The sequence below is a fragment of the Arthrobacter sp. 10L424 genome (assembly GCF_056395325.1).
Genome location: NZ_JBFTJH010000001.1, coordinates 511,023 through 566,845, shown reverse-complemented (window position 1 = coordinate 566,845; position 55,823 = coordinate 511,023). Strand labels below are relative to the sequence as shown.

The following is a 55,823-nucleotide window of genomic DNA, read 5'->3' as shown; positions in this document are numbered from 1 at the left end:
GATCACGGCCGGGGCGCTGCCGGCCGGGGCCGGAGCGGCGGTTGAGGGGCCCGGCCCGGGAACCGCAGGCACGGCCGGGGCGGGCACGGCCGGCGCGGGCACGGCCGGGGTGGTGGGCTGCGGAGTCCCGGGCGCCGGGGGCGCCACAGGCTGCGGAGCGATCGTCCGGGTGGGTGACGGCGTCGGGGTCCGGCTCGGCACCGGCTCGTCGGGTTCCTCGGAGCCGGTCGGCTGGGGTGAGGGGCTCGAAGGCGAAGGGGTGGGCGACTTCGACGGACCCAGCAGTCCGTCGACCAGGCCATCGAGATCAATGGACAGCGTGCCCGTCGCGGCTGGAACGGCGGCGTTGACGCCCGCGGCCGCATGTGAGGCGGGCGCGCCCGCGGATAGAGCCAGCACAACTGCGAGCGCTGCAGCTGCCGTGCCGCGCCGAAGCCCCCCATGGTGACCGGCCGGCGTTCTTTGGACGTTGGACCTGTGAGTAAGCATGGTCATCGACCTTAGCCGCCAAAGGACGCGGGGGAAAATTTGCCGTTCCCCCGTTTTCCGGGTAGCCGCTGCCCGGAACGACGCCCGCTCCGGCGGGCAGTTCCGGCCGGATTCAGGCGCCCGCGCCGCTCAGGACAGCAGCTGCCGGACCTGGTTTGGGGTATCGGCAACGATCGCTGCGAGTCCGTTGCCGGACAGCCAGCCGCCGACGACGGCCAGGGTGCCGTCCGCCGCGCAGATGCTGCGCACTTCCGCGACGCGGCCCTTGTGGCCGAGGGAGGCGAACGGCAGGGCGCCGCCCCAGCGTACGACGTCCCAGTCCACCACGTCCCCGGCGGCGACCGGAACGGACAGCAGGGTGGAGGCATCCCTCAGGGCAGCCTCCAACAGCTCGTCGTCGGTGCGGGGCTCTGGCCGCGCCTCGGCGCCGTGCCGGGCATCACCGCGTCCGTAGGAGAGCCGGACAACGTGGGTGCCGGGGCCGGTCTGGTCTGCGAGCCACCCCCATTTGGCGGTGGCGTGGGTGAGGGCCTTGGCCTGGATTCCCGGGCTCTGCGGCGCGACCAGGACCCCGGTGCCGCGCGGCCTGGCGTCGAGCGGGGGCAGGTCCACCACGAGTGTGACCAGGCTGACGTCGGGTCCGGCCTCGGGGCGGAGCCGGGCAAGGTCCGGCAGGGCGCCGGAGAGCAGCCCGACGGCGGCCGGTCCCTCCACGGCGACGACCAGCAGCCGGGCGTCGTGGGTCGAGTCCCCGGAGGAGACCCGCCAGCCGCCGGCAGTCCGCTCCACGGAGTCGGCCCGTGTGCCGCCGAGCAGCGTCACGCCCTGGCCGCGCAGCTCGGTGATCAGCGCGGAGATGAGGGTATGCATCCCGCCGCGCAGTCCCGCAACGGCGGACCCGGCCTTCTGCAGCCCCGGCGCCGCCGCCGCCGCGGCGGCTCCGCCGCTTTCGTTTCCGCTGCGCTGGCCTCCCCCGCGCCCCGCTCCCCCGCGTTGGGCGGCGACGGCGCCCGCGAGGGACCCGTGGTCCCTGATCCCGGCGCGCAGGCCTGGCGCCACCATGTCGATGTCGAGGACGTCCGGGTCCGCGGAGTGGACCCCGCCGACGACAGGTGCCACCAGCCGCTCGAGGACCCGCCGCCCCATCCGGGCGCGGACCAGCGCCGCGACGCTGGTGGCCTCGGCTGTGGTGCCCAGCGAGGCGGGCAGCAGCTTGTCCAGCGAGGCCCGGAGCGAACCGGCGAGGCCGAGCGAACGGCGGACTTCCGGATCCCAGGGATTGGCCGGGATGCCGAGGACACCGGTGCGGGGCAGTTCGCGCGGGCCGTCGGGCAACTGGACCCAGGCGCCGCCGGGATTCGGCGCGACGATGTCGCCGGCAATGCCCAGCTCTGCGGCGAGGTCCGCCACTGCCGAGGAACGGGTGGCGAAGGATTCTGCACCGCTGTCCAGCGTCAGGCCCGCCACTGTATGGCTCCCGACGCAGCCGCCCCACGCGCCGGAGGCCTCCAGCACCGTGGTGCGGACACCGGCCCGGGCAAGCGTCCGGGCGGCAAGCAGGCCGGAGACTCCGCCGCCCACCACCACTGCGGTCCGCCCTGTCCCCGCAGGCGTGCCGGCTGCCTCCATGCCCTTACTCCGGGGAGATGGAGTGGATAAGTTCGACGACGCGCGTCAACACGGCGGGATCGGTGTCCGGCGGTACCCCGTGGCCGAGGTTCAGCACGTGGCCGGGGGCCGAGGCGCCGGCGGCAATGACTTCACGGACGTGGGCTTCGAGCACCTCCCACGGTGCGGACAGCAGGGCCGGGTCGATGTTTCCCTGCAACGGCACCGTGCCACCCAGCCGGCGGTTGGCTTCGTCGAGCGGCAGCCGGTAGTCCACGCCGACGACGTCGACGCCGACGTCGCGCATGGCGACGAGCAGTTCCGAGGTGCCGGTGCCGAAGTGGATCAGCGGCGCCCCGAGGTGCCGGACATGGTCCAGGGCGCGGGCGGAAGCGGGAGCGACGAAGCGCTGGTAGTCGGCCAGGCCAAGGGAGCCTGCCCACGAGTCGAAGAGCTGCCCGGCGGAGGCACCGGCTTCCAGCTGGGCGCGAAGGAACATGCCGGAGGCGTCCGCGGCCCAGTTGGCCAGGGCCGTCCAGGTTTCGGGATCGGCGTGCATCATGGTGCGCGGGCCGAGGTGGTCGCGGGACGGCTTGCCCTCGACCATGTAGGCGGCCAGGGTGAACGGCGCGCCGGCGAAGCCGATCAGCGGGGTGTTGCCGAGTTCGGCCACGGTGAGCCTGACGGCTTCGCGGATCGGCTCCAGGGCTTCCCAGGTCAGCTGGGGCAAGGCGGCGACGTCCGCGGCGGTGCGGACCGGCGTGTCCAGCACGGGACCGACGCCGGGGACGATGTCCACGCCGACGCCGGCCAGCTTGAGCGGGATGACGATGTCGGAGAAGAAGATGGCGGCGTCGACGTCGTGGCGGCGGACCGGCTGCAGGGTGATTTCCGAAGCCAGCTCGGGGCGCAGGCAGGAATCCAGCATGGCGACGCCCTCGCGCACCTTGAGGTATTCGGGCAGCGAACGGCCGGCCTGGCGCATAAACCAGACCGGGCGGCGGGAGGGCTTGCCGCCGCGGTAGGCCGTGATCAGGGGGGAATCCGCGGTGCGGCCGTCCATCAGCGGGTGCCCGGCGTCGAGGCCGGAGATTTCGGGAGTTGCCGCAGTGCTAGGAGTCATGACTTCGATTGTGCCCAAAATCAGCCCCAAAAGATAACGACAGCCTGTCACCGGCCCGGGCACGCACGCGGGCCACCCCTGCGCGGTGGCGGGAATCACACCCCGGCGTGTGCGGTTCCACGCCGGACAGTTGTTCTACACGGGTACGAAAAAGCTATGATTGTCCTGCTGTGGTTCTTTTTTCTCTGGTGGCGACCCACGCCGACATCGACCTCGAGACCGTTGCTCAACTGAGCACCGGCGCTTCAGAGCTCGCCTCATCCGCCCTCGCCGGGTCGCCGGCCGTGGCGGGTGCCATTGTTCTTGCCACCTGCAACCGCTTCGAGATCTACGGCGAAGCGCCCCGCCCGGATGACGTCGACGACGCCCGCGCGGCCCTCATCGCCCAGCTCAGCGGCTCCACCGGACTGAACGAACAGCTCGTCGCGCAGTCTTTCAGCACGCGAACCGGCTCGGACGTCACCCGGCACCTCTTCTCGGTCAGCTCCGGCCTTGACTCCGCCGTCGTCGGTGAACGCGAGATCGCGGGCCAGGTGCGCCGGGCCCTGATTACCGCCCAGCACGAAGGCACGGCCAGCTCCGGCCTGGTCCGGCTGTTCCAGGCCGCATCGAAGACCGCCAAGGACGTCGGCGCCCAGACCGCCCTGGGCGCCCGCGGCCTCTCCGTCGTTTCGGTGGCCCTGGACCTCGCCACCGAGCTCTCCGAGGACCCTGACTGGTCCACCAAGAAGGTCGTCGTCTTCGGCACCGGCGCCTACGCCGGCGCCACCATGTCGCTGCTGCGCGAACGCGGCTGCACGGACGTTTCCGTCTACTCCTCCTCCGGCCGGGCGGCAGGCTTCGTCGCCACCCGCGGCGGGACCGCGCTCGACGGCGAAACCCTTCCGGCCGCCGTCGCCGCGGCCGACGTCATGATCGGCTGCAGCGGAGCGGACACCCGCGTCGAGGCCGCGGAACTGGCCACAGTGCGGGCGGCGTCGCCCCAGCCGCTGATCGCCATCGACCTCGCCCTCACTCACGACTTTGATCCCGCCGTCGGCGGTCTCGACGGCGTCGAACTGCTCACGCTGGAATCGGTCCGCCTGGCCGCCCCGCAGGAACAGTCCGAATCGCTGGCGCAGGCAAGCAGCATCGTGGCCGGTGCGGCCAGCGCCTTCGAGCAGGAGCGCGAAGCCCGCTCGGTGGACTCGGCGATCGTCGCACTGCGCCGGCACACCATGAACGTGCTCGACACGGAAATGGAAAAGGTCCGGGCCCGCCACGGCTGCACCGCCGCGGCCGAAGAAGTTGAATTCGCGCTCCGCCGGATGGTCAAGCAGCTGCTGCACGTCCCCACGGTCCGGGCCCGTGAGCTCGCCGCCAACGGCCAGCAGGAAGACTATGTCGCCGCCCTTGAGGCGCTGTACGGGATCACGGTCGAGCCGGCCGCCGCAAAGACCGCCGGCGCCGAGTGCCCCGTCGTCCACGATGCGATTGCACCCGACGCGGTCATCCACGATGCCGGGGATGACGCCCACCGGCACTCGGCCTAGGCTGCGCGCCGCTCCCCTTTCGGCAATACTTTGGCCCTGCGGCCGCATGGCACGGCACGCGCGTTCAGGAAGCTACGTCGAGCTTCTCCCCCGATGTCCGTCGCAGCGTTCCCTGGATCGCGTCCAGGGAGAGGGCCAGTTCTTCGGCGAGGGAAGCCACGATCATAAACGACGGAGTCGCGATCCGGCCCGTCTCGATTTTCCTCAGCGTCTCAGGGGATATACCCGCACCAAGAGCTACCTGGACCAGGGTCCGTTCCCCCCGCGCATTACGGAGCATCTCTCCGAGCAGCCTCCCGGCACGGACGTCTTCTGGGCTCAGGGGGACTCTAACCATCTTCCAAGCATAGTACCGTTATAATAATACCGGTAACATTTTTGGAGGAACATTGTTTTGGAGGAACATTGATAGAACTGCTCACACCCCGGGAAGTTGACGAGGCACGTCTCTCCGGCCAATTCGTGGCGAAGACCCTGTCGGACTTGCGGGCGAGAATCGAGCCCGGAACCAATCTCCTGGAGATTAACGATTGGGCAGCCTCGATGATCCGGGCCGCAGGTGCCCGCTCGTGCTACGTCGACTACGCCCCGTCATTTGGGCGCGGCCCCTTCGGAAAAGTCATCTGCACGTCAGTCAACGATGCCGTTCTCCACGGGCTCCCCCATGACTACGTCCTGAGGGACGGGGATCTCCTGACGCTTGATTTCGCGGCCAGTGTCGACGGTTGGGTCACTGATTCCGCCATCAGCTTCGTGGTCGGGGACTCTTCCGCGCCCGTTGACCGGCACATGATCGAGACCACCGAGAACGCATTGCTGGCCGGTATCCAGGCCGCGCAGTCCGGGGCGCGTATCGGCGATATCTCCCACGCCATTGGCTCGGTCCTCGAATCGGCCCGCTTCCGGGTCAACACCGAATTTGGCGGACACGGCGTTGGCAGCACCATGCATCAGGACCCGCATATTCCGAACACCGGCAAACCCGGACGCGGCTACGTACTCCGCCCGGGCCTGCTGTTGGCAATAGAACCCTGGGTCATGGACGGCACCAGCAAGCTCGTCACAGCTGCCGACGGGTGGACTTTGTGCAGTTCCAATGGCCGCCGGACTGCGCACTCCGAGCACACGATCGCCGTCACGGAATCCGGACCCGTCATCCTCACTCAGCTGGCCTAAGAACTTTGACACCGGGCCGCCGAGGCGAAGGCCTGCGTGGCCCTAATGCGTGGGGATGTCCCCGCCCTATTTCAGTCCCAGTCCGTGTTCTGCAAGCGCCTCCTCAAGCATTCGCAGAGCCTTGGGCCCGACGCCATGCATCTTGGCCAATTCGGACCGCGGGACGCCGGCGAGCCTCCTGAGAGACAGATAGCCGGCGCCGCTCAAAGCTCGCGTAGCTGGCGCTCCGATCTTGGGGAGGGCGTCCAGCGGTGTGGTCATGCATCGACCATAGGTCGACTTCGCAACGAGAACCAGGGACAGAAGGAAGATGTGATGCCGGTTCCCCGCGTCAGCCGGGCCGGATGTGTCGGGCCCGGTGTGTCACCGTGGCGCCGGGTCAGTGGCCGGGTCCGGTGACGATCTTGTTTCGTTCGGATTCGTGTGCGCCGCCCTTCTTCGCCAGCGTGGAGCACGCCTCTTCGATGTCCCGGGCCAGGGTGTCGACGTGCTCGCGGCTCATCGTTTCCTTGACCAGGGCCCGCATGATCGTCACGTCCTGGGCGTTCGGCGGCAGGGTATAGGCCGGCACCATCCAGCCGCGTTCGGCCGAGAGCTGCCAGGCGATGTCGAACTCGTCGTACCCGGGGTCGCCGGCGAGCCGAAACGCGACCAGGGGAAGTTGCTCCTCGTCCGGGCCGATGATCTCGAACCGGCCCATGGCCTCCAGCTTCTCTGCGAGGACGCGGGCGTTGGTCTGCATGTTCCGCATGATGTAGGTGTAACCGGCGCGGCCATAGCGCACGAAATTGTAGTACTGGGCGAGAACCATCGACGAGCCGGTGGAGAAGTTCAGGGTGAACGTCGAGTCGGTCTTGCCGAGATAGTTCTCCTCGAAGACGAGCTCCTTGGCCAGATCGGCCTTCTCCCGGAAGATCAGCCAGCCGATGCCGGGATAGACCAGGCCGAACTTGTGCCCGGAGACATTGATCGAGCGGACCTGCTCGAGCCGGAAGTCCCACTCGGAGGCCGGGTAGAGGAACGGCCAGACGAACCCGCCGCTGGCCCCGTCCACGTGCAGCGGCACATCAAGGCCCTGCTCACGCTTGATCTGCAGCAGCAGGTCGTTGATGCCGGCGATGTCGTCCTTGTGCCCGGTGAACGTCGTACCCAGCACGGCTGCGACGCCGATGGTGTTCTCATCGACGTGGGCCCGCACGTCGTCCGGGCCGATCGTGTACTTCCCCGGCTGCAGCGGCACGATCCGCGGTTCGACGTCGAAGTAGCGGCAGAACTTCTCCCATACGACATGCACGTCGCCGCCGAACACCAGGTTCGGGTTCGACGTCGGGGCGCCGGCGGCCTCGCGACGCTTGCGCCAGTTCCATTTCAGGGACAGGCCGCCGAGCATGATCGCCTCGGAGGATCCCTGGGTTCGCGCGCCGGTCGTCTCGCCTGGCGCGTGGAAGAGGTCGGCGAGCATCCGGATGCAGCGCTGCTCGATCTCGGCCGTGCGGGGATACTCGGCGTGGTCGATGAAGTTGCGGTGCAGGTTCGCGGCGATGATCTGCTGGGCCTGCGGCTCCATCCAGGTCGTCACGAAGGTCGCCAGGTTCCGGGCCGGATCACCCTCCAGCGCCAGGTCCTCAGACACCAGCCGCAGAGCGTCCTCGGCCGGAATGCCGGTTTCCGGGAACTCCCGGCTCGGAACTTCCTGGGTCACGAATCGGTTGCCGAACAGTGCCACGTCGGCATCGGCCGGCTGGAAATTGGCTGACATCACTTCTCCTTCAAGGACTATTGAAAAGGGTTACGGCTGAGTTCCCCGGTCCGCGGGAACCGAGGCGTCGGTGGATTCCGGATTGAGCATCAGAATCGCGCCGGCCAGGAAGCACAGGGCTCCCACGAGGGTGCCGAGGTTGGACAGTTCGGCGTTCCAGACACTGCCGCTCGACGGTATGACAAAGGCCGCGGCAGCCGAGATGCCGAACGCAACTGAGCCGGCCACGTTGATGACGCCGATCTTCCATGCCCGGGGCCTGGGCCGGCCGGCAATGGTGCCGCGGCCGGCATACCGCAGCGCCACACCGCTGGACAGGAGGAAGGCGACTGAGCCGAAGGCGTCGGGTCGCCACACCCTTTGCTCGGTCTGCGCCGCACTGAGATTGCCCAGCAGTGCGTTCGCTGTGCTCCAGTTGAACCACAGCGTGCCGGCAAGTTGAATCGCACCAGCGAGCCAGACGAGATCCCTCGGAGCCCATACCCACAACGGACGGCGTCCCCCGGCACCGACGGCCGGAAGCGCGTCAACGGCTTCGCGGTACTGCAGGAACGCCGCACAGGTGAAGAACAGCGAACCGACGAAGAAGGTGACTCCGCACCAGAACAATCCCACGGCCTCGGCGTAGAACGGCACCGCCCCCACGGCGAACAGACTCGAACCAACGATGAACAACCAGGCGATCCACCGGTCCCGTACGGTCGATCGGCGCGCGCTCACGTTGCCCTCCGGGGAGCCCGCTGTTGGACACTGCCGGCGGCGGCGGGCGCCACCTCCGCCGTCGGACCCGGGGCCGGGAGCACATTCGTGATCACGAAGGCCACCGCCACAGCCACCACTACCTGGGGTGTGACGGCCACACCATCCACCCCCAGTAACAGCGTGGCCAGCAGGGTCGATGTCAACGGCAGCCGCAGCATGGCTGCGCACATGGCTCCTATGCCCATGCCGATGGCTGCCGCGAGATTCATTCCGGGCAACGCACTCGCAGCAATACCGAGCGCGGCACCGATGAACATCGACGGGAACACCGGCCCACCACGGAATGCGCTCAGCGAGAGCCCGTAGGCCAAGGTCTTGCAAGCGATCAGCAGGATCAGGACAGGAAGCGAGTAGTTCGTGGCGTGTTCGACCAGCTCCGGAAGTGCGTCCTGCCCCGAGAACAACACCTGCGTAAAGCTGTTCCCGGAGATCAACTGGTACGCCATCGCGGTAAGACCGATCAGCAAACCGAGCGCGGACGTCACCAACGCCCGGTTCAGATGCACAATCGGACGAAGCGACAGACCGACCCAGCGGATCAACCATCCCAGCAGTGCACCGACCGCGCCCATGACCACCGCCCAGCCCAACGTCGCCAGGGTCGGCGCCTCCGCAGGCGGCACCACCGGCAGTGCCAGCGAGAAGCTGCCCAACCCGGTCCAGCCGTCCAAGCCGACGAACACCAGCGCCCCCACACCCGAAGCGAGCAGGCCGGGCAGGGCCATCAGGCTCAGAGTCATTCCCCCGATCCCGGCCGCCTCCATGATCAGGAAGGCCCCGAGCACAGGAGACCCGAGCAGGGTGCTGATCGCTGCGAAACTGCCTGCCGACGCCATGATCGTCAGGGCCATCGGCGGGGCGTCCTTGTTCACCAGGTGCACCGCCAACGCCCCGAGGCCGCCACCGATTGCGATCAGCGGCGCCTCGGGTCCGAGCACCGCACCCAGGCTGAGCGTGGCCAGCGCCGCGAGAAAGATGCCCACGAGCTCCCGGCCGGCGGGCGGACCGCCGCCCGTCTTGAATCCGAAGGCGGGCGAGTGGCCCCCGGTTCCCGGCAAATACCGGATGGTCAACGCCGTCAACAGCCCACACAGCACCAACCAGGGAACCGGCCACCACGCGGGAGCAGGACCCCCGAGGACTTGATTCGGCAGCCCGTCGAAGATGTAGCGCTGGACTGCAGCGACCAAAGCGAGAAAGCCGTACGCAACAGCCGAGATGGGGACGCCCAAGACCGCTGCCAGCAGGAGCGCGGCGATGTATGGCCTGGAACGAATTACGACAGCCGGATCGAAGCTGGGCGGCGACGCGGCGGGCCCGCTCATTACCGGCAACCCGGCGCGGCTGTGACGATTCGGGCCACCCCGAATGTCCTGCTTTCAGAGCGGGTCGACATCAGCCAGCGTCCGCCCGAAAGACGGCTCCCGGCAAACGGAAGCGCCGCGGGAACGGGACCGGCGCGACCATGGTTGCAGTTGGGCATCCCTCCTCCTTCCGCTGGCCGTCCGCCGGACTGCGGGAGCTTATAGTGAGGACTCACAGGCGACGGAGGCTGGTCAATCACATGTTCGCCAAGCTAGCGGTTCCAGTGGGGGCAGTCATCACCCACTGCGGGTGAAAGACCATCTTGAGGCACTCAAGCGGCCCGGCATCGGGCCGTCAACTGAGCTCCGCCGCTAACACCGCGCACTGGGTCAGTAGACCGGTTTCCCGGGCTCAACGTCCCGCACCCAGGCCAGGATTCCGCCGTCGAGGTGGCTGACGCGCTCGTAGCCGGCAGTCCGGGCGGCGGCGAGGACGGCCGCGGACCGGGTCCCGCCCTTGCAGAGGAACACGATGTCCCGGTCCTGCGGAAGCTCGTGCCACGCCTCCCCGGCCAAGATCCGGCCCTGCGGGATCAGCACCGCCCCGTCGATCCGGACGATCTCGAATTCCCCGGTCTCGCGCACGTCGACGAGTTGGAAGTCCTTGAGCCCGGCCGTGCGGGAGGCCAGCATCGTGGCCAGCTGCGCCGCCGTCACGGTATGTTCGGTGCCCGCCTCCGCGGCGGGGGCGATGCCGCAGAACGCCTCATAGTCGGTGAGTTCCGTGATCCGTTCCGCCTCGGGATCGCGGGAGACCTTGATTTCGCGCCAGGTCCCGCCGAGTGCGTCGAAGAGCGCCACCCTGCCCAGCAGTGAGCGCCCGACGCCGGTGATCAGCTTCACGGCCTCCGTCACCATGAGCGAGCCCACGGCAGCGCACAGCATCCCGAACACGCCGCCTTCCCCGCAGGACGGCACGGAACCTGCGGGCGGCGCCTCGGGGTACAGATCGCGGTAGGTGGGGCCGTGCTGTTCCCAGAAGACGCTGACCTGCCCGTCGAAGCGGAAGATCGAACCCCAGATGTAGGGCTTGCCGAGGATCGCTGCGGCGTCGTTCACAAGATACCGGGTGGCGAAGTTGTCCGCGCCGTCGAGGATGAGGTCGTAGCCGGCGAACAATTCCAGCGCGTTTGAGGCGTCCAGGCGGACATTGTGGAGGCGGACCTCCACCAGCGGGTTCAGCGCGGCGATGGCGTCCCGGGCGGACTCGATCTTGGGCCGGCCCACATCGGCGACGCCGTGGATCACCTGGCGCTGCAGGTTGCTCAGGTCCACGGTGTCGTCGTCGACGATGCCCAGGGTGCCCACGCCGGCGGCGGCCAGGTAGAGCAGCGCGGGAGACCCGAGGCCGCCGGCGCCGATCACGAGGACCTTGGCGTTTTTCAGGCGGCGCTGCCCGATCGCCCCGATCTCCGGGATGATGAGGTGGCGGGAGTAGCGTTCGACTTCTTCCGTGCTCAAGCCGTCAGCCGGCTCCACCAGTGGTCCGGGCGCCGTTTCCGGGGTTGCGGGGGCAGCATTGGGGGTGAACTTGGAAGCCATACTTCAATCTATGCCCGAAGTTGCCGCCAGGTCATATTACTGACACGTAAAGTGGAAGTAACAGCAAGCGAAAGAAGGCCGACAGTGGTTCATCAGGCACCGGTTGAGCGGGGTCACGCAGGTAAGTCGCCGGAGGCACCGGCACGAGGCGGACAGCGGTCGGCACGGCTGCCCCGCGATGAACGCCGGGCACAGCTGCTCGCGGCGGCCCAGGAAGTGTTCGTCGCCAACGGATATCACGGCGCCGCGATGGACGAGATCGCCGAGACCGCCCACGTCAGCAAGCCCGTGCTGTACCAGCACTTCCCGTCCAAACGCGAGCTGTATATCGCGCTGCTGGACAGCCAGCTGAGCAAGCTGACCGAGCTGCTGCTGGGGGCCCTCAACTCCACCACCGACAACGATGAGCGCGTCCAGGCCGTCATGCGCGCCTACTTCCGCTTCATCGCCAGCGACGACCAGGCCCACCGCCTGGTTTTCGAGTCCGATCTCGTCAACGACCCCGACGTCAGCGCGCGGCTGGAAGCGTTCAACAAGACCTTCGCCGACGCCGTCGCCCGGGTCATCGCGGAGGACACGAAGCTGCCCGAACTGGAGTCCCAGTTGCTGGGCCGCGGACTCGCCGGACTGGCGCATGTCAGCGCCCGGTACTGGCTGGAAACCGACGGCAATCTTGACCTCGATGTGGCCAGCGACCTGATCTACCGTTTAGCTTGGCGCGGAATCTCACGCTTCCCCAAGGAAACCTAGACTACAAATAGAGATGACGCTTTGATTTTTGTTGGACTTTGATTGGCTGGGAGGCCTTGCTGTGGAAGTAAAGATCGGCATTCAGAACATCGGCCGCGAGATTGTCCTGGAATCGGCCCAGGATGCCGACGCCGTGGCTAAATTGGTCGGCGAGGCCATCGCCAAGGGCTCGGAGCTGCGGCTGACGGACGAAAAGGGCCGCCAGATCATCATTCCCTCGAATGTCCTGGGCTATGTTGAAATCGGCGCCGAGGAAGTGCGCCGCGTCGGTTTCGGCGCGTTCTAGTCACCACCGGCCGCTGCTGAACCCAGTCCCCAGATCCGCAAGGAGTCCAAACATGCTTTCCCTGATTGTGGTTGCCCTGGTGACCGTGGCCGCGGGCTTTGTGGTCTGGGCCAATGACAAGCGGCACGCCAAGTACGGCATAGCGGTCCCGGCAGGGGTATCGCTCACCGCCGGGATGTTGAGCTGGATCATCTTCATCGCCGCCGGACTGGGCTACCAGCCCGGGCTGACCTGGATTCCGTGGATACTGCCCATGGTCCTGGGCGCCGCCGCCGCCGTGGCGGCTGTGCTCTACCTCGGCAAGACCCGCACCGGCCGCGACACCGCCCGGCTCACCGCCATCCTGCGCTACTAGCCGTTCGCGGCAGCAGCCCTGCAACCTTGACCACCGCCCGCCCGGGTGCGTGGTCACGGTTCGTTAAGGCCCCGATCGCCGCTGTTTCCGCTGGCCCGGGACCGGCCCCGGACCTACTGCGGCGGAGGTTCCGCGACAGCGCCGAGCCGGGCGGCGGCCGCGCCGGCGGCTGTTGCGGCGGCGACGTCCCGCCGCGTGACGTTGTCCCCGGCGTCGTGGGAGCTGTATCGCAGGAAGACTCTGCGGTAGCGCCAGTCCAGGTCGGGGTGGTGGTTCTGTTCTTCGGCCAGGCGTCCGACGGCGGCGATCAGTTCCAGCGCCGCGGCCGCCGTCGGCGCTTTGTAGACGGTGACGAGACCGCCGAGCCGGTGCCTCCAGTCCGGCAGCCCCGCCAGGGCCGCGTCGACCTGGCCCTCGTTGAGGATGTCCTCTGTGGCTGCCATGGCAGGCTCCTTTGCTGCGCCGGAGGGGCCTACAGGAATTCGGCCCGTCCCTCCATGGCCGAGGACGCCAGCGCGTGTTCCCGGCGCGGGATCCTGCCGGCCCTTTTCGCCAGCCTACCGGCGATCACCGCGTGCTTGAAGGCCTCCCCCATCAACACCGGATTCTGTGCCCGGGTCACGGCCGTGGCCAGCAGCACGGCGTCGCAGCCAAGCTCCATGGCGAGGGCGGCGTCGGAGGCCGTGCCGATGCCGGCGTCGAGGACCACGGGCACGGAGGCACGCGAGACGATGAGTTCGATATTGTGTGGATTCAGGATGCCCAGGCCGGTGCCGATCGGCGCGCCCAGCGGCATCACCGCGGCGGCGCCGAGGTTTTCGAGCCGCAGGGCAAGCACGGGGTCGTCGTTGGTGTAGGCGAAGACTTTGAACCCCCGGCCCACGAGCTGCTCGGTGGCCTCGACGAGTTCGACGGCGTCCGGCAGCAGGGTGCGCTCGTCCGCGATGACTTCCAGCTTCACCCAGTCCGTTTCGAGGGCTTCGCGGGCCAGTTCGGCGGTCAGCACGGCGTCCCTGGCGGTGAAGCAGCCGGCGGTGTTGGGCAGCACCCGGATGTTGTGGTCCAGCAGCAGCTGGAACAGCGAACCCGTCTCCGCCGGCGAGTAGCGGCGCATGGCGACGGTGGTGAGCTCGGTGCCTGACGCCAGCAACGCAGCCCCAAGACCGTCCAGGCTCGGCGCCCCGCCGGTGCCCATGATCAGCCGCGACCCGAGCTGCACGCCATCCACCTCAAACGGATCCCCGCCAGCCGTTGACGCCTTCGGTGCCGCTGCCAGTGTGGTGTTTTCCGCGCTGCTCATCCTCCCTGCACCGCCGTGACCAGCTCGACGTCGTCGCCGTCGGCGAGCGCGGTGCCGTGCCACTGGCTGCGGGGAACCACCTCGGCGTTACGGGCGACGGCGACCCCGAGTTTCCCGCCGTCCGCAGACTGGCCGTTCGGGGCCAGCGGCCGGCCGGTGACCGCGCTGACGAGGGCGCCCACCGAGGCGCCGTCAGGAAGCGTGTGCCCGGTTCCGTTCAATGTGATGTTCATACCGATTCCTTGCTGTGCTCAGGGTTGGGATTGGTGGTCCGCGTGGTCATGTTCTGCTGTCGGGTGGAGGCCTGGCCAGCGGGCCCGGTACCGGCGGCGAACCTGTCCGGCCGGAAACAGGCCCAGCGGGGGTCCTCGACGCCGTCGAGCAGCTGCCGGCAGATCTCCGCGGCGGCCGGCGTGAGGAGGATTCCGTGCCGGAAGAAGCCGGTGGCGATAATCAGCCCCGCAATGTCCCCCTGGCCGCCCGGTTCCGCCACGCGGCCCAGCAGGGGCGCGTTGTCCGGGGTCCCGGGCCGGGCCCTGGCGGTGGCCTCGAGCAGTTCGAGTTCGGCGACGGCGGGGACCAGGTGCTGGGCGTCGCGCAGCAGCTGGTAGACGCCGCCGGCGGACACTGCGGAGCCGGCGGAGCCGGGGGTGGCGCCATCCGGTGCCTGGCCGTTTTCGCCGAGGGCATCCTCCCGCTGCGTGGCACCGATCACCACTGTGCCGTCCTGCCGGGGAACGATGTAGACGGGCACCCCGCGGACCAGTCCCCGCACGGTGGATGTCAGGAGCGGCCGCAGCTTCTGCGGGACCCGGAGCCGGAGAATATCGCCGTGGACCGGCCGCAGCGGCAGCCGGAGTCCGGCGGGCAGGCCCCGGAGCGCGGCGGCGCCGAGGCCGTTGGCGACGATGGTTTCCCGGGCCAGGACCGTGCCGCCGCCGGCGAGGTCCGCCCCGGCCACGCGCCCGTCCTGCCAGGACAGCCCGGCAGCGCGACGCCCGATCGTGTCGCAGTGGCTGTCCGCGGCCAGGAGTTCCGCGATCCGGGCGAGCAGCCGGCGGGGGTCCACCTGGTGGTCGGCGGGAATGCCGAAGGCGCAGGAGATGCCGGGGCTCAGCAGGGGTTCGCGCATGCGCGCCTCCCGGACACTCAGCGGCTCGACGGCAAGGCCGGACGCCTGCTGGACGGTGCGCAGGTCCGCGAGCGCCCGGCGGTCGGCGGCGTCGGCGCCCACGGCGAGGGTCGGCGTCGTGAGGTACCCCGTGCTGGCGGCACCGGCGGCGGCGCAGGTATCCGGCCCGTCTCCCCCGTCCTCCAGCGCGGCGGCAAATGCCGGCCAGAGGCGTGAGGACTCGAGCATGAGCTCCAGGAGGGATTCTTCCTGGTAGTGCAGTTCACTGACGGGGGCGAGCATGCCGGCGGCGGCCCAGCTGGCGCCGCTGCCCGGGGCGTCGTCGATGAGGGCGACCGTTCGGCCGGAGCGCCTCGCCGCCCACGCGATTCCGTGGCCCACAACGCCGCCGCCGATCACGGCGACGTCGTAACATTTCCCGGCTTCGGTGTCATCGGCAGCGGCCGCAGGCGCCGCGGCGTCATTGCCCGCGGCCGTGCCGCGGGCGGATGTGGTGTCCATGAAGGATTCCTTCCCTACGCCGGTACTAACCGGATCAGGTCAAGCGGTCGGCTCTGACGCCCTCTCAGCCTGCCGGCGCCGGACGCTGGTGGCGTCGACGGCGGCGGGCTCCCGCGGTATTGGCCCAGTTTAGAGGAACTAGGCTGGGGGCATGAGCCAGGATGCCGTCCACACCACCGCCCGCCTATACCTCTGCACCGATGCCCGGCAGGGCCGCGGCGACTTTGCTGACTTCGTGGACGAGGCTTTTGCCGGCGGCGTCGATATCATCCAGCTGCGCGACAAGTCGCTGGAGGCGGCCGAGGAACTGGAACTGCTGGAGGTCCTGCACCAGGCAGCCCGCCGCCATAACCGCCTCTGGGCTGTCAACGACCGGGCGGACCTCGCCTCGCTCGCCGGGGCTCCGGTATTCCATATCGGGCAGAAGGACATCCCCACCGGCGCCGCCAGGACGTTCCTGGGCAAGGACACCGTGATCGGACTGTCCACCCACAGCCCGGAGCAGGTGGACGCGGCCCTTGCGTCCTCAGCCGGCAGCGATGGCCTGGACTACTTCTGCGTCGGACCGGTGTGGGCCACTCCCACGAAACCGGGGCGCGCCGCCGTCGGACTTGATCTGGTGCGCTATGCGGCGGAGGCGGGCCGCCGGGCCGGAGCCCCGGCGGGGAAGATAACCGAGGGGAAGACAACCGAGGGGAAGACTGCCGAGGGGAAGACTGCCGAGGGCCAGGTGGCAGATGGTGTGCCGTGGTTTGCGATCGGCGGCATCGACCTCGGAAACGTGGAAGAGGTGGTGGCAGCCGGCGCCCGCAGGATCGTGGTGGTCCGGGCCATCACCGAAGCCGACGATCCCGCCGGCGCCGCCCGGGCCCTGCTGGCCGCACTCGACGCCGCCGGCAACTGAGCGCGGCGCTCAGCCGGCCAGACTCAACCGGCCAGACCGAGCGCCGTCATCCGGCGCGAGTGGTTGGCTGCCAGTTCCGCCATGAGCCCGCGGACAAGTTCCCTGGACCCGTCGTCCGTGGACCCGTCCTCATTCGCGCCGGCCAGGCCGCCGACGAACGCGTGCTCGAAGCTCACCCGCTGGGCCTGGGTCAGGGCTTCCCCGAGGAGGCGCCTGGCCCACAGCGCCAGCCGTGACGCCAGCCGCGGGTCATCGGCCAGGGCGGACTTGAGCCGTTCCCGCAGCACCGCCGTGGCCTCTTCATCGGCCTGGATCTGCTCCACCAGGTCCCGGGTCCCGGCGTCGACGTAGCGTGAAATGGCCCGGTAGAAATCGGCGGAGACGGTGTCGATCACGTACGCCTTCATGAGGGATTCGTACCAGTCCGCCGGGCGGGTTCGTTCGTGGAAGTGGTCCACGGATGGCTGGAACGGCAGCATGGCCGCCTCCGGGTCCAGGCCCATGGCATCGAGCTTGGCGCTCACGAGTTCGTAGTGCTGGAACTCGATCACGGCGATCCTGCCCAGCACCGCGCGGTCGTGCAGGGACGGTGAATACCGCGCGTCGGAGGAGAGCCGTTCGAAGGCGGAGAGCTCGCCGTAGGCCATCACACCGAGCAGATCCCTCAGAAAGCTGTGGTATCGGGCGGGATCAGCCGGGGATGTGCTCATGATCCAAGACTAATGGCGCAAATGAAGCTAATCTGATTTTCGTGTCCCATCACCGCCTGACCCCGAGCGTCCACCGGCAACAGAATCAACTGGCCGAGGCGCTCAGCGCGCTGCGGGCAACGCTTGAACTGCCCGGCCCCTTCCCCGAGGACGCGCTCCGGGAGGCCAAGGAGGCAGTCGCCCGCCACGAGCTGCCGGACCTGGATTTCACGCACATCGAGTTCGTGACCATCGATCCGGCGTCGTCCACCGACCTGGACCAGGCCCTCTTCATCGACCGCTCCGGCGAGGGCTACACGGTGTTCTACGCGATCGCCGACGTCCCCTCCTTTGTTGCCCCCGGAGGTGCCCTCGACGCCGAGACCCGCCGCCGCGGCCAGACCTTTTACACCCCGGATGGCCGGATTCCGCTGCACCCGGAGGTCATCAGCGAGGAGGCCGGAAGCCTGCTGGCCGGCCAGCTGTGCGCCGCGTTTGTGTGGGAATTCGAGCTGGACGCCGCCGCCGAGGTGTCCACGGTGCGGGTCCGCCGGGCCGCGGTCCGCAGCCGCGCCAAGCTCAGTTACCCGGGCGTGCAGGCCGAGCTCGACGCCGGCACCGCCGTGCCCGTCCTGCAGCTGCTCAAGGAAGTCGGAATGAAGCGGGTGGAGCTGGAACGGCTCCGTGGAGGCGCCAGCCTCAACATGCCGGAACAGGAAATCGAGCAGCTGCCCGACGGCGGCTACCGGATTGTCGCTGCCCCGCCGCTGCCCGTAGAGGACTGGAACGCCCAGATTTCCCTGATGACGGGGATGGCGGCCGCTGGGATCATGCTGCAGGGCAAAGTCGGCATCCTGCGCACCATGCCGGCCCCGGATGCCGCATCGCTGGCGCACTTCCACCGCCAGACCCGCGCCCTGGGCAAGCCCTGGGACGGCGAAATGAGCTACGGCGAATACCTGCGCACCCTTGATCCGACGGACCCGCAGCAGCTGGCGATCGTGCACTCGGCCGGCATGCTGTTCCGCGGCGCCGGGTACACCCCGTTCGACGGAACGGTTCCAGACGCCGCCATCCAGGCCGCGATCGGGGCCGCCTACGCCCACTCCACTGCTCCGCTGCGCCGGCTGATCGACCGTTTTGTCCTGGTGATCTGCGAGGCACTCAGCAACGGCGCGGAGGTCCCGGCCTGGGCCCGCGAAGCCCTGCCGTCGCTGCCCGCGATCATGGCCGCCTCGGACCAGCTGGCCGCCCGGCTGGAGCGGCTCGCCCTCGACACCGTCGAGGCGGCACTGCTGGTCAACCACGTCGGCCAGGAGTTCGACGCCGTCGTGATCTCTGGTTCCAAACCCTCCGGTAACGGGAAAGGCGCGAACGGAAAAAGCAGGAACGGGAACGGCAACGGAAAGAACGGCAACGGGGGCGGCAACGGAAACGGTCCCTCCGGGATCGTGCAGATCGCGGAGCCTGCGGTCACGGCCCGCTGCCCCGGCGAACTGGAACCCGGCACCCACGTCCGGGTGCGGATTGTTTCCGCCGACATTGCCGCCCGCGAGGTCCGGCTGGAGCTGGTGGGCTGAGCGGTCGGCGTGGTGTCTGCGCGCGCATCATTAGTGACACATTTCGGTCCGTCAAGGATCCGGGCCGTGTACAGCTAGACTGGAAGGGTAGATATGGATGCCCGGTCGTTGATTTCCTTGATTTTCGAATTCAACAAGCCCGCCCCTACGCGATCTTGAGATTGACCCGCTGGTCCCCAGTGCCAGCATTTAGATAGCCCGCGATCGGCTTCCACTGGATTTGCTTGCGCGCCTGAGCGTGCTCCGGAACGGCCACCCGGCCGGCCCCGTTGAGCAAGCAGCGCAGCCCAAATGAATAAGGAAACTCCCCTGTGAGTGAATTGCACACGCACCAGCTTCTGACCGACGACTCCGGAACGGAAACGATCGAGCCGGAAGAGACCATCATCTCGGACGAAAAGCCGCACGAGATTGCCGAGAAGACCTTCGCTGACTACAACGTCCGCGCCGATATCGTGGAGTCCCTTGCCGACGCCGGCATTACCCACCCCTTCCCGATCCAGGCCATGACCCTGCCGGTCGCCCTGAGCGGCCACGACATCATCGGCCAGGCCAAGACCGGAACCGGTAAGACCCTCGGCTTCGGCATCCCGGCGCTGCAGCGCGTCATCGGACCGGACGACGCCGGGTTCGACAAACTCCCCGCCCCCGGCGCCCCGCAGGCCCTCGTGATCGTCCCGACCCGTGAACTGGCGGTCCAGGTTGCCAGCGACCTGCAGAACGCCGCCCGCAAGCGCAACGCCCGGATCACCACGATCTACGGCGGCCGCGCCTACGAGCCGCAGGTCGAGGCGCTGCAGAAGGGCGTCGAGGTGGTCGTCGGTACTCCCGGCCGCCTCATCGACCTGTACAAGCAGAAGCACCTCGTCCTGAAGAACGTCAAGATGGTCATCCTCGACGAGGCCGACGAAATGCTGGACCTCGGCTTCCTGCCCGACGTCGAGACCCTCATCGCCGGCACACCGCCCGTCCGCCAGACGCTGCTGTTCTCCGCCACCATGCCCGGCCCGGTCATCGCCATGGCCCGCCGCTACATGACGCAGCCGACCCACATCCGCGCCGCCGACCCGGACGACGAGGGCCTGACCAAGCGCGACATCCGCCAGCTGATCTACCGTGCCCACAGCATGGACAAGATCGAGGTTGTTGCCCGCATCCTGCAGGCCCGCGGCCGCGGCCGCACCATTATCTTCACCAAGACCAAGCGCACCGCCGCAAAGGTTGCCGAGGAACTCGTGGACCGCGGCTTCGCCGCCGCCGCCATCCACGGCGACCTCGGCCAGGGCGCCCGTGAGCAGGCCCTCCGCGCCTTCCGCAACAACAAGGTTGACGTTCTCGTCGCCACCGACGTCGCCGCCCGCGGCATCGACGTCGACGACGTCACGCACGTCATCAACTACCAGTGCGTCGAAGACGAAAAGATCTACCTGCACCGCGTGGGCCGCACCGGCCGCGCCGGCAACAAGGGCACTGCCGTGACCTTCGTCGACTGGGACGACATGCCCCGCTGGGGCCTGATCAACAAGGCCCTGGGACTCAGCGTCCCGGAGCCGGTGGAAACCTACTCCTCCTCGCCGCACCTGTTCGAGGAACTCGACATCCCCGAGGGCACCAAGGGCCGTCTGCCCCGCGACAAGCGGGTGCTGGCAGGCGTCGACGCCGAGGTTCTGGAGGACCTGGGCGAGACCGGCAAGAAGAACACTGGCGGACGCGACAGTACCCGCAGCGGCGGAAGCCGCAGCGGTGGTGCCGGCAGCAGCACGGGCGGGCGCGACGGAAGCCGCAGCGGCGGACGCTCCGGCGATGCCGACAGCACCCGTAGCGGCGGACGCTCCGGCGATGCCGACAGCACCCGTAGCGGCGGACGCTCCGGCGGCCGCGACGGACGCCGCAGCGGTGGCGCCGCCGGCGGACAGGACAGCACACGGTCAGGAGACCGCCGTCGTCGTCCCGCCGAGGCCGAAGCCAGCACCGGCCCCGCCGCCGACGCCCCGGCCAAGGCAACGGCCAGCGCGCCGACCGAGGTTGACCGCGCCACCCGCGCCCGCCGCCGCACCCGCACCCGCCGCCGCAACGGCGAAGTGGTCGCAGGCGAGGCACAGGCCGGGGCTCCGGCCAGCAGCACCGAGGCCTAAACCCCAACGTGGCTGACACCGTCTGGGCGCCGGACGGCAGCAACCTGGTGGTACACGCGGACAACGCGGAGTACCTCCCGACGCTGCCGGACGGCGCCTTCACACTGATTTACGTGGACCCGCCCTTCAACACCGGCCGGGTCCAGAAGCGCCAGGAAACAAAGATGGTGCTCAACGCCGGCGGCGAGGGCGACCGGGTCGGGTTCAAGGGCCGGTCCTACGACACCATCAAGGGCGCGCTGCACAAGTACGACGACGCGTTCAGCGACTACTGGACCTTCCTCGAGCCGCGGCTCGTCGAGGCTTGGCGGCTGCTCGCCGACGACGGCACCCTGTACCTGCACCTGGACTATCGGGAGGTGCACTACGCCAAGGTCATGCTCGACGCCATTTTCGGCCGCGAGTGCTTCCTGAACGAGATCATCTGGGCCTACGACTACGGTGCCCGCGCCAAATACCGCTGGCCCACCAAGCACGACAACATCCTCGTGTACGTCAAGAACCCCACGAAATACCACTTCGACAGCGCCGAGGTGGACCGGGAGCCGTACATGGCCCCCGGCCTCGTCACTCCGGCCAAGCGCGAGCTCGGCAAGCTGCCCACGGACGTCTGGTGGCACACGATCGTCTCCCCCACCGGCAAGGAGAAGACCGGCTACCCCACGCAGAAGCCGGAAGGGCTGATCCGTCGTGTCGTGGCAGCGTCCAGCCGGCCCGGCGACTGGTGCCTGGACTTCTTCGCGGGTTCCGGGACGCTGGGCGCCGTCGCGGCGAAGCTGGACCGCAGGTTCGTCTGCGTGGACCAGAACCAGCCCGCGATCGACGTCATGGAGAAGCGGCTCGCCCCGCACGCCGCGTTCACCGCTTTCCCGGGCAACTAAACCCCCGTTGCGCTATCACTTGTGGTGGCTATTCGGGCCCGATAGGGACCAAAACTGATAGCTCAACAGGCGAGGGTGCGGGGGTCAGCGCACCACGGGGGTTCCGGTTCCCAGTTCCTCGATCCGGGCAAATACCTCGGGCGAAGTCAGGTTCTCGCCCAGCAGGTTCGGTTTCCCGGCCCCGTGGTAGTCGGAGGAGCCCGTGACCAGCAGCCCGTGCCGGTCCGCGAGCTTGCGCAGGAACGCCCGGCCCTCCTCCGGATTGTCCCGGTGGTAGATTTCCAGCCCGGCCAGCCCGGCGTCGATCATCTCCCGGTACGTGCGCTCCCCCACGATCCGCCCGCGGGCGGACGCCACGGGATGGGCGAACACCGGCACGCCGCCTGCCGCGCGGACCAGTTCGACGGCGAACGCCGGGTCAGGCGCGTAGTGCTGCACAAAGTAGCGTGAACGCGAGGTCAGGATGGATTCGAACGCCTCGGTGCGGTCAGCGACCACACCAGCGGCGACGAGCGCGTCGGCGATGTGCGGCCGGCCAAGCGTCGCGCCGGGGGACACATGGTGGATGACATCGTCCCAGCTCAGCGGGTAGTCCTCCGCGAGCAGGCTGACCATCCGTTCGGCCCGGGTGAACCGGGCGTCCTTGGCTTTGGTGATTTCCTCCAGCAGCCCGGGGTGCGTCGGGTCATGCAGGTAGCAGAGGAGGTGCACGCTGATGCCCTCCACCGTCCGGCAGGAGACCTCCATTCCCGGCACCAGCGCAACGCCGTGTTCCCGGGCCGCCAGCGTGGCCTCCGCCCAGCCGTCGGTGGTGTCATGATCGGTCAGGGCGACGACGTCGAGTCCCGCCTCCGCCGCCGAAGCCATCACCGCGCCGGGCGCTTGGGTGCCGTCGGAAACATTCGAGTGGGCATGCAGGTCGATCCTCACGTCACCAGCCTAGTAGATCGGTGTGGCAGACCCTGGAGGGATACAGCGGATGAACGCCCCGGCCTGTTGGCCTAAGCCGCTCCGCTGGTGAGACTATGGGACGGTGAACGATGCAGATAACACCCAAGTCTCCGCTTCCCAGCCCCTCGACGAGCGCGTCAACAACCGCTCACAGCGGCCCAGCTCCGATGCCTTCAAGGCGTTTATGGCCAGCAACTGGGCCCCGTCCCGCGAGCAGCTGCCGGAACGCGACGCCGTCGCCGGCCACGCAGCCACCCGCCGCCGCGCCATTTCAGAGCAGTTCAAAGGCGAACGCCTGGTCATTCCCGCCGGTCCGCTGAAGGTCCGCTCGAACGACTGCGACTACCGCTTCCGCCCGCACTCCGGCTTCGCGCACCTGACCGGCCTCGGCCTGGACCACGAACCCGACGCCGTGCTCATCCTGGAACCCGTGGAGGAGGGCAAGGGCGACGACGGCGGCCACCACCGCGCGACGCTGTACTTCCGCCCGCTGGCCGGGCGCGACACCGAACAGTTCTACGCGGACTCCCGCTCCGGCGAGTTCTGGATCGGCGCCCGTCCCACCCTGGCCGAATTCAAGGCCCGCCTCGGCCTGGACACGGCGGACATCAGCGAACTCGAACTTGGCATCACCAAGAACGTGGGTGCCCCCGAAATCGGCGGGATCTCCATCCGGCTGGTGCGGAAGGTGGACGAGAACATCGACGCCCTCGTGGACACCGCGCGCTACAACACGGCCAAGGACCCGGAGAACCTGGACCTGGGCATCCTTGACGCCCTCGACGAGAAGCTCACCGAGGCCCTCTCCGAACTGCGCCTGCTCAAGGACGAGTGGGAAGTCGAGCAGATGAAGATTGCCGTCGCCGCCACCGTCCAGGGGTTCACCGAGGTTGTCAAGTCCCTGCCGCGGGCACTCACCCACCAGCGCGGCGAGCGCGTCGTCGAGGGCGCGTTCTTCGCCCGTGCCCGGGAGGAAGGCAACGAGCTCGGCTACGACACGATCGCTGCTTCAGGCAACAACGCCACGGTGCTGCACTGGACCCGGAACACCGGCAAGGTCAATGCCGGCGAGCTGTTGCTGCTCGACGCCGGCGTCGAAGCCGATTCGCTCTACACCGCGGACATCACCCGGACCCTGCCGGCCAACGGCACGTTCTCCGAGATCCAGCGCAAGGTCTACGAGGCAGTGCTCGACGCCGCCGACGCCGGGTTTGCCGCCGCACAGCCGGGCACGAAGTTCCGCGACATCCACACGGCCGCGACCACCGTACTGGCGGAGCGGCTGGCCGGCTGGGGCCTGCTGCCGGTCTCCGTCGAGGAAGCCATCAGCGCCGAGGGCCAGCAGCACCGCCGCTGGATGCCGCACGGCACCAGCCACCACCTGGGCCTCGACGTGCATGACTGCGCGCAGGCCAAGCGCGAACTGTACCTCGACGGTGTGCTCACCCCCGGCATGGTCTTCACGATCGAACCCGGCCTGTACTTCAAGGACGAGGACCTCGCCATCCCCGCGGAATACCGCGGCATCGGCGTCCGGATCGAGGACGATATCCTCATGACCGCCGACGGTCCGGTCAACCTCAGCGCCGCCCTGCCCCGCAAGGCCGACGACGTCGAGTCCTGGATGGCGGGCATCTACCAGGAAGTGGACGGCCAGACGGCGTAGTTCCGCTTGTCCCGGCGGCGCAGCCGCCGGCACGCAGAAGGCCTCCGCCCGGATCGTTCCGGGCGGAGGCCTTCAGCATTTCCGGGTAGCGGCCGCGGGCTACTGCTGCGGGCCGCCCTGACCGGGCTCCTGCTTGGGCGCGTCGTTCACGCGGACCCCGTACTGCGGGCGGCCGTCGGGCAGATCCGGGTAGGAGAACCCGGAGGGCTTGGCCGCTTCTTCCTTGTCCGGCGCGGCGTCGGGAGATCCCGCCGGCTGGTGCGAAGGCCCGGCCTCATGGCCCGGCGCCGGCTGGTTGCCGGGCTGCCAGCCGCCGGCGGGCTGTCCGCCGGACTCGGGAGCCCGCTGGCCGTAGGGGTCGTTCCAGCCCGCGGGACGCTGCGGACCCTGGCCCTGCTGGCCCGGCTGGCCCTGCTGGCCCGGCTGGTCGGAACCCTGCCCGGGACCCGGCTGGTAGGGCTGGTGCTGGTAATCCCGCTGGGAGTAGGCGGCCGTTCCTGCCGATGCCGAGGCGTCACGCTGAGTCATGGGCAACTGGTGGAGCAACCGCCGTGCCTCGTTCGCGGCCTCAAAGGACACCACCACGTCGTAATTGGTCGCCACCACCTGGCTCGTGGAGGTGAAGTCGCGCTTCCCCCGCTGCATGGCGTACGTGACGATGCCGAACAGCATAAAGAACGCCGCGCCCATCAGCACGGACGTCACAATGGAGAAATACCCGGGCGTGGTGGCGAAGAAGGACAGCATGATGCCGACGAACAATCCGAACCACATGCCGCTCAGCGCGCCGGACAGGGCCACCCGCGGGTACGTCAGCCGGCCTGTAACCCGTTCCACCATCTTCAGGTCGTTGCCCACGATCGAGACCATCTGCACCGGGAACTGCTGGTCCGCGAGGTAGTCCACCGCCTTCTGGGCGTCCAGGTAGGAGTTGTAGGAACCGACGGTGTCGCCCTTGGGGACACTGCGGGCCTCGTCCGGGCCGTTGGGGGCGCCAGCCCTGGGAGCACCAAAAATGTTTGACATACGCCTATTCTTACCTATCCTGCTGGGCACCGGCTGTAAATTCAGCTAAAAGAGAGCGGACTCGGTAGCCTGTACAGGTGAGCACAAATGTTTCGCGGGTGTTTGTCGCGCGCCTGCTCGGCCTCGACGTCTTCGACCCACTGGGCGACCGCCTGGGCCGGCTGCGCGATGTTGTCGTGCTCTCCCGCGGCACCCGCGGCGCCCCGCACGTTGTGGGCATCGTCGTCGAGGTCCCCGGGAAGAAACGGGTCTTCGTGCCCATGACCCGGATCACCTCGATCGACCAGACCCAAGTCATCTGCACCGGGCTGGTGAACCTGCGCCGCTTCGAACAGCGCGGCGCCGAAACCCTCGTGGTGGCCGAAATGTTCGACCGCCGCGTCACGCTCGCCGACGGCAGCGGGGACGCCACGATCGAGGACATCGCGATGGACAGGCACCGCTCCGGTGACTGGTTTGTCAGCAAGCTCTTTGTCCGCCGCGGCCACTCCCTGTCCCCGCTGAGCAGGCTGCGCCGCAACGAGACGCTGATCATCGACTGGGCCGACGCGCAGCAGGGCGCCCACACGGAGCCCCAGGCCGCCACCCAGTTTGTCGCCACCCACGAGGATCTCAAGCCTGCGGACTTCGCCGAAGCCCTGCAGGAGATGAGCGACAAGCGCCGCTTCGAGGTCGCCAGTGAGCTGCAGGACGAACGGCTGGCGGACGTCCTGCAGGAGATGCGCGAAGGCGACCAGGTGGAGATCCTCTCCGCCCTCGACGTGAACCGTGCCGCGGACGTGCTTGAGGAGATGGACCCGGACGACGCCGCCGACCTCCTCGCCGAACTCCCGAGCGCCCAGGCCGAGGAGCTGCTCCAGCTGATGGAGCCCGAAGGTGCCGAAGACGTCCGGCGGCTGCTCGAATACGACGAGGACACCGCCGGCGGCCTGATGACCCCGGTTCCGGTCATCCTGCCCCCGGAAGCCACCGTCGCGGAGGCGTTGGCCCACGTGCGCCGCGAAGAGCTCTCCCCTGCCCTGGCGTCGTCGATCTTCATTGCCCGGCCCCCGCTGGAGACGCCGACGGGCCGGTTCCTCGGCGTCGTCCACATCCAGCAGCTGCTGCGCTTCCCGCCGCCCGAACCGCTGGGCAACCTGGTGGACAAGACCCTGGAGCCGGTGTCGGACCAGGCCCACATCAGCGAGGTGGCCCGCACGCTGGCCACCTACAACCTCAACTCGCTCCCCGTCGTCAACAGCGACGGTCGGCTTGTGGGGGCGGTGACTGTTGACGATGTGCTGGATCATCTGCTGCCCGATGACTGGCGCGCCCACGAGGACGACGCCCCGATAAGGAAGCTTGGAGGCCGCATTGGCTGATAACACCGCACCACGGAACCCGCACGTCCGGGCGGGCAGCAAATCGGCCAAGGGAAGCCTCGACACCCCGCTGAGCGGCCGCCAGCGGATCCTGCCGAAGTTTTCCCCGAATCCGGACGCGTTCGGCCAGACCACCGAAGGCTTCGCCCGTTTCATGGGCACCCCGCAGTTCCTGGTCTACATGACGGTGTTCGTCGTCATTTGGCTGGCCTGGAACACTTTTGCCCCGGAGGCCTGGCAGTTCGATTCCCGGGCCATCGGTTTCACCCTGCTGACCCTGATGCTCTCGCTGCAGGCCTCTTACGCCGCGCCCCTGTTGCTCCTGGCCCAGAACCGGCAGGACGACCGTGACCGCGTCTCCCTCGAGCAGGACCGCCAGCGCGCGGAACGCAACCTCTCTGATACCGAGTACCTCACGCGGGAACTCGCTTCGTTGCGCATCGCCCTGCGGGAAGTCGCCACCCGCGACTACGTCCGGGCCGAGCTGCGCAGCCTGCTCGAGGACATGCTGGAAGCGCAGGAGGAACTGCGCACCCACGACCCCTCGGCCGGAGCGCACGAGTCGCCGCGGGACAAGGTCAAGGAAAAGCTGAAGGAACGCCGCGACAAGCAGCGCGGCCCCCGGACCCAGCAAATCCCCCGGGTCAAGGCCGACAGAAGGAACGACCCCAAAACCAGCAAGAGAGCCGGCACCCCGCCGGACACGCTGCGCGGCGCCGCGCCGGACACGGCCGGTGCCCCGGCACACCCTGCATCCCCCGAGAGCTGAGCATTCACCGCATGAACCCCACCCAGGACAGCAACAGCCAGGGCACAAGTACGCAGGGCACGTCCCCGGAATCCTCCTTGGAGCAGGCCGCGCATGCCGCCCTTGCCACGGTGATCGACCCCGAGCTCCGTCGTCCCATCACCGAGCTGGGCATGGTGGACACCGTGGAGGTCTCCGACGGCGGCCGGGTGCGGATCACGGTGCTCCTGACCATCGCCGGCTGCCCCCTCCGCGGCACCATTACCGCTGATTGCGAGGCGGCGCTTGCCGCCGTGCCGGGCGTCACCGGCGTCCACGTCGAGCTGAAGGTCATGACGCAGGAACAACGCGACGCCCTCAAGGAGCAGCTCCGCGGCCCCGGCGGACAGCGCGGGATCCCGTTCAACGAACCCGGCTCGCTGACCAAGGTGTACGCCGTCGCGAGCGGCAAGGGCGGTGTGGGCAAGTCCTCCGTGACCGTCAACCTGGCCTGCGCGCTGGCCGCCCAGGGGCTCCGTGTGGGGATCGTGGACGCGGACGTCTACGGGTTCTCCGTCCCGGCGCTGATGGGCATCACGCAGGCCCCCACCCGGGTGGACGACATGATCCTGCCGCCGGTGGCCTACGGCGTCAAAGTCATCTCCATCGGCATGTTCGTCACCGGCAACCAGCCCGTCGCCTGGCGGGGCCCCATGCTGCACCGCGCCCTGGAACAGTTCCTCACCGACGTCTACTTCGGCGACCTCGACGCCCTCTTCCTGGACCTTCCGCCCGGCACTGGCGACATCGCGATCTCCGTGGCCCAGCTCCTGCCGAAGGCCCAGATCCTCGTGGTGACCACGCCGCAGGCCGCGGCCGCGGACGTGGCCGAGCGGGCGGGGGCCATCGCGACCCAGACCGGCCAGAGTGTCGCCGGCGTCGTGGAAAACATGTCGTACCTGGAAATGCCCGACGGCGGCCGGATGGAACTGTTCGGCAGCGGCGGCGGCGCCGTGCTGGCCGAGCGGCTCTCCGCGACGGTGGGCACGGACGTCCCGCTGCTGGGCCAGATCCCGCTGGACATCCTCCTCCGGGAGGGCGGGGACGCCGGGGTCCCCCTGGTGCTGGGCCGCCCCGAGACCCCGGCGGCCGTGGCGCTGCTGGACATCGCCGGGAAGCTCGCCGCGGTCCCGCGGGGGCTGAGGGGAATGTCCCTGGGCCTGCAGCCCCGCTAAGTCGCCTCGGAGTCGAAGGGCGCCGGTTCGCCGTCGGCGAGGCGCTCCATCACGCGGGCCGGACGGCGTTCCGCAGCCGCGGAGGCAGCAACCGCCGTGGCTGCCGCGGCCGGGGCGCCGGCACTGACCGGCTTGGTGTCATCGTCCAGCAGCGCTTCCTTGATGATCCGGCGCGGGTCGTACTGCCGGGGATCGTATTTCTTCCAGTCGACGTCATCGATGTCGATGCCGACTTCTTCCTTGATCTGCTCCCGCGCCCCGGATGCCATCCGGCGGACTTCCTTGACGATGTTGGCCAGTTTCTGGGTGTATTCGGGCAGCCTGCTGGGGCCAATCACCAGAAGTCCGATGATCAGCAGAAGTAAGAACTCCGGTCCATTGATTCCAAGCACTGTAGGAAGATTACCCTCTCAATCGGAGCTGGGACGATTCGGCCGTGACACACGGCGCCGGCCCTCGGCGGAACCTCCGCTCACGGGGCCAGCAGCTCCATGATCCTGCCCAGGCCGCGCTCCAGCCGGATGGTGAAGGTGTCCTCCGCGCCGGACCCGGCCGCGTCTCCGGCGGCCGCCTTTGCCCCTGAGCCGGCCCGCACCAAGGCGGCCACGCCGTCGTCGGCCTGGTCCGAGGGCTCGTCGGACACGTAGGTGAAGGTGGCATCCGCTTTCTGGTAGATGGCAGCGAACGGGGGACCATCATCGACCCACAGGATCCCGCTGCCGGGCCCCGCGGCTCCCCCGGCGTCCGCCGCTACGCCCGTCGCAGCACCGCCCGGGACAACCGCAGAAGTGAAGCCGTCCGACGTCGCGGGATGGCCCGTGAGCACATTGACCGGAGGGGAGGTTCGCGGCCCGCTCTCCGGCGTGCCGGGCTGCCCGGGCAGTTCACCGTGCTGTTCGAGGATGGTGGCGAAATTCCTGCCGTCGGTGAGGCGCAGTTCCACGATGTCGACGCCGGTCAGCACCCCTCCCCGGGCCCAGACCAGGTGGTAGCCGAGTTCGCGGAGCTCCGGGCAGGTCCAGCCCTCGGAGCGCAGACTCGCGAGCTGCGCCGCCGTGAGAGTTCCGGCCGGAGTGAAATCAGGTTTGCCGGTGAGGCTCCAGCCGGCGGGCGTCCCGGCGCCCGCCTCAACGGCATCCGGCGTGGAGACGGCAAGGTCCCGCTGCAGGAAGGCTGAAGCCGGTGTGCCGGCCGCCCGCGGGGCGGTGTCCCCGCCCATCACGTAGGCCGATCCGCCGAGCAGGGCGGCGGCGGCTGCCGCGCCGCCGGCCACCAGCACGGCGGCCCGCAATGCGGGATTGAAGCCACGGGCAGCGGGCGCGGACAGGCGTCGGGGATCCGGCTGTGCTGTGTTTGCCATTGCCCCGGTACGGGCCAGTTCCTCGGTGCGGGCCAGCAGGCGGGCCGTCAGGTCATCGCTGGCCTGGGGGACCTCGGCGCCACGCAGCCGCTCCAGATACTGGCGTTCCCGGCGCAGCTGTTGCCGGCACTCCTCACAGGACTCCAGGTGCCGGCGCCGCGGATCGCGGCAGCCCAACAATCGCTCGAGCAGACGCATCGCCTGGTTCAGAGGAGACCGGCGATGCGCGGCATCTTCAGCCGCGGCTTCAGCGAGGTCTTGGCGGCCTGCTGCGGCCGCGGGTCGCGGTGCGCCAGCTTCTCCCGCAGCATGGTGCGGCCGCGGTGGATCCTGGAGCGGACGGTTCCGAGCTTGATGCCCAGGGCCACGGCCACCTCGTCGTAGGACAGCCCCTCAAGGTCGCACAGCACGACGGCGGCGCGGAAATCCGGGGGAAGCTCTTCCAGGGCAGCCTGCACATCGACGTCAAGGTTGTTGAATTCGAAGCTCTGTTCCGGGCCGGGCTCGCGTCCGGGCAAACGCGACTCGGCGTCGTCCGCCAGCGCGTCGAAGCGGATCCGGCTCTTGCGCCGGGCCTGGTCCAGGAAAAGGTTGGTGGTGATCCGGTGCAGCCACCCGTCCAGGGTGCCCGGCTTGAAGTTCTCGAGTGAGCGGAAGACGCGGACGAACACCTCCTGGGTGAGGTCCTCGGCGTCGTACTTGTTGCCGGTGAGCCGGTACGCGAGGCGGTACACCTTCGCGGAGTGGTTGGTCACCACTTCCTCCCAGGTCGGCCGGACCCACTCGGTTTCCGCCGCGGGCTGGGACTCTTCAGTTGTAGGGACAGCTGCCAGTGCCGACATTGTCCGCTCCCCTCGTGGATGGTGCCTACGCCGTGGACGGTGCTTGCGGCTGCAAGCTCCTGCACCCTTGATTCGGCGCCGATCACCACGCGGATGAGCGGATCTCCATCATTTCAAAATAAGCTGGGAATTACCTGACGCCCGGGCACCTTCTGCCCACGGCAGAACCGGCGGGCCGCACCGCCTCCTCCGCGCCGGCCGGCGGTCTCGCGTCCGATTGCGCGGGGGACCGCCATCACGTTCCGCAGCGGGGGCGCCTCCCGGCCGGGCACCACCTGACACAGTAGGCTGGTGGAAACACTCCCCTGCCGCCCAGAAAGCGAAGTTCCATGAGCGCCGATAAGTCCACGAGCTGGTCCTACGCAGAAGATCTGCCTGCTGAGGATGAGGTTCTGTTGCACGCGCGCGAACGGTCCTTCGAACTGGGTGTGACCCCGGTTGGCCCGGGCGTCGGAGCCGTCCTGACCGTGCTGGCCGCGGCGTCCAAGGCCCAGACGGCGGTCGAAATCGGCACCGGCGCGGGCGTCTCCGGCGTCTGCATCCTGCGCGGACTGGGTCCGCACGCCGTGCTGACCACCATCGACGTCGACGTCGAGCACCTGAAAGCCGCGCGCGAGGCGTTCCAGGAAGCGGGCAGCCCGGCCAACCGCACGCGGACCATTTCCGGCCGGGCCCGCGACGTCCTCCCCCGGCTGACGGACGGCGCCTATGATCTGGTCTTCATCGACGCCGACAAGCCGAACTACCCCGGCTATGTGGAACAGGCCATCCGCCTGCTCAAGTCCGGGGGCCTGCTGATCGTCAACGACGCGCTGGACAAGGACCGGGTCGCCAACCCGGCCGCCCGCGAGGCCACCACCGTGGTGCTCCGCCAGGTGGGCAAGTCGATCCGCGAAGACGACCGCCTCGCGTCGGCCATGCTGCCCACCGGCGACGGCCTGCTGGTCGCCGTCAAGAAGTAGCGGGCACCAACGAAACCTGACACGAAAAAGAGGGCGGGGTCCGTGGCCATGCGGCCGCGGACCCCGTCCTCTGTCAAACGTGCTGAGAGGCTACTCGGTAACGCCGACGAGGCATTCCTTCAAATTGGTAGCTTCGGCGGAGTTGAGTTCGACCACAAGCCGCCCGCCGCCTTCGAGCGGGACGCGCATAATCAAGCTGCGCCCTTCTTTGGTAACTTCCATCGGGCCGTCGCCGGTGCGTGGTTTCATAGCCGCCATAAGGAATATCCCCTCCATTAGTCCAGTGACATACCAGCCCGGCCGGGCTGCGTCCGCTTAGTCAATCAAGCTGCCCGGCGGGCCGTGATGGAAGCCATCAGGGCCATATACTCAGTTTGCTTCTTGTCCTTGCTTACCTTCTATTATCGCGTAACAACGCGGCTGTAGCTAATCGTTGGACTTTCCGACGCGCCGCGTGGGGCCGGGCCGGCGGCCGGAAAAGGTGCCGCGCGTCACGGCGGATAGTCCCCTCCGCCGGGCAACGGCGCCCAGGCCCACAGCCAGACGATCCAGACAATCTGCAACAGCACGAACATGATGACCACCGTGCCGCGGTATGCGCGGGACCGGGAGATGAATGCCGCACTGAGGGCCAGCGGGAAGAGCGGGAGCAGCATCCGGAACGTGCTGGTCTGCGGGTGCAGGAAGAGCAGCAGGTAGCCCATGTAGCAGGCGCACCAGAGCCGCAGCTCCATGCCCAGCGCCCGCACCGGGCGGCACATCATCAACAGGGTGAACAGTGCCACAAAGAGGAACGGCGCCAGCACCCCCAGTACCGGGCCGAAGAGCAGGATGCCGGTGTCGAACCAGGGCTTGAACGGCACCAGGTCATGCCCGCGCCACACGGTCTCGGTCTTCGTGTAGGCCTGGATGTCGCCGGTGACGGCCCAGGCGATGGCCGGCCACAGGAGGGCGCCGATTCCACTGACCGCCGTCAGCCCCGCCAGCGACCCGAGCTGGCGGCCGCTGTGCGGCACAAGCTCGGGCTGCCCCGCCTCCCGCCCGCCGGGGGCCTCCCCGCGTGCGGGTTCCCGGCCTGCGGAGTACGCCTGCCACAGCCGGTACAGGAACAGCAGCCCCACGGTCGCCGCGAACGGGACGCCGGTCGGCCGGGACAGGCACATCAGCACAACAACGGGCATCGCCCACAGGTAGCGGCGTTCCACCACCAGCAGCAGGGCGGCGGCCAGCAGGAGCAGGTTCAGGGACTCGGCGTACGGCACCTGCAGCACGGGCGAGACGGGAAAGGTGGCCACGAACACGGTTGCCCAGAGCGCCGTGCGGTGCAACGCCTTGAGCCGGAAAAGGCGGTAGATGACCAGTGCCGCTCCCAGCCCGGACACCATGGCGATGAGCGTCAGCGTGAACGCCGGGGGCAGGCCGGTCAGCCCGGCGACCGCCCGGCCCAGGAAGGGAAAGAGCGCGTAGAACGCCCAGGCGTTCTCCTGCACGTTGCCGGACCCGTCGGTCGGGAGGACCTCCGGGTAGCCGTTCTGGAGGGCCTCGCCGTACCAGCGGGCGTCCCAGATATTGACGAAGGACCAATAGTCCGGCTTGGCGGGAAACCAGGGGTTGACTCCCTGGTGCAGGGCGGCGGCCATAAAGATGCAGGCGCTGACGAGCCGGGCCGCCACATAGAGTCCGCCCACCTGAACCCACCAGGGCCAGCGCGCGACGCGGGCGCCGGCTGCCGCTGCCACGCCCCAGGCCGCGGCGGTAGGGCCTTGCAGCGCCGGGCTCCCTGCCCGGTCTCCCACAACGTCGCTCTGTTGCCGCGGTTCAGTCTCCGGAGCCTCCGCCCGGGGGTGTTCACCGCTCACGGAGCCTGCTCAGGTTCGTCCCGGAGGCGTCCCAGTTCGGCGGACAGATCCGCTACGTGCCGGTCCCTGGCGGCGAGCTGGTCCCGCAATTCGTCAAGGACCTGGTCCACCTGGTCCATCCGGTACCCCCGCAGGCCCACTGCAAACCGGAGACGGTCGACGTCGGACGGTTCCACCTCGGCCGGCAGCAGCACGGGCGGGAGGTTGGCGACCGGCTGGTCAAAGCCGTCATCAAGGGCACGCGGGCCCCGCTCGTCCGCCCCGCGTCGGCCGCGGAAGACTTTCGAGGCCCTGCCGGTACCGAGGAGAAACGCGGCGCCGACCAGCGCAATCGCAAGGAAGACCAGGAAGAAACTCACTCCCCCATCGTGCCAGACGGCGGCGGGTCCGGCGGGTGGGCCGTCAGCCCCGCGTGCCGCCCGGGTTTGCGGGCCCGGTCCCGTTGCCGGTGCTGGTGCCGTTGGGGTTCCGGTGCCGGGCCGCCCCTTCCACCACCAGCTCCACGGCGAGCGCCGGATCGTCCACCACCTGTAGCAGATCCAGGTCCTCCTCGGACACCATGCCTTCGGCAACCAGGGTGGTCTTGATCCATTCGACCATCGGGCTCCAGAACGCCGTTCCGAGCAGGACAATCGGGAAGGACGTCACCTTGCGGGTCTGTACGAGGACCATTGCTTCGAAGAGTTCGTCCAGGGTTCCGAGGCCGCCCGGGAGCACGATGAAGCCCTGGGCGTATTTGACGAACATGGTCTTGCGGGCGAAGAAGTACCGGAAGTTGATCCCCAGGTCCACCCACTGGTTCATCCCCTGCTCGAAGGGCAGTTCGATGCCGAGCCCCACGGACACCCCGTTGCCCTGCACGGCGCCCTTGTTGGCGGCCTCCATCGAGCCGGGGCCGCCGCCGGTGATGACGGCCAGCCCGGCTTCGGCCAGTTGCCGCCCGACTTCGACGGCGAGTTCGTAGTTTTGGCTGCCGGGCACGGTCCGCGCCGAGCCGAAGACGCTGACCGCCGGGCCAAGGTCGGCCAGGGCGCCAAATCCTTCAACGAACTCGCTCTGGATCCTCAGGACGCGCCACGGGTCTGTATGGACGAACTGGCCGGGCCCCTTCGTGTCCAGCAGGGTCCGGTCCGACATCGTCACCTTGGCGGCCTTGCGCCGCAGTTCCAGCGGCCCCTTGTGCCGGATCGCGGCAGGGGGCGGCGTGTCGCGGGGTTCGGAGGCGGTCCTGCTGCCAGCCGGCCCGTCGGTCTGGCCAGCTTTCCCCCCGGCCGGCTTTCCGGCGGGCTTCCCGGCTGGCTTTCCGGATGAAGCGGGGGCTCCCTGTGGCTGCGGATCGGTACTCATGCCCACAGGTTAGCGCGGAAATTCGCCCGCGCCCGTCCGGCGCGGCACTGGTGCGCGGGCGGCGGCACCGGTTCCTCCGTCCGGCACCGCCCGCTGCCGGATCCCCCCTCAGGCAGTCTGACCTGCAGGTATCTCTTGAATCACGATCCGTAGGAAGTAGGAGTGATTGCGGTCATAAACCCGTAATGTTCGCTAGATTCTTCTTATGACTACTCAAGTGCCCGGCGACGCGCTCGTCTCCCTGAACGCCGTCAATAAGCATTACGGCCAGTTGCACGTCCTGAAGGACATCAACCTGAACGTCCGCAAGGGCGAGGTTGTTGTTGTCATCGGACCGTCGGGTTCCGGCAAGTCGACGCTTTGCCGGGCCATCAACCGTCTGGAGACCATCGACGACGGCGTCATCAAGATCGACGGCAAGGAACTGCCCGAAGAGGGCAAGGAACTCGCCAAGCTGCGGGCCGACGTCGGCATGGTCTTCCAGTCGTTCAACCTCTTCGCCCACAAGACGATCCTGGAGAACGTCACCCTCGGCCCCATCAAGGTCAAGGGCCTCTCGAAGACCGAAGCCGACAAGGACGCCATGGCGCTGCTGGAACGCGTCGGCGTCGGGCACCAGGCACCCAAACTGCCTGCGCAGCTCTCCGGCGGGCAACAGCAGCGCGTGGCGATTGCCCGTGCCCTGGCCATGAAGCCGAAGGTCATGCTCTTCGATGAGCCCACCTCCGCCCTGGACCCGGAAATGATCAACGAGGTCCTCGACGTCATGATCCAGCTGGCCAAAGAAGGCATGACCATGATCGTGGTCACCCACGAGATGGGCTTCGCCCGCAAGGCCGCCGACCGCGTGATCTTTATGGACGCCGGCCAGATCGTCGAGGATGACACCCCCGAAGAGTTCTTCAACAACCCCAAGAGCAGCCGCGCCAAGGACTTCCTCTCCAAGCTGCTGACCCACTGATCCCTGACGAGTTCGCACCCTGGCCGCCGCAAGGCGGCCGTCCAATGAAAGGAATGTCATGAAGGCATTTTTCCGAAGGAAATCCCTTTTGGTTGCCGCGTCCGCGGCTCTGGCACTCAGCCTGAGCGCCTGCGGCGGCAGCAGCTCCACGTCCAACCCGCCTGTCGCCGAGAAGCCGAGCTTCGCGGCCGACACCACCATGGCCAAGCTTTCATCCGCCGGCAAGATCGTCATCGGCACCAAGTTCGACCAGCCGCTGTTCGGCCAAAAGGGTCTCGACGGCAAGCCCGTCGGTTTCGACGTGGAAATCGGCAAGCTGATCGCCGCCAAGCTGGGCATCCCCGCTGACAAGATCGAGTGGGTGGAGACCGTCTCCGCCAACCGCGAGCAGTTCATCAAGCAGGGCAAGGTCGACATCATCGTCGCCACCTACACGATCAACGACAAGCGCAAGACCGAAGTCGACTTCGCCGGACCGTACTACGAGGCCGGCCAGGCGCTGATGGTGAACAAGGACAACACGACCATCACCAAGCCCGAAGACGTCAAGGGCAAGAACGTCTGCTCCGTGACCGGTTCCACCCCGGCCGCCACGATCGTCGAGAAGTACGGAGCAGTCCTCGTCCCGGCCGCCACCTACTCCGCCTGCCTCGAGCCGCTGCGCAACAAGCAGGTCGAAGCGATCACCACCGATAACGTCATCCTGGCCGGTTTCGTGTCCAAGGAACCGGACGCCTTCAAGCTGGCCTCGGATCAGACCTTCACCAAGGAGCCCTACGGCATCGGCCTGAAGAAGGACGACACTGCGTTCCGCATGTGGATCAACGATCAGCTGGAAGCCTCTGACAAGGACGGTTCCTACAAGAAGGCCTGGGAATCCACCTCCGGAACGGTCATCAAGACCACTCCCGCACTTCCCACGATCAACCGCTACTAGGCAGGTGTGGCGGTTGCCGGGGCACGCGCCCGACGCGGCCCCGGCAACCGCCTTTCCCGTCTCCTGCACCACTCCCGTCAAGGCAGCCTAAGGAACCTATGGACGTCATCATTGATAACCTTCCCGCGTATGTGGACGGTTTTCTCAGAACCCTCTTCCTGTCCGTGGTCTCGGGGATCTTCGCACTGATTTTCGGCACGCTGCTCGCGGCGGCCCGTGTCTCGCCCGTCGCGGCCCTGCGCGGCTTCAGCATGACGTACGTGGAGATCGTCAGGAACACCCCGCTGACCATCGCGTTCTTCTTCGCCGCCGTGGTCCTGCCCCGGCTCGGGGTGACGTTCCAGCAGTTCGAGGTCGCCGCCATCATCGCCCTGAGCGCCTACACCTCGGCTTTCATCGCCGAGGCCGTGCGCTCCGGCGTCAACAGCGTCCCGGTCGGCCAGGCCGAGGCCGCCCGCAGCATCGGCATGAAGTTCAGCCAGGTCCTCACCCTCATCATCCTTCCGCAGGCCCTGCGCACGGTGATCCCGCCCATGATCAACATCCTGATCGCCCTCGTCAAGAACTCCTCGGTGGCAGGTGCCTTCTACGTGATGGAGCTGTTCGGCTACGGCCGCCAGCTCGCCAACGCCAACGGCGACGCCGTGCTGTGGGTCCTCGTCGGCGTGGCCTTCTTCTACCTGCTGATAACCGTCCCGCTTGGCTACGTCGCCAACGTCGTTGAACGAAAGGTGGCGATCGCCCGATGAGCTCGGTCCTTTACGACGTCCCCGGCCCCAAGGCCCGCCGCATCTCACTGATCGGCTCGATCATCGGCGTCATCGCCATCGTCGGACTGCTCTGGTGGGCCATCTCCATCCTCGCCCAGCAGGGCATTTTCGAACCCGAACGCTGGGCCGTCTTCCAGATTCCCGACGTCTGGGTTTTGATCGGCAACGGCATCGGCGCAACCCTCACCGCCGCGGCGGTCGCCGCGGTCATCGCCTTCCCGCTGGGCCTGGTGCTGTGCCTCATGCGCATCTCCGACGTCGCCTGGATCCGCATCCCCACCCGGATTGTGCTGGAATTCCTGCGCGGCATGCCCGTTGTCCTGATGATGTTTTTCGTGCTGCTGGTGTTCGCGACCGGTTCCTTCGTCGCCGTCGTCGCCGGCCTGGTGCTGTACAACTCGGCGATCTTCGCCGAAATTATCCGCGCCGGCATCCAGTCCCTGCCGAAGGGCCAGCGTGAAGCCGGCCTCGCGATCGGCCTCACCAGCTTCGCCTCGCGGCGCAGCATTGAACTGCCCCAGGCAATCCGGCGCATGCTGCCGTCCCTCGTGGCGCAGCTCGTGGTGCTCCTGAAGGACACCTCGCTGGGCTACATCGTGTCGTACGAGGAACTGCTCCGCAAAGTACAGATCATGGCCGACTTCCTCGGCCCGGATTACCTGTTCCCGGTCTTCTTCGTGGCGGCGGCAATCTACATTGCCATCAACTTCTCCGTGTCCCGCCTCGCGATCTGGATCGAGAGGCGCGGCTCCAAGAAGGCCGCCGGCGGCATGGTGCACGTTCCCGTCGCCGGGATCCCCGCCAAGTAGTCCGCAGCAGGCGGGGCGGGCGCAGGCTGCTCCTGACACAGAAAGGTCCGGAATCCCGAGAGGGGTTCCGGACCTTTTGTGTTGCCGTTTTCTGTACCTGTATCTGCTCCGCGCCCTAGGCCGTAAGCCAGCTCCGCAGCGCCCGCAGGCATTCGCGGATCGCGTCGGCGTCGACGTGTTCGTTGTCCTTGTGCGCCAGCAGGGGGTCGCCGGGCCCGAAGTTCACCGCCGGGATGCCCAGCTCGCTGAAACGTGCGACGTCGGTCCAGCCGTACTTCGGTTTCGGCTCGGCACCGACGGCGGCGACGAAGGACGCGGCGGCGGGGTGGTTGAGTCCGGGGCGGGCGCCGGCGGCGCTGTCGGTGCGGACGACGTCGAACCCTTCCAGCAGTTCCCGAACGTGCTGTTCCGCCTCGTCCGGAGTCTTGTCCGGGGCGAACCGGTAGTTGATCTCCACGACGCACCGGTCCGGGATGACGTTGCCGGCGGTCCCGCCGTTGACCTTCACGGCGTTGAGGCTCTCCCGGTAGTCCAGGCCGTCCACGGTGACGGTCCGGGGTTCGTAGGCGGCAAGCCGGGCCAGGATCGGGGCCGCGGCGTGGATCGCGTTGCTGCCCATCCAGGCCCGGGCGGAATGCGCGGCTTCGCCCACCGTTGTCGCTTCGAAGCGGATGGTGCCGTTGCACCCGCCCTCCACCGTCCCGTCCGTGGGTTCCAGCAGGATCGCGAAGTCGCCGCCCAGGAGGCTGCCGTGGTTGCGGACCAGCCGGCCAAGCCCGCTCTTGACGGCCTCGACTTCCTCGTGGTCGTAGAAGACGAAGGTGACGTCCTTGTCCGGCTCCGCCCCGCCGTCGAACAGGGCCGAAGCCAGTGCCAGCTGCACCGCGACGCCGCCCTTCATGTCGGTGGCACCGCGGCCGTAGAGGATCCCCTCGCCGGGCGCTCCTGACGGCCAGTACGACGGGACGGTCCCCAGGGACCCTTCCGTGGCCGGCAGGGGTACCGTATCCAGGTGGCCGGCCAGGATGACACGCTCGGCACGGCCCAGGTTGGAGCGGGCGATGATCGAATCGCCGTCGCGGACCAGCTCCAGCTGCGGGATCGAGCGGAGGGCATGCTCCACGGCGTCGGCCAACTCCCCCTCCGCACCGGAAACGCTGTTGATGTCGAGGAGCCTGGCGGTCAGCAGTGCCACGTCCTGGTGCAGGTCCAGGCGGGCGGCGTGGGGGCGGGAATTCGGGTTCGCGTTCAAGTCCGGGGCAGTCACCGTCCCACTTTATCCGCTGTCCTCCCCCAGCCCCTGCCCATATGTCACAGGTTTCGGGGTGGGCGGACGCCGTCTATAGACTTGTGGCATGACTGAAACCGCTTCTTCCGCTGTGCCCGCAGACACCCGCTCCGCCTATGGCTATGGAGTCGCCACAATCGCCACCGGCAACGGTGCAGCCACCGTGCTGGACGTCTGGTACCCGGCACCGGCGCTCGGAACAGCGGCGGAGAACCTCCGCGACGTGGCCAACGCGGACCAGTCGCTGCTCGACATCGCCAGCACCGGGGCCGACGCCGACCGCGGCACCGAGCAGCAGGTCGTGTTCGTGCAGATCCACCTCGACGAGGCCCCGGCCGACACTGCCGACGCCTACCTGCGCCTCCACCTGCTCTCGCACCGCCTGGTGCAGCCCAACAGCATCAACCTGGACGGGATCTTCGGCAAACTCCCCAACGTCGTGTGGACCAACTTCGGGCCGGCCGCCGTCGAGGGCTTCGAACTGACCCGTGCCCGGCTGCGCAGGCGCGGCGCCGTCACCGTCTACGGCGTGGACAAGTTCCCCCGCATGGTGGATTACGTCATCCCCTCCGGCGTCCGGATCGCCGACGCCGACCGGGTCCGCCTCGGCGCGCACCTGGCCGAGGGCACCACGGTCATGCATGAAGGCTTCGTGAACTTCAACGCGGGCACCCTGGGCACGTCCATGGTGGAAGGACGCATCTCCGCGGGCGTCGTCACCGGTGACGGGTCCGACGTCGGCGGCGGCGCCTCGATCATGGGCACCCTGTCCGGCGGCGGCAAGGAGAAGATCTCCCTGGGCGAACGTGTGCTGCTGGGCGCCAACTCGGGCGTGGGCATCAGCATCGGCGACGACTCCGTCGTCGAGGCCGGCCTCTACGTCACCGCCGGAACCCGCGTCCGCGTCGTCGGAGCCAAGGACGCCGACGGCGAGGACACCAGCCAGATCGTCAAGGCCGTCGAGCTCTCCGGTGTCCCCAACCTGCTCTTCCGCCGCAACTCCTCCACCGGTCAGGTCGAGGTCCTCCCGCGCAAGGGGCAGACCGTCGAACTCAACGAGGCGCTGCACACCAACTAAGGTTGGTTGCGGACAGCCGGACCGTTAGAAGAATGCACCGGCCCGGAAGGGCCTGAGGGAGTCGTTTCGTGGCACGCAGACGCAGCTTGCGCCGTTGGATCGTGCTGCTGCTGACCCTGGCGATGGTCGTGGGCGGCATCTACACGGCGGTCGCCTTCGTGCAGCGGTCGGAGGTCCTCATCAGCGAACGCTGCACGGCTGCCGGCGGCGGCAGCGCCGAACTCGCGACGGACCAGGCGGCCAACGCCGGCCTCATTACCGCCGTCGCCGTCCGCCGCGGGCTCCCGGCCAGGGCAGCCAGCATCGCGCTGGCTACGGCCATGCAGGAATCCAAGATCCGGAACATCAGCCACGGCGACCAGGCCGGCCCGGACTCCCGCGGGCTCTTCCAGCAGCGCCCCTCGCAGGGCTGGGGCACCACCGAGCAGGTGATGGACCCCTACCACGCCAGCAACGCCTTCTACGATGCCCTCGTGAAGGTTCCCGGCTACCAGACGCTGGACATCACCGACGCCGCCCAGCGCGTCCAGCGCTCCGCGTACCCCGACGCCTACGCCCAGCACGAGGTCATGGCCCGCGCCTTCGCTTCCTCGCTGACCGGACAGACCGCCGCCGGCCTCGACTGCTCCCTGCGCGCCCCCGAGGAGGCCGGAGACCCGGCCGTAGTGCAGGAGCGCCTGGCCGCGGCCTTCGGCGGCGATCCGGCGTCCCTGGATGGCAGCACCCTCGTGCTGAATGCCGAGGGCCCCCGGGCCTGGGCCGTCGCGCAGTGGGCGGTTGCCAACGCCAAGGCGCTGTCCATCATTGACGTCCACACGGATGGCCGCGGCTGGACGCGGCAGGACCGCAACGGCTGGCAGCCCTCCGACGTGCCGGCGGGTCAGGTCCGGATCACTGTCGCCGAAGCACCGGCGCAGTAAGCCGGCCGCAGTTAAGCCGGCTCAGACCAGCAGGTCCACCACGGGCTGCACGTAGCTGCGGAAAAGTTCGGGCTGGGACAGCAGGTCGGAGCTCATGATGATCTTGTCGGGCTCCAGATACCAGGCCCGCGGCTCAGCCAGTGGCAGCTCGATGATGGTCAAAGAGAAGTCGTTGGCGGCCCGGCCGACTTCGAGCAGCCGGTCATCCACCATGTCCTGGAGCAACTGCACCCCGCCGGCGGCCTCGCGTTCGGCTTCCAGGGCCAGGTACTCGCCGCGGCGCTCCCGGGCCCACGACAGGGCGGCCCCGAAATGCGCCTGCAGCACACGCCGGAGGGCCGGGGAATTGCTGAAGCTCCGGAAGCCGGGCGGGCCCAGTTCCGGAGACATCTCGGGATGCGCCTTCAGGAGCTGCTCCCACCAGGCTTCCCACTCGGTCTTGAGCGCGCTCTGCCCGCCGACCTCGGAGATGAGGTGGGCGTGGTCCGCAGGACGGATCTTCGGTGCCGCGTGGCAGAGTGCCGGATGCCCAGCGCTGTCCAGGCCGGCGGCGTCGCGAACGTAAAGTGCAATGAGCATCGGACCCGAAGTGTCCATGGTGATCCGCCAGCCCGGCCCGCCTGTGTGGTGCATCCAATTGCCTCCTTGGCAAGACGTACGTTCCCAGTCTATTCCTCAAGCAAACGCACGTTAATGACTGCCAGCGTAGCTGCCCAGTCCGGTGAGATGGGACTCCAGCACGTCGCCGCACATCTGTGCGGTCATCCATTCGGGCTGCAGAAGGGCGTGCATGGTGAGCCCGTCCAGGGTGGCCAGCAGCCGCTCCGCCTCGGTGACCAGCCGCTGTTGGTCCACAGTTCCGGTGCTGGCGGCGGACGACACCTCCATCACAAGCCTCCCGACGATCGCAGCGACGGCGCGGTGGCTCCGGTCGGCTTCCGCGGCCAGGAACGGCTTGGTCCTGGCCGCGTTTTTGAACGCCATCCAGACACACGCGTCGACCGCGCGTTCGTCATCGAGGGGAAGCAGCTCGCCCAGCAGGGTTAACACGCCCTGGTGGTGTTCCGGGGTCCCGGGCTGTGCCTCCGCGAGGCGGTCATCCGCAGCCGTCAGGCGGCCAACAATCCGGTCCACGACGACGCCGAAGGAGTGGGCCAGGAGTTCATCACTGCTGGCGAAGTAGTGCCGGACAGATCCGACGGCCAGTTCCGCCTCGTCCGCGACTTCGCGGAGCGAAGCCCTCTCGAGTCCGTCTGCTGCGACGATCCGGAAGACCGCTTCGACCACTTCCTGGCGCCGCAAAGCGGCGTCGACAAATTTGGGCATTAGTCTTTTTTAGCACGGATGTGTGCCCGACGGCGGCGGGCCACACCGGCCGGCAGGCTTCCCACCTGCGCAAATACCGAAATTTCCCGTGCCGGCGCTGGTCCCGGACACAACGACGCCGGCCGCGCACCCTCGAAAGGTGCGCGGCCGGCGTGGTGCTGCCGTGGGGGTGGCTGACTACACCGAAGGGTAGTTGCGCTCCGGCTCGCCGATGTAAAGCTGGCGCGGACGGCCGATTTTGGTGTTGGGGTCGCTGATCATTTCACGCCACTGTGCGATCCAGCCCGGAAGGCGGCCGATCGCGAATAGCACGGTGAACATCTTCTCCGGGAAGCCCATGGCCTTGTAGATCAGGCCGGTGTAGAAGTCCACGTTCGGGTAGAGCTTGCGCTGGATGAAGTAGTCATCATTCAGGGCCTTCTCTTCGAGGCGCAGGGCGATGTCGAGGAGTTCGTCGTTGCCGCCGAGCTTCGTGAGGATCTCGTGGGCGGTGGCCTTGACGATCTTGGCGCGCGGGTCATAGTTCTTGTAGACGCGGTGCCCGAAGCCCATGAGGCGGACGCCGTCTTCCTTGTTCTTGACCTTTTCCATGTAATCCTCGGGCCTGGTGCCGTCGGCCTGGATCTGGCGCAGCATCTTCAGCACGGCCTCGTTGGCGCCGCCGTGGGCGGGGCCGAAGAGGGCGTTGATGCCGGCGGACACGGAGGCGAAGAGGTTCGCGTTGGAGGAGCCGACCAGCCGGACCGTGGAGGTGGAGCAGTTCTGCTCGTGGTCGGCGTGCAGGATGAGGAGCAGGTCCAGTGCCTTGGCGACCACCGGGTCCACCTCGTACTGCTCGGCGGGCAGGCCGAAGCTCAGGCGCAGGAAGTTTTCCACGAGGTTGTGGGAGTTGTCCGGGTAGAGCATGGGCTGGCCGATGCTCTTCTTCAGGGCGTAGGCGGCGATGACCGGCATCTTGGCCAGCAGGCGGTAGGTGGAAACTTCCACCTGCTCGGCGTTGAAGGGGTCCAGCGAGTCCTGGTAGAACGTGGAGAGCGCGGACACGGCCGAGGACAGCACGGGCATCGGGTGGGCGTCGCGCGGGAAGCCGCTGAAGAAGCCCTTCAGCTCTTCGTGCAGCAGGGTGTGGTGGCGGATCCGCTGGTCGAATGCTTCCAGCTCCGTGGCGCTCGGCAGGTTGCCGTAGATCAGCAGGTAGGAAACTTCGAGGAAGCTTGAGTGCTGGGCGAGCTGCTCGATCGGGTAGCCGCGGTACCGCAGGACACCGGCGTCGCCGTCGATGTAGGTGATGGCGGAGGTGGTTGCGGCGGTGTTCATGAAGCCGGGGTCAAAGGCCACGGCGCCGGTCTGCTTCAGCAGCTTGGAAACGTCGTAGCCTTCGTTTCCTTCTACAACCTGGATGCGCGGGAGTTCGAGCTCGCCGCCGGCATGGCGCAGGGTTGCGCTGGTGGTCTCAGTCATGGAGTCTCCTCTGAGGCGTCGGGGCCTCTGTAGAAAGCTGGTCCAACTTCTGGTGAAGCCGCCCACGGAACCTGTTTTAGACACGGATTCCAACGGCTGCGCTGCCTTCTTGTGGAAAGCCACCATTGATAGTCAGTTAAAAACTACCGGCAGTTTCCGGGTGGCACTAATCCAAGGCCCTCCGTAACCACCTAAAACGCGCCAGTTGTGGTACGCGTCACAGCATTGTTACGGCCCTGTGGCCAGACGGGCGGCCGCGGCGTCGATCCGCTCGTCACTGGCCGTCAGCGCGACGCGGACGAATCCGTTGCCGGCGTCGCCGTAAAACACGCCCGGGCCGACGACGATCCCGCGGTCCGCGAGCCGGCCGACCGTATCCCAGGTGGCTTCGCCCGCGGTGGCCCAGAGGTAGAGTCCGGCCCGCGACTCGTGGATGGCCAGTCCGAAGCGCTCCAGCGCAGGCACGAGCCGTTCCCGGCGTCCGCGGTAGAGATCCTTCTGGGCCTGGACATGGGCGTCGTCGCCAAGGGCCACCCGCATGGCTTCCTGGACGGGGTACGGGACGATCATGCCCGCGTGTTTGCGGCTGTTGACGAGGTTCGCCATGATGGCGGGGTCCCCGGCGACAAAGGCGGCGCGGTAGCCGGCCAGGTTGGACTGCTTGCTCAGGGAGTACACCGCCAGGAGGCCCTCATGGGAGCCTTCCGCGACGCGCGGGTCCAGGATGCTGGGCACAGGCGTGCCGCCGCGCTGGACATCCCATTCGCCCCAGCCGAGTTCGGCGTAGCACTCGTCCGAGGCCACGACGGCGCCGAGTTCCCGGGCCTGCCGGACGATCCGGCGCAACGATTCGGCGTCACGGACGCTGCCCGTCGGGTTCGCCGGGGAGTTGACCCAGACCAGGCGCACCCGCGCGCGGGTGGCGGCGTCGAGCTCATCCAGGTCGTCCGCGGCGATGTGCTCCGCACCGGCGAACGTGGCGCCGATGTCATACGTGGGGTACGCAACCGTGGGGCGGACGACGACGTCGCCCGGTTTGAGGCCGAGCAGGAACGGGAGCCAGGCCACGAGTTCCTTGGAGCCGACCGTGGGCATAATGTCCTGCGGGTCCAGGCCGGGAACGCCGCGGCGGCGTTCAAACCACGCCGCGATGGCCTCCCGCAGCCCGGCTGTGCCGTGGACCGTGGGGTAGCCGGGGGCGTTGGCTGCTGCGCGCAGGGCGTCCTGCACCACCTCGGGGGTTGCGTCCACCGGGGTTCCAATGGACAGGTTGGCTGCCCCCCCGGGGTGTTCGGCGGCCCTGGCGAGGTACGGCGCCATGGCTTCCCACGGGTAGTCAGGCAGGCTGAGGCCGAAGCTGCGCAGCGCAGAGGTCACCGGGGACCCGCCCTAGCTCTCTTGGTTCTGCGGCGGGAGCGCCGCGATCATCGGGTGGTCCGTGTGGGTGTTGCCTACCTTCGCGGCCCCGCCCGGGGAACCCAGAACATCGAAGAATTCAACGTTGGCCTTGTAGTAGTCGGCCCATTCCTCGGGGGTGTCATCCTCGTAGTAGATCGCTTCGACGGGGCAGACCGGCTCGCAGGCACCGCAGTCAACGCATTCGTCGGGGTGGATGTACAGGGAACGCTCACCCTCATAGATGCAATCGACGGGGCACTCTTCAATACATGCCTTGTCTTTGACATCTACACACGGCTGCGCGATTACGTACGTCACGTCCCTGGCCTCTCCACGTTGGTTCCGGCGACCGCCGGATCACTGCTCCCGGCCTGAGCGCCGGGCTGCTGACTTCTGAGCCTATTATCTCCCAGCCTGTTCCCGCGAACCTAGCCGGGCGTCACACGGGTCCGAACTCTTGAATCTACCGGACCTATTATGAACAGGTGAGTTCCTCGATGCCGCCGCCCCAAGCGTTCCTGGCCGCCGCCGGCCTTGGCACCCGGGTGGTGGTCCGGTACCGGATCGAGGGCGGGACGACCGACGCGGTGGGCGAGCTGGTGGCACGCACCGACGGCGACTGCACCGTGCGGACCCGGCGGGCCGACGTCGTGATTCCCCTGCCGTTGGTGGTGGCCGCCAAGCAGGTCCCTCCAGCGCCGCCCCGGCGGGCCCCGCGGACCCCTCCCGCCGGACATGCCCTCCCCTGACCCTGGCCAGGCCCACCGTGAGGACGTGAGGAGTGGGCATGTCCCCCGGGCCGGGATGAAGAACGGGCATGTCCCGTGGGAGGGCGAGGTGCCGCGGGACGACGGCGGTCCCTAGGCCTGGGGCTCCCTGTAGCGGCGGCACCAGGCCAGCATGACGAGGGTGACCACCGCGATGCCGTAGATCCAGAGATTCCCGGCCAGGTCGCCGATGATCAGGCGCTTGCCGTCCCCGAGGGTGGACCACCAGCCCGCCAGCGCGTAGCAGACGACGCCGCAGGCCGCCGTCGGAAGCGGGGAACGGAACGCGGCACCGAGCCACAGCTCGACGGCGCCCAGCAGCACCAGGGCGGCGGCGGCGCCCCACGGCACCTCGATGCCGGCGACGAGCAGGTCCTGGCCGTGCAGCACCGTGCCGGCCAGGGCAACAAAAAGAGCTGCCGGCACGGCGGCGGCAATACCGCCTGCCATGCCGGCAGCTCTCTTATTCACAAATGATCCGTTGTTTCAGCGCAGGACGCGGAAACTAGACCTTCGCGCGGGCGCGGTTGGCCTTGGCACGCTCGTTCGTGTCGAGGATGACCTTGCGGATACGGATGGAGTCCGGGGTAACTTCAACGCACTCGTCTTCGCGGGCGAATTCGAGGGACTCTTCGAGGGTCAGGTCGCGCGGGGGCGTCAGGTTCTCGAAGGTGTCGGAGGAAGCCGCACGCATGTTGGTGAGCTTCTTTTCCTTGGTGATGTTGACGTCCATGTCGTCGGCGCGGGAGTTCTCGCCGACGATCATGCCCTCGTAAACCTCGGAGGTCGGCTTCACGAAGAAGGAACCGCGCTCCTGCAGGTTGATCATGGCGAACGGCGTCACAACACCGGCCCGGTCGGCGATCATCGAACCGTTGGTGCGGTATTCGATCGGCCCGGCCCACGGCTCGTAGCCTTCGGAGATCGAGGCTGCGATGCCGGCGCCGCGGGTGTCCGTGAGGAACTTGGTGCGGAAACCGATCAGGCCACGGGCCGGAACGATGAACTCCATGCGGCACCAGCCGGTGCCGTGGTTGGCCATGTTGGTCATGCGGCCCTTGCGTGCGGCCATGAGCTGCGTGACGGCGCCGAGGTACTCTTCCGGCACGTCGATGGTCATGTGCTCCATCGGCTCGTGGATCTTGCCGTCAACGGTACGGGTGACAACCTGCGGCTTGCCGACGGTCAGCTCGAAGCCTTCGCGGCGCATCTGCTCGACCAGGATGGCGAGCGCGAGCTCGCCACGTCCCTGGACTTCCCAGGCGTCGGGGCGCGCGGTGGGGAGCACCTTGATGGAGACGTTACCGATCAGTTCCTTGTCCAGGCGGTCCTTGACCTGGCGGGCCGTGACCTTGGCGCCCTTGACCTTGCCGGCCAGCGGGGACGTGTTGATACCGATGGTCATCGAGATGGCCGGGTCGTCAACGGTGATCAGCGGCAGCGGCTGGGGGTTCTCGGCGTCGGTCAGGGTCTCACCGATGGTGATTTCCTCGATGCCGGCGACGGCGACGATCTCGCCGGGGCCGGCGGAATCGGTCGGGACGCGGTCCAGTGCCTTGGTGGCGAGGAGCTCGGTGATCTTGACGTTCTTCAGTTCACCGTTGGCGCGTGCCCAGGCAACGGTCTGGCCCTTGCGCAGGGTGCCGTTGTAGATGCGCAGCAGGGCGAGGCGGCCGAGGAACGGGGAGGCGTCAAGGTTGGTGACGTGCGCCTGCAGGACACCGTTCGGGTTGTACGTCGGAGCCGGGATGTGCTCGATGATGGCCTGGAACAGCGGCTCCAGGTCCTCGTTCTCCGGAGCGGAGCCGTCGGCGGGCTGCTCGAGGGAGGCGCGGCCAACCTTGGCTGCGGCGTAGACGACGGGGACGTTGAGGATCTTGTCCAGGTCGAGGTCCGGAACTTCGTCGGCGAGGTCGGAGGCCAGGCCCAGCAGCAGGTCCATGGACTCGTGCACAACTTCTTCGATCCGCGCGTCGGGGCGGTCGGTCTTGTTGACCAACAGGATTACCGGCAGGTGGGCGGCGAGGGCCTTGCGGAGGACGAAGCGGGTCTGGGGCAGCGGGCCCTCAGAGGCGTCTACGAGGAGGACAACGCCGTCGACCATGGACAGGCCGCGCTCGACCTCGCCACCGAAGTCGGCGTGGCCGGGGGTGTCGATGACGTTGATGGTGATGGTCTCGCCCTTGGAGGACGGTCCGTTGTAGGCCACGGTGGTGTTCTTGGCCAGGATGGTGATGCCCTTTTCACGCTCGAGGTCACCGGAGTCCATGACGCGGTCTTCGAGGTGGTTGTGCTCGGCAAAGGAGTTGGTCTGCTTGAGCATGGCGTCGACCAGCGTGGTCTTGCCGTGGTCAACGTGGGCCACGATCGCGACGTTGCGCAGGTCACTGCGCGATGCAGTGGCTACCGCAGTGTTGGTGGTGGTTTCAGACATGCGTTATTGCTCGATTCAGTGGTGAAGTCAGCTGTTGTATCGCGACATTTCCAACCGGAACGCACGACGGATACGCCCCTTTGGCACAGGGCACCTTCATCCATTCTAAACGCTTGGGTATTTATTGGCCTAAAATCCGTTCCGCCCGGCAGACGGCAGGAGTGGTCAGCGCCGGGGTTCACCGCCGCGAATGTGAGTAAAGTCACTGGATTTTCCGGCCGCGATGCCCCATCATTGCTGGGACAGCAACGCCAGCCCGGAGACATTAATGCGCAACGCCTCGGCCCTGTCCCGCTTGGTCGCACCGATGATCGCCGTAGGCATCCTTGTTGGCGGCTGCGGGCAGCCCCCCTCCCCCCGCACCGGCGGAACCACCGGCAGCGCCGACGTCGGCGCCCCCGGTCTCTACGGCGCGACCGCTCCGGCGCCGGCCGGGGCTCCCGGCGAGCCGATGGCCGCCGGCTCGAACGGCAACACCAGGCTTCCCCAGTCGACCGCCCCGGGCAGCATGCCGGCGGGCAGCGTCTACCGGAATCCCGCCAGCGGCCGCAATGAGGTGGTGGTGGAGGACGTCGCCCGGACGGCCGTGCTGATCGGCGACTCCCAGTCCGAGCCCGCATATTCCTGGCCCCGGGCAGCCCTGGCCAGCCTGGGCTACACGGTCCACTTCTGCGGCCGCGGCGGCACCGGCTTCGTCGCGTCCAACGGCAAGACCGGAAATTACATCGACGCCCTGCAGCGCGGCGACTGGCTGCTCCCCTACGGTTCGCCGCCCCTCGTGCTCATTGAAGGCGGCGGGAACGACGCCTCCCGCGGTGCAACCGACCAGCAGATTTCCGCCAATGCCGAGCGCCTGATTACCAGCGTCCGGCAGCGCTACCCCGGGGCGCAGCTGGCCATGGTCGGAACCCTCGCCCGCGGCACGTCCGACGGCGGCGGGCGGCGCACCGAGGTCGATGCACTGCTGGGCACTGTTGCGGCCCGGCACGCGATTCCCTTTGTGGGCGTCGGAGACTGGCTGACCCGCTACAACCTCACCCGGTCGATGGCCGACGGCGTGCACATGGACCCCGAGGGGCACGCAGCACTGGGCGTCCTGCTGGCCCGCCGGCTCGACGACTTCGGTTTGCGTTACGGAAGTTCCGGGCAGGCTGAGCCCGCGGCAACCCGCTGACGCGGCCCAGGCTGCCCCAACAAGAGCCCCGAACGGCAGGAGCCGGTGCCCGCCCCCGAGGGGCGGACACCGGCTCCTGTGTCAGTCAGCTCACGCTGTCCGGATCAGGCAACTTCCGGAGGCAGCATGAGGCGTGCACCAGGGATCGCGTTGAGCAGCGCCTTGGTGTAGTCCCGCTGCGGCGCCTCGAAGACGTCGTCGGTCGAACCTGTCTCGACCAGCTTGCCCTTCTCCATGACGCACACATGATCAGCGATCTGCCGCACCACCGCGAGGTCGTGGGTGATGAACAGGTAGGTCAGGCCCAGCCGGGACTGCAGTTCCGCGAGCAGGTTCAGCACCTGCGCCTGCACCAGGACGTCCAGGGCTGACACGGCCTCGTCACAGATGATCACCTCGGGATCCAGTGCCAGGGCACGGGCGATCGCGACGCGCTGGCGCTGCCCGCCCGAGAGCTCGTTCGGGTACCGCTGCATGGTGGACTGCGGCAGGGACACCTGATCCAGCAATTCGCGGACCTTCCTCTCCCGGCTGGCCTTGTCCCCGATCTTGTGGACCCGCAAGGGTTCCTCGATGGTCCGGTAGATGTTGTACATCGGATCCAGGGAACCGTAGGGGTCTTGGAAGATCGGCTGGACCCGGCGGCGGAAGGCGAAGATCTCCTTGGGCTTCAGCCCGGAGGTGTCGACGCCGTCGAAGATGATCTTGCCGGACGTCGGCTCCAGGAGGTTCAGCACCATCTGCGCCACGGTGGACTTGCCGGACCCCGACTCGCCCACGATCGCCGTCGTCGTTCCGCGCTTGACGTTGAAGGAGACATCGTCGACGGCGGTGAAGTCGGTCGACTTGCCGAACCCTGCACGCATCTTGAAGACCTTGCTCAGGTTCTGGATCTGCAGCACGTCTTCAGTCTTGGCCGGTTCAACGGCAACGGACTCGCTGGGGGCCAGCAACTCGTCCGTCGAGACGCCGAGCTCCTTGGCCACCTGGATGCGGCGTGATGCCAGCGACGGCGCCGAGGCCACCAGCCGCTGGGTGTAGGGGTGCTGCGGGTTCTGCAGCAGCTCCAGGGACGGACCTGCCTCAACGACGTTGCCCCGGTACATGACCACGACTTTGTCGGCCCGCTCGGCGGCGAGGCCGAGGTCGTGCGTGATGAGCAGGACGGACGTGCCCAGGTCCGAGGTCATCTTCTCGAGGTGGTCCAGGATCTGGCGCTGCACGGTGACGTCCAGGGCCGACGTCGGCTCATCGGCGATAAGCAGGCGGGGCTGGCAGGACAGACCGATGGCGATCAGCGCGCGCTGGCGCATGCCGCCGGAGAACTCGTGCGGGTACTGCTTCGCCCGCCGGGCGGCGTCCGGCAGTCCTGCCTGAGCCAGGACCTTGGCGACGTCGTCCGGGCCGCTGGGGCGGCCGTTGGCCTTCAGCGTCTCCCTGACCTGGTCGCCGATCTTCCAGACCGGGTTGAGGTTGGACATCGGGTCCTGCGGGACCATGCCGATGATGTTGCCGCGCAATTCGATCATGCGCTTCTCGGAAGCGTGCGATATGTCTTCACCGTCGAGCAGGATCTGCCCGCCGGCCACACGGCCGTTGCCGGGCAGCAGGCCGATCGCGGCCAGCGCCGTCGTCGACTTTCCGGACCCGGACTCGCCCACAATGGCCACCGTCTCGCCGGGCATGATGGTCAGGTGTGCGTTCCGTACGGCCTGGACCTCGCCGCTGCCGGTCTTGAAGGAAATCGCGAGATCGCGGATTTCCAGCAAGGGCCGGTCGGCCGGGGTTCCGGCTTCTTGAATCGTGACGTCGGAAGTTGTCATGTTTGCCTCCCTCATCGCTGACGGCTCTTCGGATCGAGGGCATCACGGAGGGCGTCGCCCAGCATGATGAAGCTCAACACGGTAATGGACAGGGCTGTTGCCGGGTAGAGCAGCACAGCCGGGTTGGTGCGGATGGACGCCTGCGCGGCGGAGATGTCATTGCCCCAGGACATCACGGAGCCGGGCATGCCGATTCCGAGGAACGAGAGCGTGGCTTCGGCGACGATGAAGACGCCGAGTTCCATGGTGGCGAGCACGATGATCGGTGCCAGTGCGTTCGGGAGCACGTGGCTGACGAGGGATCCCAGCCGGGAGACGCCAAGTGACCGGGCGGCCGTCACGAAGTCGGCGTTGCGCACCTCGATGACGGCGCCGCGGGTGATGCGGGCCATCTGCGGCCAGCCGAGCACCACAAGGACCAGAACCACCGTCCCTACTCCGCGGTTTTCACGCATTAGCGGGAGCTGGGTGAGGACCAGGGCGCCGAGGACGATGGGCAGGGCGAAGAAGATGTCGCCGAGACGGGCGATCACCGTATCCACCCAGCCGCCGAAGAAGCCGGCCAGGGCGCCGAGGGTGACGCCGATGATCAGCACGGAGATCACGGAGAACACACCCACCATGAGGGAGGCCTGGGTGCCGTGGATGATGCGCGAGTAGATGTCGCAGCCCTGGAAGGTGAACCCGAGGGGGTGTCCTTCGGTGGGAGCCCCGTTGGAGTTCGCCAGGACACAGCCGTTGTCCGGGGCAACCTGGGTGAAGAGCCCGGGGAAGATCGCCACGATGATGATCAGCGCAATCATGACCGCGGAAATGATGAAGAGCGGACGACGGCGGAGCTTGCGCCACGCGTCTGCCCAGAGGCTCAGCGGGGCGTCGTCAACCTTGACGGCATCCGTTGCCAGCAGAGGGGTCTCCTCGACCGGGGCAACGAAGTGCTCGAATGTGCGATTAGTTTTCATAGCGGATCCTCGGGTCAAGCCAGGCGTACAGCAGATCGACCAACAGGTTGGCGAGAACGAAGACCAGCACCAGGACGCTCACAATGGCGACCACGGTGGGGCCTTCACTACGGAGAATGGCCTGGTAGAGCTTCTGGCCAACTCCGGGGACGTTGAAGATGGCTTCGGTCACGATTGCGCCGCCCATGAGGCCGCCCAGGCTTGCGCCGAGGTACGTGATCACGGGGATCAGTGAGTTGCGCAGGACGTGGGTGGTCACCACCTGGCGGCGGGCCAGGCCCTTGGCGGTGGCGGTGCGGACGTAGTCGGCGTTCATGTTCTCGATGACGGACGCACGCGTCAGGCGCAGCACGTAGGCGAACGAGACCATGCCGAGGACGACCGCGGGAAGGATCAGGCTTCCCCACGTGACATTCGAGCCGACCGTGGGTTTGGCCCACCCCAGTTGGACGCCGATCAGCAGCTGCAGCGCGAAGCCGAGCACGAACGTTGGAATGGCGATCACAACGAGCGAGAGCACGAGGACCGTGCTGTCGAAGAAGCCGCCCTTGCGCAGTCCGGCGACGAGGCCGAACGCGATGCCGAAGACGCCCTGGATGATGAGGGCCTCGATGGCGAGCATGGCCGTGACGGGGAAGACACGGGCCAGGGTGTCGGCGATCGGCTGGCCGGTGAAGTCGACGCCGAGGTTGAAGGTGAAGAGGTTCTTGAGGAACAGCCCGTACTGGACCCAGAACGGCTCGTCCAGGTTGTACTGCTGGCGCAGCTGCGCGATGACGGCCTCGCTCGGCGGGCGGTCGCCGAAGAGTGCACGGATGGGGTCGCCGGGAAGGGCGAAGACCATGAAGTAGACGAGCAGGGTGGTTCCGAGGAAGACCGGAATGACCTGCAACAGGCGCCGGAGGATGAACTGGATCACAGCAGTGCCTCTGGTGAGATGGTGGAACGAAGGGGAATCATGGGGGACAGCTTCCTGCCGGTTTCAAGCATATGGGGGTCCGGCAAGGCCGGACCCCCAAGCTTTAGTGATGTGGAAAAGAGTTCCGCAGAACTCAGGAACTACTTGGCCGTGATGGCCCAGTACTGCAGAACGCCGTTCCAGCCGGAGTCAACGTTGCTGACATTCTGGCTCCAGACAGCCTGGCGTGCGGAGTACCACAGCGGCAGGTTGGGGAGGTCCTTGAACAGGATCTCCTGTGCCTGGGTGAACTTCTTGTTGGCGTCGTCCGTGGACTTGGCGCCCAGGCCCTCGTTGAGGAGCTTGTCGAACTCAGGGTTCGTGTAGCCCTCGTAGTTGGCGCTGGCGCCGGTCTTCAGGAGCGGGCCGAGGAAGTTGTAGAGCGACGGGTAGTCGGCCTGCCAGCCGGCGCGGGTCAGGCCCGGCAGCTCCTTGGCGGTACGCAGCTTCAGGATTTCAGCGAACTTGGCGAACGGCTGGCCTTCGGCCTTGATTCCCAGGTTGTTCTTGAAGTTGTTGGCAACGGCGTCGATCCATTCCTTGTTGCCGCCGTCAGTGTTGTACGCGAGCTGCAGGGTCTTGTCGGCGGGCCACGGGCTGATGGCGTCAGCCTTGGTCCAGAGGTCCTTCGCCTTGGCGGCGTCGAACTTCAGGACCTCGGAACCGGCAACGTTTTCGTTGTAGCCGTCAACAGCCGGGGACGTGAAGTCCTTGGCCGGGATGCGGGTGCCGGAGAAGATGACCTTGGTGATCTCGTCGCGGTTGATCGCCATGGAGAGGGCCTGGCGGCGCAGCTGGCCCGCTTCGCCCTGGAACTCGGGCAGGTAGCCCGGGATGTTCAGGGTGGAGTTGCCGGCGTACGGCTTGTTCAGGTGGTTCTCCGGGAAGTCCGTGGTGTAGGTCTTCAGGGCGTTCGTGGGCAGAACGTCCGTGACGTCCAGGTTGTTGGCCTGGATGTCGGTGTAGGCCGGGGCCGGATCGGTGTAGAACTTGAAGGTCACGCCGCCGTTTTTGGCTTCGCGGGCACCCTTGTAGTCAGCGTTCTTGACCAGGGCGATCTGGCTGTCGTGCTGCCAGGCGCCTTCCTTCTCCATCTTGTACGGGCCGTTGCCGATCGGGTTCTCGCCGTACTTCTTCGGGTCCTTGAGGGCGTCGGCGGGCAGCGGCATGAAGGCCGAGTAGCCCAGGCGCAGCGGCCAGTCGGCCTCCGGCTGCGAAAGCTTGACCGTGATCGTGGAATCATCCTTCAGCGCCAGGCCGGAGAGGGTCTGGGCGGTGGGGGCGGGAACCTCGGTTTCCTTGCCGTCCGCTCCCATCTGCTTCGAGGTGGCGCTGACGGCGTCGTAGCCCTCGACGGACTCAAAGAAGCTGCTGTTGCCCTGCGCGTTGGTGCTCAGCGCGGCAAAGTTCCAGGCGTCAACGAAGCTCTTGGCGGTAACTGCCTCGCCGTTGGTGAACTTGGTGCCCGACTTGACCTTGATGGTGTAGTTCTGGCCGTCCGGGGATTCGATGGACTCGGCCAGCGCGTTTACCGACTTGCCACTGGGGTCGTA

56 protein-coding genes and 1 riboswitch (2 of these 57 cut by a window edge) are annotated in these 55,823 nt (G+C 67.8%); of the genes, 22 read left to right on the top strand and 34 right to left on the bottom strand.

Going from position 1 to position 55,823, the window contains the following annotated elements:
* The 3 genes from AC1DC5_RS02695 to hemE all read right to left on the bottom strand — a co-directional run.
* Positions 1–399, bottom strand: the 5' portion of a protein-coding gene (locus tag AC1DC5_RS02695; RefSeq protein ID WP_476864087.1) for a hypothetical protein. The gene continues 252 nt to the left of window position 1, outside the view; the window shows 399 of its 651 coding nt (coding positions 1–399); the start codon lies at positions 397–399; the stop codon falls past the left edge of the window.
* A gap of 219 nt (positions 400–618) precedes the next feature.
* Positions 619–2,118, bottom strand: a complete 1,500-nt coding sequence (gene hemG, locus AC1DC5_RS02690) for a protoporphyrinogen oxidase (protein WP_476864086.1) — start codon at positions 2,116–2,118, stop codon at positions 619–621.
* Between the two features lie 4 nt (positions 2,119–2,122).
* Positions 2,123–3,220, bottom strand: coding sequence for a uroporphyrinogen decarboxylase (gene hemE / locus AC1DC5_RS02685; protein WP_476864085.1), 1,098 nt, complete (start codon positions 3,218–3,220; stop codon positions 2,123–2,125).
* Positions 3,221–3,390: 170 nt separating this feature from the next.
* Here hemE and AC1DC5_RS02680 point away from each other — a divergent pair, with 170 nt between their 5' ends.
* Positions 3,391–4,752 carry a glutamyl-tRNA reductase gene (locus tag AC1DC5_RS02680; protein ID WP_476864084.1) on the top strand — a complete coding sequence of 454 codons (1,362 nt, stop codon included), beginning with the start codon at positions 3,391–3,393 and terminating at the stop codon, positions 4,750–4,752.
* A gap of 64 nt (positions 4,753–4,816) precedes the next feature.
* On the opposite strand, the gene AC1DC5_RS02675 is transcribed toward AC1DC5_RS02680, so the two are convergent.
* A complete protein-coding gene (locus AC1DC5_RS02675) occupies positions 4,817–5,089 on the bottom strand; it encodes a helix-turn-helix domain-containing protein (RefSeq protein WP_441404504.1) in 273 nt (90 codons plus the stop codon).
* A gap of 68 nt (positions 5,090–5,157) precedes the next feature.
* Between AC1DC5_RS02675 and map the strand changes: the two genes are divergently transcribed.
* Positions 5,158–5,928: a type I methionyl aminopeptidase gene (map, locus tag AC1DC5_RS02670; protein ID WP_476864083.1), complete on the top strand. Its 771-nt coding sequence runs from the start codon at positions 5,158–5,160 to the stop codon at positions 5,926–5,928.
* A 379-nt stretch (positions 5,929–6,307) separates the two neighbouring features.
* Here map and gad read toward each other — a convergent pair whose 3' ends face one another.
* The 4 genes from gad to moeB form a co-directional block, all read right to left on the bottom strand.
* Positions 6,308–7,687 carry a glutamate decarboxylase gene (gad, locus tag AC1DC5_RS02665; RefSeq protein ID WP_476864082.1) on the bottom strand — a complete coding sequence of 460 codons (1,380 nt, stop codon included), beginning with the start codon at positions 7,685–7,687 and terminating at the stop codon, positions 6,308–6,310.
* 30 nt (positions 7,688–7,717) lie between these two features.
* The gene (locus AC1DC5_RS02660; protein WP_476864081.1) at positions 7,718–8,407 is read right to left on the bottom strand and encodes a hypothetical protein; all 690 of its coding nucleotides are present in this window, start codon (positions 8,405–8,407) and stop codon (positions 7,718–7,720) included.
* Complete coding sequence (locus tag AC1DC5_RS02655) at positions 8,404–9,774, bottom strand: chloride channel protein (protein WP_476864080.1); 1,371 nt, start codon at positions 9,772–9,774, stop codon at positions 8,404–8,406. Before AC1DC5_RS02655 ends, AC1DC5_RS02660 begins: the two co-directional genes overlap by 4 nt.
* Positions 9,775–10,143: 369 nt before the next feature.
* Positions 10,144–11,355, bottom strand: a complete 1,212-nt coding sequence (moeB, locus tag AC1DC5_RS02650; protein WP_476864079.1) for a molybdopterin-synthase adenylyltransferase MoeB — start codon at positions 11,353–11,355, stop codon at positions 10,144–10,146.
* Positions 11,356–11,439: 84 nt separating this feature from the next.
* On the opposite strand from moeB, the gene AC1DC5_RS02645 reads away from it, so the two are divergent.
* From AC1DC5_RS02645 to AC1DC5_RS02635, 3 genes are all read left to right on the top strand, one after another.
* Positions 11,440–12,105 (top strand): TetR/AcrR family transcriptional regulator, encoded by a 666-nt coding sequence (locus tag AC1DC5_RS02645; protein ID WP_476864078.1) that lies wholly within the window; start codon positions 11,440–11,442, stop codon positions 12,103–12,105.
* A 61-nt stretch (positions 12,106–12,166) separates the two neighbouring features.
* Complete coding sequence (locus tag AC1DC5_RS02640; protein ID WP_441404497.1) at positions 12,167–12,391, top strand: DUF3107 domain-containing protein; 225 nt, start codon at positions 12,167–12,169, stop codon at positions 12,389–12,391.
* Positions 12,392–12,443: 52 nt separating this feature from the next.
* Positions 12,444–12,746, top strand: a complete 303-nt coding sequence (locus tag AC1DC5_RS02635; RefSeq protein WP_476864077.1) for a hypothetical protein — start codon at positions 12,444–12,446, stop codon at positions 12,744–12,746.
* Between the two features lie 113 nt (positions 12,747–12,859).
* On the opposite strand, the gene AC1DC5_RS02630 is transcribed toward AC1DC5_RS02635, so the two are convergent.
* The 4 genes from AC1DC5_RS02630 to thiO all read right to left on the bottom strand — a co-directional run bounded on the left by AC1DC5_RS02630 (position 12,860) and on the right by thiO (position 15,679).
* Positions 12,860–13,189 carry a 4a-hydroxytetrahydrobiopterin dehydratase gene (locus AC1DC5_RS02630; protein ID WP_476864076.1) on the bottom strand — a complete coding sequence of 110 codons (330 nt, stop codon included), beginning with the start codon at positions 13,187–13,189 and terminating at the stop codon, positions 12,860–12,862.
* A gap of 29 nt (positions 13,190–13,218) precedes the next feature.
* The gene (locus AC1DC5_RS02625) at positions 13,219–14,046 is read right to left on the bottom strand and encodes a thiazole synthase (RefSeq protein ID WP_476864075.1); all 828 of its coding nucleotides are present in this window, start codon (positions 14,044–14,046) and stop codon (positions 13,219–13,221) included.
* Positions 14,043–14,279 (bottom strand): sulfur carrier protein ThiS, encoded by a 237-nt coding sequence (gene thiS, locus AC1DC5_RS02620; RefSeq protein ID WP_476864074.1) that lies wholly within the window; start codon positions 14,277–14,279, stop codon positions 14,043–14,045. Before thiS ends, AC1DC5_RS02625 begins: the two co-directional genes overlap by 4 nt.
* On the bottom strand, positions 14,276–15,679 hold the full coding sequence (thiO, locus tag AC1DC5_RS02615) for a glycine oxidase ThiO (protein WP_476864073.1): 1,404 nt from the start codon (positions 15,677–15,679) through the stop codon (positions 14,276–14,278). The genes thiS and thiO overlap by 4 nt, the downstream gene beginning before the upstream one ends.
* Positions 15,673–15,804, bottom strand: a riboswitch (TPP riboswitch). Its footprint overlaps the gene before it by 7 nt.
* Before the next feature lie 26 nt (positions 15,805–15,830).
* On the opposite strand from thiO, the gene AC1DC5_RS02610 reads away from it, so the two are divergent.
* A complete protein-coding gene (locus tag AC1DC5_RS02610; RefSeq protein WP_476864072.1) occupies positions 15,831–16,583 on the top strand; it encodes a thiamine phosphate synthase in 753 nt (250 codons plus the stop codon).
* 23 nt (positions 16,584–16,606) lie between these two features.
* On the opposite strand, the gene AC1DC5_RS02605 is transcribed toward AC1DC5_RS02610, so the two are convergent.
* Complete coding sequence (locus AC1DC5_RS02605) at positions 16,607–17,293, bottom strand: ferritin-like fold-containing protein (protein WP_476864071.1); 687 nt, start codon at positions 17,291–17,293, stop codon at positions 16,607–16,609.
* Positions 17,294–17,334: 41 nt separating this feature from the next.
* On the opposite strand from AC1DC5_RS02605, the gene AC1DC5_RS02600 reads away from it, so the two are divergent.
* From AC1DC5_RS02600 to AC1DC5_RS02590, 3 genes are all read left to right on the top strand, one after another.
* Complete coding sequence (locus AC1DC5_RS02600; RefSeq protein WP_476864070.1) at positions 17,335–18,852, top strand: RNB domain-containing ribonuclease; 1,518 nt, start codon at positions 17,335–17,337, stop codon at positions 18,850–18,852.
* A gap of 311 nt (positions 18,853–19,163) precedes the next feature.
* A complete protein-coding gene (locus AC1DC5_RS02595) occupies positions 19,164–20,987 on the top strand; it encodes a DEAD/DEAH box helicase (protein WP_476864069.1) in 1,824 nt (607 codons plus the stop codon).
* Between the two features lie 8 nt (positions 20,988–20,995).
* Positions 20,996–21,868: a DNA-methyltransferase gene (locus AC1DC5_RS02590; protein WP_476864068.1), complete on the top strand. Its 873-nt coding sequence runs from the start codon at positions 20,996–20,998 to the stop codon at positions 21,866–21,868.
* A gap of 84 nt (positions 21,869–21,952) precedes the next feature.
* Here AC1DC5_RS02590 and AC1DC5_RS02585 read toward each other — a convergent pair whose 3' ends face one another.
* Positions 21,953–22,798, bottom strand: a complete 846-nt coding sequence (locus tag AC1DC5_RS02585; RefSeq protein ID WP_476864067.1) for a PHP domain-containing protein — start codon at positions 22,796–22,798, stop codon at positions 21,953–21,955.
* Between the two features lie 103 nt (positions 22,799–22,901).
* On the opposite strand from AC1DC5_RS02585, the gene AC1DC5_RS02580 reads away from it, so the two are divergent.
* A complete protein-coding gene (locus AC1DC5_RS02580; protein ID WP_476864066.1) occupies positions 22,902–24,485 on the top strand; it encodes an aminopeptidase P family protein in 1,584 nt (527 codons plus the stop codon).
* Positions 24,486–24,584: 99 nt separating this feature from the next.
* On the opposite strand, the gene AC1DC5_RS02575 is transcribed toward AC1DC5_RS02580, so the two are convergent.
* Positions 24,585–25,511, bottom strand: coding sequence for a YflT domain-containing protein (locus AC1DC5_RS02575; RefSeq protein WP_476864065.1), 927 nt, complete (start codon positions 25,509–25,511; stop codon positions 24,585–24,587).
* A gap of 77 nt (positions 25,512–25,588) precedes the next feature.
* On the opposite strand from AC1DC5_RS02575, the gene AC1DC5_RS02570 reads away from it, so the two are divergent.
* From AC1DC5_RS02570 to AC1DC5_RS02560, 3 genes are read left to right on the top strand one after another with little or no spacing between them, the layout of a single operon-like run.
* Complete coding sequence (locus AC1DC5_RS02570) at positions 25,589–26,872, top strand: magnesium transporter MgtE N-terminal domain-containing protein (protein ID WP_441404483.1); 1,284 nt, start codon at positions 25,589–25,591, stop codon at positions 26,870–26,872.
* Complete coding sequence (locus tag AC1DC5_RS02565; protein ID WP_476864064.1) at positions 26,853–27,641, top strand: DUF1003 domain-containing protein; 789 nt, start codon at positions 26,853–26,855, stop codon at positions 27,639–27,641. Before AC1DC5_RS02570 ends, AC1DC5_RS02565 begins: the two co-directional genes overlap by 20 nt.
* An 11-nt stretch (positions 27,642–27,652) precedes the next feature.
* Positions 27,653–28,834, top strand: a complete 1,182-nt coding sequence (locus AC1DC5_RS02560; RefSeq protein WP_476864063.1) for an Mrp/NBP35 family ATP-binding protein — start codon at positions 27,653–27,655, stop codon at positions 28,832–28,834.
* On the opposite strand, the gene AC1DC5_RS02555 is transcribed toward AC1DC5_RS02560, so the two are convergent.
* The 3 genes from AC1DC5_RS02555 to sigE all read right to left on the bottom strand — a co-directional run bounded on the left by AC1DC5_RS02555 (position 28,831) and on the right by sigE (position 31,036).
* Positions 28,831–29,226: a twin-arginine translocase TatA/TatE family subunit gene (locus AC1DC5_RS02555; RefSeq protein ID WP_441404480.1), complete on the bottom strand. Its 396-nt coding sequence runs from the start codon at positions 29,224–29,226 to the stop codon at positions 28,831–28,833. The genes AC1DC5_RS02560 and AC1DC5_RS02555 overlap by 4 nt on opposite strands.
* A gap of 80 nt (positions 29,227–29,306) precedes the next feature.
* Positions 29,307–30,392, bottom strand: coding sequence for an anti-sigma factor family protein (locus AC1DC5_RS02550; RefSeq protein ID WP_476864062.1), 1,086 nt, complete (start codon positions 30,390–30,392; stop codon positions 29,307–29,309).
* A gap of 8 nt (positions 30,393–30,400) precedes the next feature.
* Entirely contained in the window at positions 30,401–31,036 is a 636-nt protein-coding gene (sigE, locus tag AC1DC5_RS02545; RefSeq protein WP_441404478.1) for an RNA polymerase sigma factor SigE, read from the bottom strand.
* 329 nt (positions 31,037–31,365) lie between these two features.
* Here sigE and AC1DC5_RS02540 point away from each other — a divergent pair, with 329 nt between their 5' ends.
* Entirely contained in the window at positions 31,366–31,998 is a 633-nt protein-coding gene (locus AC1DC5_RS02540) for an O-methyltransferase (RefSeq protein WP_441404477.1), read from the top strand.
* 90 nt (positions 31,999–32,088) lie between these two features.
* Here AC1DC5_RS02540 and AC1DC5_RS02535 read toward each other — a convergent pair whose 3' ends face one another.
* The 4 genes from AC1DC5_RS02535 to AC1DC5_RS02520 form a co-directional block, all read right to left on the bottom strand.
* Positions 32,089–32,256: a DUF3117 domain-containing protein gene (locus AC1DC5_RS02535; protein ID WP_069949162.1), complete on the bottom strand. Its 168-nt coding sequence runs from the start codon at positions 32,254–32,256 to the stop codon at positions 32,089–32,091.
* A 233-nt stretch (positions 32,257–32,489) separates the two neighbouring features.
* Positions 32,490–33,737, bottom strand: a complete 1,248-nt coding sequence (locus AC1DC5_RS02530) for a hypothetical protein (RefSeq protein WP_476864161.1) — start codon at positions 33,735–33,737, stop codon at positions 32,490–32,492.
* A 116-nt stretch (positions 33,738–33,853) separates the two neighbouring features.
* The gene (locus AC1DC5_RS02525) at positions 33,854–34,216 is read right to left on the bottom strand and encodes a DivIVA domain-containing protein (RefSeq protein ID WP_441404476.1); all 363 of its coding nucleotides are present in this window, start codon (positions 34,214–34,216) and stop codon (positions 33,854–33,856) included.
* A gap of 43 nt (positions 34,217–34,259) precedes the next feature.
* Positions 34,260–34,994 (bottom strand): LOG family protein, encoded by a 735-nt coding sequence (locus AC1DC5_RS02520; RefSeq protein WP_476864160.1) that lies wholly within the window; start codon positions 34,992–34,994, stop codon positions 34,260–34,262.
* 415 nt (positions 34,995–35,409) lie between these two features.
* Here AC1DC5_RS02520 and AC1DC5_RS02515 point away from each other — a divergent pair, with 415 nt between their 5' ends.
* The 4 genes from AC1DC5_RS02515 (at position 35,410) to AC1DC5_RS02500 (ending at position 38,681) form a co-directional block, all read left to right on the top strand.
* Positions 35,410–36,165, top strand: coding sequence for an amino acid ABC transporter ATP-binding protein (locus tag AC1DC5_RS02515; RefSeq protein ID WP_056425621.1), 756 nt, complete (start codon positions 35,410–35,412; stop codon positions 36,163–36,165).
* Positions 36,166–36,223: 58 nt separating this feature from the next.
* Positions 36,224–37,102 (top strand): glutamate ABC transporter substrate-binding protein, encoded by an 879-nt coding sequence (locus AC1DC5_RS02510; protein WP_476864061.1) that lies wholly within the window; start codon positions 36,224–36,226, stop codon positions 37,100–37,102.
* A 98-nt stretch (positions 37,103–37,200) separates the two neighbouring features.
* On the top strand, positions 37,201–37,851 hold the full coding sequence (locus AC1DC5_RS02505; protein WP_476864060.1) for an amino acid ABC transporter permease: 651 nt from the start codon (positions 37,201–37,203) through the stop codon (positions 37,849–37,851).
* Positions 37,848–38,681 carry an amino acid ABC transporter permease gene (locus tag AC1DC5_RS02500; protein ID WP_476864059.1) on the top strand — a complete coding sequence of 278 codons (834 nt, stop codon included), beginning with the start codon at positions 37,848–37,850 and terminating at the stop codon, positions 38,679–38,681. The genes AC1DC5_RS02505 and AC1DC5_RS02500 overlap by 4 nt, the downstream gene beginning before the upstream one ends.
* A 115-nt stretch (positions 38,682–38,796) precedes the next feature.
* On the opposite strand, the gene dapE is transcribed toward AC1DC5_RS02500, so the two are convergent.
* Positions 38,797–39,948, bottom strand: a complete 1,152-nt coding sequence (dapE, locus tag AC1DC5_RS02495; RefSeq protein WP_476864058.1) for a succinyl-diaminopimelate desuccinylase — start codon at positions 39,946–39,948, stop codon at positions 38,797–38,799.
* A gap of 88 nt (positions 39,949–40,036) precedes the next feature.
* Between dapE and dapD the strand changes: the two genes are divergently transcribed.
* Together dapD and AC1DC5_RS02485 are read left to right on the top strand one after the other, a co-directional pair.
* A complete protein-coding gene (gene dapD / locus AC1DC5_RS02490; protein ID WP_476864057.1) occupies positions 40,037–41,047 on the top strand; it encodes a 2,3,4,5-tetrahydropyridine-2,6-dicarboxylate N-succinyltransferase in 1,011 nt (336 codons plus the stop codon).
* 68 nt (positions 41,048–41,115) lie between these two features.
* Complete coding sequence (locus AC1DC5_RS02485; protein ID WP_476864056.1) at positions 41,116–41,967, top strand: hypothetical protein; 852 nt, start codon at positions 41,116–41,118, stop codon at positions 41,965–41,967.
* Between the two features lie 21 nt (positions 41,968–41,988).
* Here AC1DC5_RS02485 and AC1DC5_RS02480 read toward each other — a convergent pair whose 3' ends face one another.
* From AC1DC5_RS02480 to fdxA, 5 genes are all read right to left on the bottom strand, one after another.
* Entirely contained in the window at positions 41,989–42,600 is a 612-nt protein-coding gene (locus AC1DC5_RS02480; protein WP_441404469.1) for a hypothetical protein, read from the bottom strand.
* Positions 42,601–42,657: 57 nt separating this feature from the next.
* Positions 42,658–43,293 carry a TetR/AcrR family transcriptional regulator gene (locus AC1DC5_RS02475; RefSeq protein WP_476864055.1) on the bottom strand — a complete coding sequence of 212 codons (636 nt, stop codon included), beginning with the start codon at positions 43,291–43,293 and terminating at the stop codon, positions 42,658–42,660.
* A gap of 177 nt (positions 43,294–43,470) precedes the next feature.
* Entirely contained in the window at positions 43,471–44,754 is a 1,284-nt protein-coding gene (locus AC1DC5_RS02470) for a citrate synthase (protein WP_441404467.1), read from the bottom strand.
* A gap of 228 nt (positions 44,755–44,982) precedes the next feature.
* Positions 44,983–46,131 (bottom strand): succinyldiaminopimelate transaminase, encoded by a 1,149-nt coding sequence (gene dapC, locus AC1DC5_RS02465; RefSeq protein WP_476864054.1) that lies wholly within the window; start codon positions 46,129–46,131, stop codon positions 44,983–44,985.
* A 12-nt stretch (positions 46,132–46,143) separates the two neighbouring features.
* Entirely contained in the window at positions 46,144–46,470 is a 327-nt protein-coding gene (gene fdxA, locus AC1DC5_RS02460) for a ferredoxin (protein WP_056425597.1), read from the bottom strand.
* A gap of 167 nt (positions 46,471–46,637) precedes the next feature.
* Between fdxA and AC1DC5_RS02455 the strand changes: the two genes are divergently transcribed.
* Positions 46,638–46,901 carry a putative acetyltransferase gene (locus tag AC1DC5_RS02455; RefSeq protein WP_476864053.1) on the top strand — a complete coding sequence of 88 codons (264 nt, stop codon included), beginning with the start codon at positions 46,638–46,640 and terminating at the stop codon, positions 46,899–46,901.
* A gap of 111 nt (positions 46,902–47,012) precedes the next feature.
* On the opposite strand, the gene AC1DC5_RS02450 is transcribed toward AC1DC5_RS02455, so the two are convergent.
* Positions 47,013–47,390 carry a hypothetical protein gene (locus AC1DC5_RS02450; RefSeq protein WP_476864052.1) on the bottom strand — a complete coding sequence of 126 codons (378 nt, stop codon included), beginning with the start codon at positions 47,388–47,390 and terminating at the stop codon, positions 47,013–47,015.
* 34 nt (positions 47,391–47,424) lie between these two features.
* Positions 47,425–49,353: a translational GTPase TypA gene (gene typA / locus AC1DC5_RS02445; RefSeq protein ID WP_441404462.1), complete on the bottom strand. Its 1,929-nt coding sequence runs from the start codon at positions 49,351–49,353 to the stop codon at positions 47,425–47,427.
* Between the two features lie 268 nt (positions 49,354–49,621).
* Here typA and AC1DC5_RS02440 point away from each other — a divergent pair, with 268 nt between their 5' ends.
* A complete protein-coding gene (locus AC1DC5_RS02440) occupies positions 49,622–50,527 on the top strand; it encodes an SGNH/GDSL hydrolase family protein (RefSeq protein ID WP_476864051.1) in 906 nt (301 codons plus the stop codon).
* Positions 50,528–50,631: 104 nt separating this feature from the next.
* Here AC1DC5_RS02440 and AC1DC5_RS02435 read toward each other — a convergent pair whose 3' ends face one another.
* The 4 genes from AC1DC5_RS02435 to AC1DC5_RS02420 all read right to left on the bottom strand — a co-directional run.
* Positions 50,632–52,350 carry a dipeptide ABC transporter ATP-binding protein gene (locus AC1DC5_RS02435; RefSeq protein ID WP_476864050.1) on the bottom strand — a complete coding sequence of 573 codons (1,719 nt, stop codon included), beginning with the start codon at positions 52,348–52,350 and terminating at the stop codon, positions 50,632–50,634.
* An 11-nt stretch (positions 52,351–52,361) separates the two neighbouring features.
* Entirely contained in the window at positions 52,362–53,312 is a 951-nt protein-coding gene (locus AC1DC5_RS02430; RefSeq protein WP_441404459.1) for an ABC transporter permease, read from the bottom strand.
* The gene (locus AC1DC5_RS02425; protein ID WP_441404458.1) at positions 53,302–54,231 is read right to left on the bottom strand and encodes an ABC transporter permease; all 930 of its coding nucleotides are present in this window, start codon (positions 54,229–54,231) and stop codon (positions 53,302–53,304) included. The genes AC1DC5_RS02430 and AC1DC5_RS02425 overlap by 11 nt, the downstream gene beginning before the upstream one ends.
* A gap of 140 nt (positions 54,232–54,371) precedes the next feature.
* A protein-coding gene (locus tag AC1DC5_RS02420; RefSeq protein WP_441404457.1) for a peptide ABC transporter substrate-binding protein crosses the window boundary here: on the bottom strand, positions 54,372–55,823 show its 3' portion. Its footprint extends 234 nt past the window's final position; 1,452 of the gene's 1,686 nt are visible here — the last part of the coding sequence; the start codon falls outside the window, past its right edge; it ends in the stop codon at positions 54,372–54,374.

Excerpts from the sequence above, each read along its gene's own strand:
- AC1DC5_RS02540 (WP_441404477.1), top strand. The coding sequence starts at position 31,366 with ATGAGCGCCGATAAGTCCACGAGCTGGTCCTACGCAGAAGATCTGCCT.
- gad (WP_476864082.1), bottom strand. The coding sequence starts at position 7,687 with ATGTCAGCCAATTTCCAGCCGGCCGATGCCGACGTGGCACTGTTCGGC.
- AC1DC5_RS02560 (WP_476864063.1), top strand. The coding sequence starts at position 27,653 with ATGAACCCCACCCAGGACAGCAACAGCCAGGGCACAAGTACGCAGGGC.
- AC1DC5_RS02470 (WP_441404467.1), bottom strand. The coding sequence starts at position 44,754 with ATGACTGAGACCACCAGCGCAACCCTGCGCCATGCCGGCGGCGAGCTC.
- AC1DC5_RS02625 (WP_476864075.1), bottom strand. The coding sequence starts at position 14,046 with ATGAGCAGCGCGGAAAACACCACACTGGCAGCGGCACCGAAGGCGTCA.
- AC1DC5_RS02675 (WP_441404504.1), bottom strand. The coding sequence starts at position 5,089 with ATGGTTAGAGTCCCCCTGAGCCCAGAAGACGTCCGTGCCGGGAGGCTG.
- thiS (WP_476864074.1), bottom strand. The coding sequence starts at position 14,279 with ATGAACATCACATTGAACGGAACCGGGCACACGCTTCCTGACGGCGCC.
- AC1DC5_RS02500 (WP_476864059.1), top strand. The coding sequence starts at position 37,848 with ATGAGCTCGGTCCTTTACGACGTCCCCGGCCCCAAGGCCCGCCGCATC.
- AC1DC5_RS02635 (WP_476864077.1), top strand. The coding sequence starts at position 12,444 with ATGCTTTCCCTGATTGTGGTTGCCCTGGTGACCGTGGCCGCGGGCTTT.
- AC1DC5_RS02630 (WP_476864076.1), bottom strand. The coding sequence starts at position 13,189 with ATGGCAGCCACAGAGGACATCCTCAACGAGGGCCAGGTCGACGCGGCC.
- moeB (WP_476864079.1), bottom strand. The coding sequence starts at position 11,355 with ATGGCTTCCAAGTTCACCCCCAATGCTGCCCCCGCAACCCCGGAAACG.
- AC1DC5_RS02655 (WP_476864080.1), bottom strand. The coding sequence starts at position 9,774 with ATGAGCGGGCCCGCCGCGTCGCCGCCCAGCTTCGATCCGGCTGTCGTA.
- AC1DC5_RS02610 (WP_476864072.1), top strand. The coding sequence starts at position 15,831 with ATGAGCCAGGATGCCGTCCACACCACCGCCCGCCTATACCTCTGCACC.
- thiO (WP_476864073.1), bottom strand. The coding sequence starts at position 15,679 with ATGGACACCACATCCGCCCGCGGCACGGCCGCGGGCAATGACGCCGCG.
- AC1DC5_RS02440 (WP_476864051.1), top strand. The coding sequence starts at position 49,622 with ATGCGCAACGCCTCGGCCCTGTCCCGCTTGGTCGCACCGATGATCGCC.
- AC1DC5_RS02505 (WP_476864060.1), top strand. The coding sequence starts at position 37,201 with ATGGACGTCATCATTGATAACCTTCCCGCGTATGTGGACGGTTTTCTC.
- hemE (WP_476864085.1), bottom strand. The coding sequence starts at position 3,220 with ATGACTCCTAGCACTGCGGCAACTCCCGAAATCTCCGGCCTCGACGCC.
- AC1DC5_RS02605 (WP_476864071.1), bottom strand. The coding sequence starts at position 17,293 with ATGAGCACATCCCCGGCTGATCCCGCCCGATACCACAGCTTTCTGAGG.
- AC1DC5_RS02480 (WP_441404469.1), bottom strand. The coding sequence starts at position 42,600 with ATGCACCACACAGGCGGGCCGGGCTGGCGGATCACCATGGACACTTCG.
- AC1DC5_RS02430 (WP_441404459.1), bottom strand. The coding sequence starts at position 53,312 with ATGAAAACTAATCGCACATTCGAGCACTTCGTTGCCCCGGTCGAGGAG.
- AC1DC5_RS02435 (WP_476864050.1), bottom strand. The coding sequence starts at position 52,350 with ATGACAACTTCCGACGTCACGATTCAAGAAGCCGGAACCCCGGCCGAC.
- typA (WP_441404462.1), bottom strand. The coding sequence starts at position 49,353 with ATGTCTGAAACCACCACCAACACTGCGGTAGCCACTGCATCGCGCAGT.
- AC1DC5_RS02520 (WP_476864160.1), bottom strand. The coding sequence starts at position 34,994 with ATGTCGGACCGGACCCTGCTGGACACGAAGGGGCCCGGCCAGTTCGTC.
- AC1DC5_RS02515 (WP_056425621.1), top strand. The coding sequence starts at position 35,410 with ATGACTACTCAAGTGCCCGGCGACGCGCTCGTCTCCCTGAACGCCGTC.
- AC1DC5_RS02535 (WP_069949162.1), bottom strand. The coding sequence starts at position 32,256 with ATGGCGGCTATGAAACCACGCACCGGCGACGGCCCGATGGAAGTTACC.
- AC1DC5_RS02575 (WP_476864065.1), bottom strand. The coding sequence starts at position 25,511 with ATGTCAAACATTTTTGGTGCTCCCAGGGCTGGCGCCCCCAACGGCCCG.
- AC1DC5_RS02510 (WP_476864061.1), top strand. The coding sequence starts at position 36,224 with ATGAAGGCATTTTTCCGAAGGAAATCCCTTTTGGTTGCCGCGTCCGCG.
- sigE (WP_441404478.1), bottom strand. The coding sequence starts at position 31,036 with ATGTCGGCACTGGCAGCTGTCCCTACAACTGAAGAGTCCCAGCCCGCG.
- hemG (WP_476864086.1), bottom strand. The coding sequence starts at position 2,118 with ATGGAGGCAGCCGGCACGCCTGCGGGGACAGGGCGGACCGCAGTGGTG.
- AC1DC5_RS02550 (WP_476864062.1), bottom strand. The coding sequence starts at position 30,392 with ATGCGTCTGCTCGAGCGATTGTTGGGCTGCCGCGATCCGCGGCGCCGG.
- dapD (WP_476864057.1), top strand. The coding sequence starts at position 40,037 with ATGACTGAAACCGCTTCTTCCGCTGTGCCCGCAGACACCCGCTCCGCC.
- AC1DC5_RS02475 (WP_476864055.1), bottom strand. The coding sequence starts at position 43,293 with ATGCCCAAATTTGTCGACGCCGCTTTGCGGCGCCAGGAAGTGGTCGAA.